The organism is Maribacter ulvicola (assembly GCF_900155985.1).
Taxonomy (GTDB): domain Bacteria; phylum Bacteroidota; class Bacteroidia; order Flavobacteriales; family Flavobacteriaceae; genus Maribacter; species Maribacter ulvicola.
The window spans coordinates 115,344-173,014 of record NZ_FTMA01000004.1; the positions used below are offsets into that span (position 1 = coordinate 115,344).

The 57,671-nt window shown below is 35.0% G+C and carries 57 protein-coding genes and 1 tRNA gene (2 of these 58 cut by a window edge); 23 read left to right on the forward strand and 35 right to left on the reverse strand.

The window, feature by feature from the left end; all coding sequences use genetic code 11:
* The 7 genes from BW936_RS12680 to BW936_RS12705 all read left to right on the forward strand — a co-directional run.
* On the forward strand, positions 1-971 hold the 3' portion of the coding sequence (locus BW936_RS12680; protein ID WP_076548774.1) for a sensor histidine kinase. The gene continues 679 nt to the left of window position 1, outside the view; only the last 971 of its 1,650 coding nucleotides appear in the window; the start codon falls outside the window, past its left edge; the stop codon is at positions 969-971.
* A 194-nt stretch (positions 972-1,165) separates the two neighbouring features.
* Positions 1,166-2,959, forward strand: a complete 1,794-nt coding sequence (locus tag BW936_RS12685) for an alpha-amylase family glycosyl hydrolase (protein WP_076548775.1) — start codon at positions 1,166-1,168, stop codon at positions 2,957-2,959.
* A 272-nt stretch (positions 2,960-3,231) separates the two neighbouring features.
* Positions 3,232-3,765 (forward strand): helix-turn-helix domain-containing protein, encoded by a 534-nt coding sequence (locus BW936_RS12690; RefSeq protein WP_076548776.1) that lies wholly within the window; start codon positions 3,232-3,234, stop codon positions 3,763-3,765.
* Between the two features lie 37 nt (positions 3,766-3,802).
* Positions 3,803-4,243 (forward strand): response regulator, encoded by a 441-nt coding sequence (locus tag BW936_RS12695; RefSeq protein WP_076548777.1) that lies wholly within the window; start codon positions 3,803-3,805, stop codon positions 4,241-4,243.
* A 130-nt stretch (positions 4,244-4,373) separates the two neighbouring features.
* Positions 4,374-6,305 carry a sensor histidine kinase gene (locus BW936_RS12700; protein WP_076548778.1) on the forward strand — a complete coding sequence of 644 codons (1,932 nt, stop codon included), beginning with the start codon at positions 4,374-4,376 and terminating at the stop codon, positions 6,303-6,305.
* A 122-nt stretch (positions 6,306-6,427) separates the two neighbouring features.
* Positions 6,428-6,589: a hypothetical protein gene (locus BW936_RS19645; protein WP_159439019.1), complete on the forward strand. Its 162-nt coding sequence runs from the start codon at positions 6,428-6,430 to the stop codon at positions 6,587-6,589.
* On the forward strand, positions 6,580-7,575 hold the full coding sequence (locus tag BW936_RS12705) for a helix-turn-helix domain-containing protein (protein ID WP_076548779.1): 996 nt from the start codon (positions 6,580-6,582) through the stop codon (positions 7,573-7,575). Before BW936_RS19645 ends, BW936_RS12705 begins: the two co-directional genes overlap by 10 nt.
* A gap of 262 nt (positions 7,576-7,837) precedes the next feature.
* On the opposite strand, the gene BW936_RS12710 is transcribed toward BW936_RS12705, so the two are convergent.
* From BW936_RS12710 to BW936_RS12735, 6 genes are all read right to left on the reverse strand, one after another.
* Positions 7,838-8,281 carry a response regulator gene (locus BW936_RS12710; protein ID WP_076548780.1) on the reverse strand — a complete coding sequence of 148 codons (444 nt, stop codon included), beginning with the start codon at positions 8,279-8,281 and terminating at the stop codon, positions 7,838-7,840.
* A gap of 181 nt (positions 8,282-8,462) precedes the next feature.
* The gene (locus BW936_RS12715; protein ID WP_076548781.1) at positions 8,463-8,903 is read right to left on the reverse strand and encodes a response regulator; all 441 of its coding nucleotides are present in this window, start codon (positions 8,901-8,903) and stop codon (positions 8,463-8,465) included.
* A 16-nt stretch (positions 8,904-8,919) separates the two neighbouring features.
* Positions 8,920-9,777: an SDR family oxidoreductase gene (locus BW936_RS12720; RefSeq protein ID WP_076548782.1), complete on the reverse strand. Its 858-nt coding sequence runs from the start codon at positions 9,775-9,777 to the stop codon at positions 8,920-8,922.
* 24 nt (positions 9,778-9,801) lie between these two features.
* Positions 9,802-10,119 carry a four-helix bundle copper-binding protein gene (locus tag BW936_RS20130; RefSeq protein WP_076548783.1) on the reverse strand — a complete coding sequence of 106 codons (318 nt, stop codon included), beginning with the start codon at positions 10,117-10,119 and terminating at the stop codon, positions 9,802-9,804.
* A 179-nt stretch (positions 10,120-10,298) separates the two neighbouring features.
* Positions 10,299-10,820, reverse strand: coding sequence for a DUF421 domain-containing protein (locus tag BW936_RS12730; RefSeq protein WP_076548784.1), 522 nt, complete (start codon positions 10,818-10,820; stop codon positions 10,299-10,301).
* Between the two features lie 115 nt (positions 10,821-10,935).
* On the reverse strand, positions 10,936-11,196 hold the full coding sequence (locus tag BW936_RS12735) for a SemiSWEET family sugar transporter (RefSeq protein ID WP_076548785.1): 261 nt from the start codon (positions 11,194-11,196) through the stop codon (positions 10,936-10,938).
* A 205-nt stretch (positions 11,197-11,401) separates the two neighbouring features.
* Here BW936_RS12735 and BW936_RS12740 point away from each other — a divergent pair, with 205 nt between their 5' ends.
* The gene (locus tag BW936_RS12740) at positions 11,402-11,851 is read left to right on the forward strand and encodes a DUF6789 family protein (protein ID WP_076548786.1); all 450 of its coding nucleotides are present in this window, start codon (positions 11,402-11,404) and stop codon (positions 11,849-11,851) included.
* A gap of 24 nt (positions 11,852-11,875) precedes the next feature.
* Positions 11,876-12,403, forward strand: a complete 528-nt coding sequence (locus tag BW936_RS12745; RefSeq protein WP_076548787.1) for a hypothetical protein — start codon at positions 11,876-11,878, stop codon at positions 12,401-12,403.
* Positions 12,404-12,456: 53 nt separating this feature from the next.
* Here the strand turns inward: BW936_RS12745 and BW936_RS12750 are convergent, their stop codons facing one another.
* From BW936_RS12750 to BW936_RS12760, 3 genes are all read right to left on the reverse strand, one after another.
* Positions 12,457-12,888: a BLUF domain-containing protein gene (locus BW936_RS12750; protein WP_076548788.1), complete on the reverse strand. Its 432-nt coding sequence runs from the start codon at positions 12,886-12,888 to the stop codon at positions 12,457-12,459.
* Positions 12,889-13,019: 131 nt separating this feature from the next.
* A tRNA-Arg gene (locus BW936_RS12755) sits at positions 13,020-13,093 on the reverse strand.
* Positions 13,094-13,197: 104 nt separating this feature from the next.
* Complete coding sequence (locus BW936_RS12760; protein WP_076548789.1) at positions 13,198-13,701, reverse strand: MarR family winged helix-turn-helix transcriptional regulator; 504 nt, start codon at positions 13,699-13,701, stop codon at positions 13,198-13,200.
* Between the two features lie 63 nt (positions 13,702-13,764).
* Between BW936_RS12760 and BW936_RS12765 the strand changes: the two genes are divergently transcribed.
* The 5 genes from BW936_RS12765 (at position 13,765) to BW936_RS12785 (ending at position 19,470) form a co-directional block, all read left to right on the forward strand.
* Complete coding sequence (locus tag BW936_RS12765) at positions 13,765-14,871, forward strand: pyridoxal phosphate-dependent aminotransferase (RefSeq protein WP_244156225.1); 1,107 nt, start codon at positions 13,765-13,767, stop codon at positions 14,869-14,871.
* A 64-nt stretch (positions 14,872-14,935) separates the two neighbouring features.
* Positions 14,936-16,066, forward strand: coding sequence for a 4-hydroxyphenylpyruvate dioxygenase (hppD, locus tag BW936_RS12770; RefSeq protein ID WP_076548791.1), 1,131 nt, complete (start codon positions 14,936-14,938; stop codon positions 16,064-16,066).
* Between the two features lie 75 nt (positions 16,067-16,141).
* Positions 16,142-17,302 carry a homogentisate 1,2-dioxygenase gene (locus BW936_RS12775; RefSeq protein ID WP_076548792.1) on the forward strand — a complete coding sequence of 387 codons (1,161 nt, stop codon included), beginning with the start codon at positions 16,142-16,144 and terminating at the stop codon, positions 17,300-17,302.
* 11 nt (positions 17,303-17,313) lie between these two features.
* The gene (gene fahA / locus BW936_RS12780; protein WP_076548905.1) at positions 17,314-18,549 is read left to right on the forward strand and encodes a fumarylacetoacetase; all 1,236 of its coding nucleotides are present in this window, start codon (positions 17,314-17,316) and stop codon (positions 18,547-18,549) included.
* Positions 18,550-18,579: 30 nt separating this feature from the next.
* Positions 18,580-19,470, forward strand: a complete 891-nt coding sequence (locus BW936_RS12785; protein WP_076548793.1) for a flavin reductase family protein — start codon at positions 18,580-18,582, stop codon at positions 19,468-19,470.
* A 1-nt stretch (position 19,471) separates the two neighbouring features.
* Here the strand turns inward: BW936_RS12785 and BW936_RS12790 are convergent, their stop codons facing one another.
* From BW936_RS12790 to BW936_RS12825, 8 genes are all read right to left on the reverse strand, one after another.
* Positions 19,472-20,344 carry a cation diffusion facilitator family transporter gene (locus tag BW936_RS12790; protein ID WP_076548794.1) on the reverse strand — a complete coding sequence of 291 codons (873 nt, stop codon included), beginning with the start codon at positions 20,342-20,344 and terminating at the stop codon, positions 19,472-19,474.
* A gap of 67 nt (positions 20,345-20,411) precedes the next feature.
* On the reverse strand, positions 20,412-20,954 hold the full coding sequence (locus BW936_RS12795) for a DUF4287 domain-containing protein (protein ID WP_076548795.1): 543 nt from the start codon (positions 20,952-20,954) through the stop codon (positions 20,412-20,414).
* Between the two features lie 251 nt (positions 20,955-21,205).
* Positions 21,206-21,928, reverse strand: coding sequence for a hypothetical protein (locus BW936_RS12800; RefSeq protein WP_076548796.1), 723 nt, complete (start codon positions 21,926-21,928; stop codon positions 21,206-21,208).
* Between the two features lie 209 nt (positions 21,929-22,137).
* Positions 22,138-22,803, reverse strand: coding sequence for a response regulator (locus BW936_RS12805; protein WP_076548797.1), 666 nt, complete (start codon positions 22,801-22,803; stop codon positions 22,138-22,140).
* Positions 22,804-22,806: 3 nt separating this feature from the next.
* Positions 22,807-24,471, reverse strand: a complete 1,665-nt coding sequence (locus BW936_RS12810; protein ID WP_076548798.1) for a tetratricopeptide repeat-containing sensor histidine kinase — start codon at positions 24,469-24,471, stop codon at positions 22,807-22,809.
* Between the two features lie 253 nt (positions 24,472-24,724).
* Positions 24,725-25,393: a bifunctional 4-hydroxy-2-oxoglutarate aldolase/2-dehydro-3-deoxy-phosphogluconate aldolase gene (locus tag BW936_RS12815; protein ID WP_076548799.1), complete on the reverse strand. Its 669-nt coding sequence runs from the start codon at positions 25,391-25,393 to the stop codon at positions 24,725-24,727.
* A gap of 9 nt (positions 25,394-25,402) precedes the next feature.
* Positions 25,403-26,623 (reverse strand): 6-phosphofructokinase, encoded by a 1,221-nt coding sequence (locus BW936_RS12820; protein ID WP_076548800.1) that lies wholly within the window; start codon positions 26,621-26,623, stop codon positions 25,403-25,405.
* Positions 26,624-26,658: 35 nt separating this feature from the next.
* On the reverse strand, positions 26,659-27,705 hold the full coding sequence (locus BW936_RS12825) for a sugar kinase (RefSeq protein ID WP_076548801.1): 1,047 nt from the start codon (positions 27,703-27,705) through the stop codon (positions 26,659-26,661).
* 150 nt (positions 27,706-27,855) lie between these two features.
* Between BW936_RS12825 and BW936_RS12830 the strand changes: the two genes are divergently transcribed.
* Positions 27,856-28,872, forward strand: coding sequence for a LacI family DNA-binding transcriptional regulator (locus tag BW936_RS12830; protein WP_076548802.1), 1,017 nt, complete (start codon positions 27,856-27,858; stop codon positions 28,870-28,872).
* Between the two features lie 58 nt (positions 28,873-28,930).
* Here the strand turns inward: BW936_RS12830 and BW936_RS12835 are convergent, their stop codons facing one another.
* The 6 genes from BW936_RS12835 to BW936_RS12855 form a co-directional block, all read right to left on the reverse strand.
* The gene (locus BW936_RS12835) at positions 28,931-29,692 is read right to left on the reverse strand and encodes an SDR family NAD(P)-dependent oxidoreductase (RefSeq protein ID WP_076548803.1); all 762 of its coding nucleotides are present in this window, start codon (positions 29,690-29,692) and stop codon (positions 28,931-28,933) included.
* Positions 29,693-29,731: 39 nt separating this feature from the next.
* On the reverse strand, positions 29,732-31,021 hold the full coding sequence (locus tag BW936_RS12840) for an MFS transporter (RefSeq protein WP_076548804.1): 1,290 nt from the start codon (positions 31,019-31,021) through the stop codon (positions 29,732-29,734).
* Between the two features lie 120 nt (positions 31,022-31,141).
* The gene (locus BW936_RS12845; protein WP_076548805.1) at positions 31,142-31,843 is read right to left on the reverse strand and encodes a FadR/GntR family transcriptional regulator; all 702 of its coding nucleotides are present in this window, start codon (positions 31,841-31,843) and stop codon (positions 31,142-31,144) included.
* A gap of 274 nt (positions 31,844-32,117) precedes the next feature.
* The gene (locus tag BW936_RS12850; protein ID WP_317042894.1) at positions 32,118-33,200 is read right to left on the reverse strand and encodes a RagB/SusD family nutrient uptake outer membrane protein; all 1,083 of its coding nucleotides are present in this window, start codon (positions 33,198-33,200) and stop codon (positions 32,118-32,120) included.
* Positions 33,122-33,448: a hypothetical protein gene (locus BW936_RS19960; protein ID WP_244156226.1), complete on the reverse strand. Its 327-nt coding sequence runs from the start codon at positions 33,446-33,448 to the stop codon at positions 33,122-33,124. Before BW936_RS19960 ends, BW936_RS12850 begins: the two co-directional genes overlap by 79 nt.
* A 10-nt stretch (positions 33,449-33,458) precedes the next feature.
* Positions 33,459-36,641 carry a SusC/RagA family TonB-linked outer membrane protein gene (locus BW936_RS12855; RefSeq protein WP_076548806.1) on the reverse strand — a complete coding sequence of 1,061 codons (3,183 nt, stop codon included), beginning with the start codon at positions 36,639-36,641 and terminating at the stop codon, positions 33,459-33,461.
* Between the two features lie 726 nt (positions 36,642-37,367).
* Here BW936_RS12855 and BW936_RS19650 point away from each other — a divergent pair.
* From BW936_RS19650 to BW936_RS12865, 3 genes are all read left to right on the forward strand, one after another.
* The gene (locus BW936_RS19650; protein ID WP_159439020.1) at positions 37,368-37,514 is read left to right on the forward strand and encodes a hypothetical protein; all 147 of its coding nucleotides are present in this window, start codon (positions 37,368-37,370) and stop codon (positions 37,512-37,514) included.
* A complete protein-coding gene (locus tag BW936_RS12860; RefSeq protein WP_076548807.1) occupies positions 37,504-37,737 on the forward strand; it encodes a cupin domain-containing protein in 234 nt (77 codons plus the stop codon). Before BW936_RS19650 ends, BW936_RS12860 begins: the two co-directional genes overlap by 11 nt.
* 63 nt (positions 37,738-37,800) lie before the next feature.
* On the forward strand, positions 37,801-38,142 hold the full coding sequence (locus BW936_RS12865) for a hypothetical protein (protein WP_076548808.1): 342 nt from the start codon (positions 37,801-37,803) through the stop codon (positions 38,140-38,142).
* A 104-nt stretch (positions 38,143-38,246) separates the two neighbouring features.
* Here BW936_RS12865 and BW936_RS19655 read toward each other — a convergent pair whose 3' ends face one another.
* The 6 genes from BW936_RS19655 to BW936_RS12890 form a co-directional block, all read right to left on the reverse strand.
* The gene (locus tag BW936_RS19655; protein ID WP_159439021.1) at positions 38,247-38,417 is read right to left on the reverse strand and encodes a hypothetical protein; all 171 of its coding nucleotides are present in this window, start codon (positions 38,415-38,417) and stop codon (positions 38,247-38,249) included.
* An 89-nt stretch (positions 38,418-38,506) separates the two neighbouring features.
* Positions 38,507-38,881, reverse strand: a complete 375-nt coding sequence (locus BW936_RS12870; RefSeq protein ID WP_036156630.1) for a cupin domain-containing protein — start codon at positions 38,879-38,881, stop codon at positions 38,507-38,509.
* An 18-nt stretch (positions 38,882-38,899) separates the two neighbouring features.
* Complete coding sequence (locus tag BW936_RS12875; RefSeq protein WP_076548809.1) at positions 38,900-41,128, reverse strand: alginate lyase family protein; 2,229 nt, start codon at positions 41,126-41,128, stop codon at positions 38,900-38,902.
* A 5-nt stretch (positions 41,129-41,133) separates the two neighbouring features.
* Complete coding sequence (locus BW936_RS12880) at positions 41,134-43,470, reverse strand: chondroitinase-B domain-containing protein (protein ID WP_076548810.1); 2,337 nt, start codon at positions 43,468-43,470, stop codon at positions 41,134-41,136.
* Positions 43,471-43,736: 266 nt separating this feature from the next.
* Positions 43,737-44,786, reverse strand: a complete 1,050-nt coding sequence (locus BW936_RS12885; protein WP_076548811.1) for a polysaccharide lyase family 7 protein — start codon at positions 44,784-44,786, stop codon at positions 43,737-43,739.
* A 22-nt stretch (positions 44,787-44,808) separates the two neighbouring features.
* Positions 44,809-47,127 (reverse strand): chondroitinase-B domain-containing protein, encoded by a 2,319-nt coding sequence (locus tag BW936_RS12890; protein ID WP_076548812.1) that lies wholly within the window; start codon positions 47,125-47,127, stop codon positions 44,809-44,811.
* Positions 47,128-47,302: 175 nt separating this feature from the next.
* Here BW936_RS12890 and BW936_RS12895 point away from each other — a divergent pair, with 175 nt between their 5' ends.
* Together BW936_RS12895 and BW936_RS12900 are read left to right on the forward strand one after the other, a co-directional pair.
* Complete coding sequence (locus tag BW936_RS12895; RefSeq protein WP_076548813.1) at positions 47,303-48,271, forward strand: sugar phosphate isomerase/epimerase family protein; 969 nt, start codon at positions 47,303-47,305, stop codon at positions 48,269-48,271.
* Between the two features lie 31 nt (positions 48,272-48,302).
* A complete protein-coding gene (locus tag BW936_RS12900; protein ID WP_208611121.1) occupies positions 48,303-49,010 on the forward strand; it encodes a ribonuclease activity regulator RraA in 708 nt (235 codons plus the stop codon).
* Between the two features lie 82 nt (positions 49,011-49,092).
* On the opposite strand, the gene BW936_RS12905 is transcribed toward BW936_RS12900, so the two are convergent.
* The 3 genes from BW936_RS12905 to BW936_RS12915 form a co-directional block, all read right to left on the reverse strand.
* Complete coding sequence (locus BW936_RS12905) at positions 49,093-49,602, reverse strand: peroxiredoxin-like family protein (protein ID WP_076548815.1); 510 nt, start codon at positions 49,600-49,602, stop codon at positions 49,093-49,095.
* Positions 49,603-49,709: 107 nt separating this feature from the next.
* On the reverse strand, positions 49,710-50,174 hold the full coding sequence (locus tag BW936_RS12910; RefSeq protein ID WP_143744148.1) for a hypothetical protein: 465 nt from the start codon (positions 50,172-50,174) through the stop codon (positions 49,710-49,712).
* Positions 50,175-50,639: 465 nt separating this feature from the next.
* Complete coding sequence (locus BW936_RS12915) at positions 50,640-50,942, reverse strand: hypothetical protein (protein ID WP_076548817.1); 303 nt, start codon at positions 50,940-50,942, stop codon at positions 50,640-50,642.
* Positions 50,943-51,143: 201 nt separating this feature from the next.
* On the opposite strand from BW936_RS12915, the gene BW936_RS12920 reads away from it, so the two are divergent.
* From BW936_RS12920 to BW936_RS12930, 3 genes are all read left to right on the forward strand, one after another.
* Positions 51,144-51,584: a response regulator gene (locus BW936_RS12920; RefSeq protein ID WP_076548818.1), complete on the forward strand. Its 441-nt coding sequence runs from the start codon at positions 51,144-51,146 to the stop codon at positions 51,582-51,584.
* A 75-nt stretch (positions 51,585-51,659) separates the two neighbouring features.
* Entirely contained in the window at positions 51,660-52,100 is a 441-nt protein-coding gene (locus BW936_RS12925) for a DsrE family protein (protein ID WP_084182073.1), read from the forward strand.
* A gap of 209 nt (positions 52,101-52,309) precedes the next feature.
* The gene (locus tag BW936_RS12930; protein ID WP_076548820.1) at positions 52,310-54,607 is read left to right on the forward strand and encodes a type IA DNA topoisomerase; all 2,298 of its coding nucleotides are present in this window, start codon (positions 52,310-52,312) and stop codon (positions 54,605-54,607) included.
* Between the two features lie 288 nt (positions 54,608-54,895).
* Here the strand turns inward: BW936_RS12930 and BW936_RS12935 are convergent, their stop codons facing one another.
* From BW936_RS12935 to BW936_RS12945, 3 genes are all read right to left on the reverse strand, one after another.
* The gene (locus BW936_RS12935; protein ID WP_076548821.1) at positions 54,896-56,260 is read right to left on the reverse strand and encodes an aldehyde dehydrogenase; all 1,365 of its coding nucleotides are present in this window, start codon (positions 56,258-56,260) and stop codon (positions 54,896-54,898) included.
* 199 nt (positions 56,261-56,459) lie between these two features.
* Entirely contained in the window at positions 56,460-57,350 is an 891-nt protein-coding gene (locus BW936_RS12940) for a PKD domain-containing protein (RefSeq protein WP_159439022.1), read from the reverse strand.
* A gap of 34 nt (positions 57,351-57,384) precedes the next feature.
* Positions 57,385-57,671, reverse strand: partial view of a SusD/RagB family nutrient-binding outer membrane lipoprotein gene (locus BW936_RS12945; protein ID WP_076548823.1) — the 3' end only. It continues 1,186 nt past the right edge of the window; only the last 287 of its 1,473 coding nucleotides appear in the window; its start codon lies off the right edge, out of view; it ends in the stop codon at positions 57,385-57,387.

The window sequence follows — 57,671 nt, forward strand, 5'->3', positions numbered from 1 at the left end:
TCTTTGAAGGTTTTGGAAAGGCAGCAGAGGAAGAATCTGGGTTTACCTTGGAATACAGGGTTAAAAATGCAGCGACTAAAAACTTTGAATGGTTTAAAGTGCAGGGAGTGCCAAAGTACGAGGAAGATGTTATGGTAGGTTTTATTGGTACTGCTATGAATATCGATAACCAAAAATCTTTTGAGGACCAGTTGAAAAAAGAAGTGAATATACGAACCAAAGAACTTGCGGATAGTAATAGCAAATTAGAAGCAATGAATAAAGAGCTTCAATCGTTCGCTTATATATCTAGCCATGATTTACAAGAACCCTTACGGAAAATTCAAATGTTCGCAGAAGTACTGATGGACAATGAATTTGACAAGTTGTCTACATCTGGCAAGGTAAAATTTGAGAAAATACAATCAGCTGCCAACAGAATGCAATCGCTCATTAATGATTTACTGTCTTATTCACGGACAGATACTGAAAAAAGGGTGTTTGAAGTTGTTGATTTAAAGGAGCTGGTAGAAGATGTAAAGAACGACTTAGGTGAAGAACTTAAAGAAAAGAAAGGCAATATTACTTTACTGCGGTCATGTAAATTAGAAGTGGTGCCATTTCAATTTAGGCAATTAATGTATAATTTGCTGTCTAATTCAATAAAGTATTCTAAAAGTGAGGTTCCACCAAAGGTAACCATAGATACAGAAATTATTACCAATGCAAAATCTGTAGATATCAGTTTAAAAAATAAAAAGGAATACGTTAAAATAACTATTACTGATAACGGTATTGGATTTGAAGAACAATTTGCAGAAAAGATTTTTGAAGTATTCCAACGTTTACACTCCAAACAAGAATATATAGGTACTGGTATAGGTTTGGCAATTGTAAAGAAAATTGTTCAAAATCATAATGGGATCATTAGTGCATCGGGTAAATTAAACGAGGGTTCTGTTTTTGAAATCATAATGCCAAAAAAGCAATAGAAGGGTACGGTACTAAGTCACTATTGTATGCCCATCTGTGAATGGTAATTCCTAATTAAAGTACTTGCTGGTAATATTCATTTCTATGAAGCAGATTAATAAATAATCAGAAATTTTTGTAAGAATACAGTTTAGAGTTAACCCCAGTTTTTTTAAGGATATTTCTTACGCTTTTTACAATCTATTTTTGGTTTATGAATACTGTAATAACAAAATCGGCAGGTATGGGGGCCATCATAAATGATGGTGCCGTAACCTTTAGAGTGTGGGCTCCGCATGCAGAGAAAGTTTTCGTTGGTGGAAGCTTCAACAACTGGTCTAAGAATGAAATTTTGCTAGATATGGAAGGTAATGGTTATTGGTCCGTCATTACCGAAAAAGCATCGGAAGGAGATGAATATAAATTCTTTATTGAATATGAAGGAGAAGTTTTGGCAAGAAATGACCCTTACGCTTTTGAAGTGACCAATAGCAATGGTAATTCCATCATAAGAACATTAGATTTTAAATGGGATGATGAAGAATTTAAAATGCCAAGTTGGAATGAGCTGGTAATTTATGAATTACACGTTGGTACGTTTAATCGTTCTGCTCCAGATTGCGTGGGTACGTTTGAAGATGTTATTGCCAAACTAGATTATTTAAAAGAATTGGGTATTAATTGTATTGAGTTATTACCTGTTACAGAGTTTGCAGGCGGAATTTCCTGGGGTTACAATCCTGCACATCCCCTTGCTATAGAACAAGATTATGGCGGTCCAGATGCTTTTGCAAAATTGGTCAATGAGGCGCATAGAAAAGGTATAGCCGTAATAATAGATGTGGTTTATAATCATTTTGGTCCGTCGGATGTAGATTTATGGCAGTTTGATGGTTGGAGCGAGAACGATAAAGGCGGCATTTATTTTTACAATGATCATAGAAGTACTACTCCTTGGGGAGATACCAGGCCAGATTATGGAAGGGAAGAAGTACGCCGATATTTACGTGACAATGCCTTAATGTGGATAGAAAAATATCATTGTGACGGTCTTCGTATGGATGCTACCTCATACATACGCTATGAAAATGGTGGTTTGGGGTATGATACTGAAATTGAAGAAGGTAATCTATTAATGCGCGATATCAATTCTGAGATAAGAGAGAAGTATCCGCATGTATTAACTATAGCTGAAGATTTAAAAGGAGATAGTAGGGTAACTGATGCAGTAGAGCACAATGGTTTGGCCTACGGATCTCAATGGGATATGAATTTTGTGCACCCCGTTAGGGAGGTCATTGAAGACACGCATGATGATAGTAGAGACTTACAAAAGGTAGTTGATGCTCTTAAATTTAAGTATGGTAACGATGTGTTTTCCCGTATAATATATACGGAATCTCATGATGAGGTGGCCAATGGTAAGGCAAGAGTTCCAGAAGAAATACAGCCGGGAGATGCAGAAAGCGATTTTGCCAAAAAGAGAGCATTGCTAGGTATTGTTTTAACATTGACCGCACCAGGTATACCTATGATTTTTCAGGGACAGGAGTTTATCGAAGATGAATATTTTCAAGATAGCAAAGGTTTGGATTGGGTAAAGCAAAAAACACACAAGGGTATAGGAAATCTTGTTAGTGATATTATTAAGTTAAGAACAGGAGAGACAGAAGGTGGTAATGGCTTAAAAAGTCAGCACATAGAAATCTTACATGTTAACCAGAAAACAAAAATACTGGCCTATACCAGGTTTGATGCCAATGCCCCAACACAACCGGTGTTGATTGTTTTAAATTTCAGCAATCAAGATTATGAAAACTACGGCATTGGACTAAATGAAAATGAACCTTTTAATCTTATGATAAATGCAGGGAGTAAAATTTATGACCAGGCATTTTCAGCGTTATCCGTGAGTGATGTAGCGGTTGTTGAAGCTCATACAGATGCAAAACCGTGGACAGGTAAGATCAATATACCGGCATATGGAGCTTTAATTTTTACAAAATAATCAAAATGTAAAAATTTGGACGTTGTATGGGATATAGAAAAAATCATTTCTGTGCTTGGCAGGCTTGCGTAATAGTAATTGCTAAATAAGGATAGTTAACTTGTCTTTAATGACTGTGTAAGAATTATTTGTAAGTTAAAGCTTACAAATTAAAAATTTTTTTTAGTTGAGGTTCAAAAGTGGTAATATTTTATTGTATTTTGTTATATAATGTATGGTTAAAATAATAATTTTACCATTGTAAATGTGGCCAACTAATTTTGATGAACTAAATGGAATATAGTTTCATATATAGCCCTGAAAAAATGGTTAATGAGGTATTTCAAAGAACAATGGTCGCTGCAGGTGTTGATTTTGAAATTTTGGAAGACAGCACTATAAAGTTGTCCAATAGTGTAAGTGATGAAAAACTTCAGGCTATCATAAAGGAGCTTAAAGATTTTGGAATAAAAATTCAGACGAAAGAAAATCGTGATGTCGTTGAGGAAATTAAGATTTACATAAAGAAAATGGTTTATGAAGGCGATATAAGAAATGTAAAAATGTCAGAATTACTTTCTAATCAATTGGGTTTTAGTTATCCATATCTTTCTAATTTATTTTCAAGTAAAACATTCACCTCAATTGAGAATTTTTATATTTTAGTGCGCATTGAAAAAGTGAAAGAGTTAGTGCTATTGGAGAATATAAGTTTAGGAGAAATAGCTCATGACTTAAATTTTAGTAGTGTTCCTCACTTATCAAATCAATTTAAGAAAGTAACCGGGTTAACCATCACTCAATACTTGAGGTTTAGAAAAAAGTAAGAAGAACGGTTCTTCTTCCAATATATGAATAGTGAAAATGGATAAATTAAAAATACTTCTCGTCGATGATGATGAGGACGACAGGCAGTTTTTTGCAGATGCATTGGAGGGAATTGAGCTCAATACAGACCTGCATCAATTAGAGAACGGTAAAAGTTGTATGGAATTCTTGCTTAAGGATACAGACAATACCCCTGATTTGGTTTTTCTAGATTTGAATATGCCAATAATGAATGGGTTTGAGTGTTTAGAGGCAATAAGACGTACACCACATTTAAAAGATCTATTGGTAGCAATTTACTCTACTTCATCGGCAGAAAGAGATATTGAAGAAACTTTTGAAAAAGGCGCTAATATTTATATAAAGAAACCTTCTAGTTTCAGTGAGCTAAAAAAGTCATTGAAACAAGTGGTTAAAATGAACTGGGCGTATCATCTAAATGATTTCAAAAAAGAGAATTTCTTGCTAAAAATATAAGCTGTTCGCTTTAGGTATACTATTAAAGTTGTTTCGTTAGGAACAACTTTTTTTGTTATAGCACCAAGCAAATTGTATTATAATTGGTTATTTCGCAGTACCTTGACTAAGGATTGAAAAGTAGTATTGTATGAAGTTTAATGTAGCAGATGATATTTTTAGAAAAATAGTTGATGACAGCGATACTGCTATACTATATGCTGAGCCTTCTACACCAAAAGCTGTACATGCCAAAGAATACCTTGTAAAGTATTCTAACCAAAAGGCACAAAGCTTCTTTTCCATTTTTCCAAAAAACATTGAAAACCACCCTTTAGAAGAACTTGTTAATTATGACGAACTTTTAATCTTAGCCAATAAGGTGCTGGAAACCGGCTATGATGAGAATTTCAATATCATAGTCAAAGAAGCTGATAGTATACTTAATTATCATGTTAGAATTAAACCTTTTAGTAAGGGGCTGTTGTTTGAACTGGCTCAAATAAAACCCAAATTTATAACTGATAAGGAATCTAAACTTCCTTTGGGCAGTGCAAAGTCAAGAAATAGAGAACTTGAAATTTCTAACCTTTTTGGAATTCGCGTTTTAGATAGTAATGATAGTATTATTTGCTATTTAAAACCCATATTTAATATAAAGGGTGCAGTTGAAGATTTCCGTATAGATTATATTAATAATCGAATGCGTGAAATAGCGAATGACGATTCGGCTTTCATTGAAGGTCAAACTATTTTAGAGTACTATCCAAAAAACGCTGAGAACGGAGTTCTTGAAATTTTAGCAGAGGGTTATATATCTGGAGAAAACAAGGAATATACCAAAGAATTTATTTTTAATGAAAAGGCTGTTTGGTTAGCGACAAAGGCGGTTAAAATGAATGATGGTCTCATACTCTTCTCAAAAGATGTTAGTCAAGAGAAAAAATATGAAGCACAATTGTTTTTGCAAAACAGGTTGCTCTCAGAAGCAGAACGTGTTGCCAATATTGGTAGTTTTAGATGGAATTTAGCTAAGGAGCACATTAAATACTCAGATAATGTATACAGGTTATTTGGCTACGATCCAAATGAGTTTGATGATAAGTATGATCGCTTACTTACGTTTTTGCATCCAAATGATTTCGAGAAAGTAAAATCTAGTTTTAAAGAAGCTAGAAAGAATAAGTCTAAATCTGACCTTGTGTTTCGGGTATATACTAGGTCACAAGAGTTACGATATATGAATACTATTGCCGAATGTTATCAAAAAGAAGGTAATTGGTATATGGTTGGTGTAATTAGAGATGTAACCAAGCAAATAGAGGCAGAGTCTATTCTGCAGATAAAAAATGCGGAGTTAAAACGTACTAATGCAGATTTAGAAGCATTTAACCGTGTAGCAAGTCATGATCTTCAAGAGCCGTTACGTAAAATTCAAATGTTCGTTAGTCGTTTACATGAAGAAGAAGAAGGGCGCTTAGGCAAAAGGTCACAAGGGTATTTATCTAAGATCAAATACTCTTCTGATAGAATGCGCAACCTAATTAATAATTTACTATCCTATTCAAAAGTAGATGAGGTTAGTGAGCAACCAACCAGAGTAGACTTAAATGATGTTCTCAACAATGCTCTTGAAGATTTGGCGGAACGAATTAATGATTTAGATGCTCAGATAGAATCAGTAAGCCTTCCGGTTGTAAATGGCATTCAATTTCAGTTAGAGCAATTATTTGCCAACCTAATAGGTAATTCACTTAAATACATTAAAGAGGGCGTTCAACCTAAAATTAAAGTAATAGGTAGCATAGTTAATGGTAATAAATCAGAGGAAGAATCCTTATTGTCTAACATTAATTACGTAAAACTACAATTTATTGATAACGGTATAGGCTTTGAAAAGAAGTACCAAGAGAAAATTTTTGAAATCTTTCAACGCTTACATGGAAAAACAGAATTTTCGGGTACTGGTTTAGGATTATCTATATGTAAGAAAATTGTACAATCCCATAACGGCGCAATTACGGCAAAGGGTGTATTAAACAAAGGTGCAGAATTCACGGTTTACCTTCCTACCTTACTATAATAAAGGGTGCGTTATATAATTTCATCAGCTCTTCTTAAAATTGTGTAACAGCTTTTAAAAATGTTGTAACACATTAAAAGGACATTGGCTGCATCTTTGTATCAACAAAAATGTAAGCCTTTATGAATAATCTTCAATATGCCAGGGTAGGTGCTGTAAGAAGCAAAGACTCATATGACCAAGCCACAAATGTACAAGATAGTAATTCTAGTTCGTCAGGTGCTTTTAAATCGCAAGAGGCTACATTACATAATAACCATTTAAATAATATATCATGCAAGTAGTCCATAATCAATTAAGTTATTTCAATAGTATTTTAGGAGGAAGTATATCTAGTTTTCAAGGGGATCGTATTCTTCAATATGATAATGATAAGGGAACTGGTAGAATACAAACTGTATCCCTGGGGTCTGGAATCTCTTATACGGAATATGATATGGATTTAAATGAAGATTTTAGTTTCGATTTAAAATTGGATGAAAATCGTAGTTTATACTTCATTTACTGTTTAGAAGGTAATTTTAGATTTTCAAAAGGAAAAGAGAATAGCAAGGTAGAAGCTTTACAAACTGTTGTTGTAGGAGGTTCTAATGAAACCATCAATATAAAATTAAGAGCGGCCACTAAGTCAAACTTATCCATTATCAAGGTAACACAAGATGGTCAGTCTTTAAGTAAGAATATAGATAATAACGAGTTGTACGAGCAATTGTTCTCATCGTTCGCAACTGAAAATGGTGAAGCACATATTGGGACTTTTAACCTAAAGATAAAAGAACAATTATTGCAAATTAGATCAATTACCCAGGTTGGTTTAGTTAGAAAACTTCTTATTGAAGGAATTGTAAACTTCACTTTGGCATTAGAGATTTTACACTGTAAGCAAGATATTGAGAACAGTGGTCAGGTTTCTAGTATGTTGACCAAAAAAGAGCTTTTAAGAATTGAAGAAGCTGTAAATGCAATTAAGAGAAAGCCAGAGTTTCCTTATACGGTTACAGACTTAAGTAAAGAATATGGACTGTCACCAACAAAACTACAAGAAGGTTTTAAAGTGATGGAAGGTACTACGGTTACCAATTTCATTAGAAATGAAAGATTGATATTGGCCGAAGAATTAATTCAAACATCTGACATGAATATATCAGAGATTGTATACTCTATAGGATTTACAAGTAGAAGTTATTTCTCTAAGATCTTTAGAAACAAATTTAAGTGTACCCCTAAAGCATACTTAATGAATATCAGAAACGTATCACTATCTGCATAATATAAAAATATTCAGAAAAGTTTAAGCCGGCTCATTAGAGCTGGCTTTTTTTATGTTTTAGTTCAGCATAAATAAGCTGGAGCTGTAATTGAGAGCGTACGTTTTGTTGGTGGGTGTTTAGGGGTAAGTTATGCTAAAAAGTGTTGGCAAGTCAGTGAAGAAGCTGTAAGACTTTTAAAATGTAAGCATAAATCTAATAGGATGAGGGTAGTTTAGTGGTGAATCTTAAATGAGAAAGAATGTAAGGTGCTAACGGGGAGTTTTAAATAGAAATTACGAATTCACGATCCAGCTTACTGACTTGTGCAGCGTTTACATATCTGAGACATTTATGTAGCAGTGTTTTTAATTGATTGTAAGAAGATGGTTTTTGCAAGTACAGAGAAGCACCCATTTCGTTTAGGCGATCAATTTCTTTTGGGTGGTAAGATGTGGAATAGATTATCACCGGAGTATCTATATATATTTCAAGGTCACGAATATCTGCAAGACATTCAAATCCGTCCATCATGGGCATCTTTAAATCCAAAAAGATAACGTCTGGTTTATCGTTAGTGTTAGCTAGCAAACCAGCCATTAAATCTACTCCATTATTAAATTCAGATACTTTGGTCTGTATTGGGATTTCTCTCAATGCATCAGAAAAGAAAGTTCTGTCGTCGCTATCATCATCAGCTAGGAAGACATTTAGTACAGTTTTGCTCATGGCAGTTAAAAAATTAAACTCTAAATATGTTTTTCAAGGAAACTTGAATTAAAAATATAAATCAAAATATAAGAGCAAGGTAAAAATTAGGTGTCTAACCGTATAATGCGATTAGTTTTAAAAATAACTCAATACCCAAAAAAGCTTTGCTCATTTAAGTATACACTTCGTAATACAACTGTTAATCAACATACTTTATTATTGCAGTTCCTCCTAAAGTGTTATTTCTAATAGATTCAATAGTTCTTTTTAGCGCATTTGCCAAGGTGTTGAACGAGTTTGGTTTGTGTAGGTATCTATTGGCACCAATTTCAAATAAGTCTGAAATGCGATCTATATTGTATTCGTTAGAAAAAATAACCACTGGTATATGATCGAAATTATTTTGATTTCTAATATTCACCAATGTTTCTTTGCCATTTAGTTTTGGCATAAATAAATCTAAAAAAATTACATTTGGTTTTAGGGAATCGTTATTTAAAAAATGAAGTAATTCAATACCATTGTTAAACATGGTTATGTTCAAATTATCCTGTAAACTACTAATAGCTTCGGTAAAAATTTGTTGATCATCGGCATCATCTTCGGCCATGAATATGTGGAAAATAGTATCCTCTTTCATCCTGTTCTAGACTTAATTATCCTCCAATAATTTCTCCACCGTTAATATGTAAAACTTGGCCTGTCATGTAACTACTGTCAATGCTTGCAAGATAAACATATGCCGGGCCAACTTCGGCGGGTTGCCCTGGCCTGCCTAACGGTACATCTTTTCCAAACTTTTCTAAATCCTCACCATTAAATGTCGCAGGTATTAAAGGAGTCCAAATGGGTCCAGGGGCTACGGCATTTACACGAATACCTTTTTGGGCCAAAGATTTAGATAAGCTTCTGGTAAAAGAGACTATGGCACCTTTTGTGCTAGCATAATCAATAAGATGTTCAGACCCTCTATATGCAGTAACCGAAGTGGTGTTTATTATAGTGTCTTCTGATTTTAAATACTTTATCGCAGCTTTTACCATATAGAAATATGGAAAAATATTAGTTTCGAAAGTGGTGCGAAGATTTTCTGTTTTAATATGTTCAATATTATCTTCAGGAAATTGCATTGCTGCGTTATTTATAATACAATTTAAACTGCCAAAACGAGTAATGGTATTTTCTACCGCTGAGATACAAAATTGTTCGTTCTTAATATCTCCCTTAATTAAAAAACACTGCTGTCCTTCGTTTTCAACTTCTAATTTAGTGTGTTCAGCATCTTGTTCTTCATTGAAATAAACCAGGGCAATGTTAGCACCTTCTCTTGCAAAATGTACAGCTATACTTTTTCCGATACCACTATCACCACCGGTAAGAAGTACGATTTTATTCTTTAATTTTTCACTCCCTTTATAGCTCTGACGTATGGTTACAGGTGTAGGGTGCATTTCATATTCGTTGCCAGGCTGTTTTGTTTGAGCTTGACTTTTATCAACTGTTATATTTTTCATATGCTTAGTTTTTATCATTGCTAATTATGCAGCAAGCTTTCTACATTCTTTGGCACATTCCAAGCAGGATTCTGCACATTTTTTACAATGTTCGTGGTCATGTTGTTGACATTGTTCTGCACACCACTCGCAAATTTCAGCGCAAAGGGCTGCTTGTTTAGATATACTTGGGCTGTCCGAAATCATTAATTTTATAGTAGTTAAACAAACGTCTACACATTGTAAACAGCAATTGGGGCAATCATTCATACTTTCTTTTCCGGTCATTTGAACTAGGCAATTTTGACAATCAACAAAGCACTTTTGACAAGCGTCTATACAGTTTTGATATATGGAATTCATATGTTTAAATTTTAAGATTATAGAATTTTTCTTCTATGAAGTTAAAATTTGTGATCAAATGTAATTTGCTCTTTTAATGAGAAGTTGTGCTTTAAAGCAAATGAAGAAAGATTACAGCTAAAAGAGCACGTTAACATCGCAACCAGAATTTAAACAGAATTAGCTTTTATAGCATTAATTTATTCTCTTTTTACGTCTTTCATAATCCATAAATCTAATGTAGTATCATCTTTTTTATGTAATACAGAAATATCACCGGTAGTTTCAAAAACAACAGCTTTAATTTGTTTGAGGTCGGTAACATTGGCTTCTCTCAATTTAGATCTAAGATCGCCTTCGGTTACTCTTGCCTTTCTTAAGTTAGATGAGATAATTTTTTCACCGTCCATCAATAATAATGGAGAATTATCTACCAAATTTTGAACCGTTTTGTTTCTGCGAGCTAAAGCAATAGTTATCTGTAGTAAATACACCATTATTAAGCCTACAATTCCTTCAACCATTTTTACAGATGATGATAGAATTGTAGTAGCAACAATAGAGCCCACGGCTACGGTCATGGCAAAATCAAAACTTGACATTTTTGAAAAACTACGCTTACCTATAATGCGCGTAAGTATAATTATAGCCATATAAATGCCAATGGCACTGGCAGAAATAAGCATTACCGTTTTCCACGAAGTATTAAATAATTCATTCATGCTAATATTATTTTATGATAGGTAGATTCAGGATTAAAGTTGAACAAAAAAAACAGGACCTATTTGTTCATTAGAATCAATGCTTAGCCCACATCACATTTCTTCACTTAAGTTTTTAAAATTTTTTTTTTCTGTAGTTGAGAATAAGGACTAGCATAGTGATATTCAATAGCGTAGAAATGCCATTAGTAATGATGATGGGGCTATCTTGTTTCATGAAGCCGTAGACGGTCCATAACGAGACACCAATAGTGAGCACCAAAAACATTTTAGGTGAAACATCATCTACTTTTTTGGTTTTCCAGGCCTTTAGAATTTGGGGTACTGCAGCAATTGTTGTGAAAATACCTGCAAGTGTTCCAATGATTTCTTCCATAATTGCCTTGGTTTTTAGTAGAATAAAACTACTATCTTTTAATGAGCACTGTAAGTTATTCTTTTTTGAAACTAAAATTAACTGGGCTAGTTAGCTAAAAGTAGTCCATTACAAATAATTCTTGGTTCAATTGAATTGGCGTGTTTTTTTGGAATATATTTTTTCTAATTTACTATTTCATAACTATTTAGATGAATATTCAACTATGACAATTTTTACGATATTTATTTCAGGTATTATAGGAACCACGGTAATGACGGGTTTTAGTCATCTAGTAGAATTAATTACAGCGTTAAAATTTAACGAGGCGCATCTGCTTAATAGTTTTATAGATAGATCAAAATCATCAACTTCCAACATTGCTAGAAATCATTATTTAGGTTGGTTAATTCATTTTTCCATAGGTATATGCATGGCGGCGGTACTTTACTGTTGTTATTTTTATATGATTGATAGCGTTTTAGTGTGGTCTGGTGTGTTTTTAGGGTTTGTATTGGGAGTTATTGGTGTTGCGGGCTGGTCAATGATGATAAGTGTACATTCTAATCCCCCTAAAATTGAATGGAATTATTTTTTCACTCAATTAATTATAGCGCATATAATTTTTGGAACCACGGTAACATGGCTTCTAATAAAATTTAATTTTAGTACCTAAATAGAAAATGAAAAACAATTAAGGATGAAAATTTCAGGATACACAAAACGAGCAATAATAGGAGGTTTAATTTCATTAGGTTTTATAGGGTTAGGCACTTTAATGCTTGGTAATTTAAGTGGTTATGAAGCTAAGGTGTTGATAAAATCAAGTTTAACCGGTTTAAATACGTTATGTAACACTATTGTATTGGCATCAGCTACAATTCTAGCATTGATGCTTACATTGTTGGGAGTAAGTTCAGGGACCAATTCTAAGTTGAAAAATGACCACTATATGCATATAATGCAAATAGCGAAATTAGATACCGCAATATTTATTGCGTCACTGCTGTTTTTCTTGGTTTTTAATCTACCGGTAACTGAAAGTGATAATATACCAGCAAACTATTTTGATGCTATTTACTATGTTACCATCACTGTCAGCGCTATATTAAGTTCCGCTTTAATAGTAGTGGTGCTAATGCTCTATAATACCATTATAAATATTATAAAAATAATAGGGTTAGGTAGGACCGATCATCCTCTTATTAAAAATGCAGATGACGACTAATTTTTAGAGGTCATCCTTTAAAAGGGAGCACATTAATTAGGCTACTTAAGAATTTACATAGGTGGTTCTGAAATCATAGTTTTTATCTTCTTCCAGAATTGTTTTGAAGTAACATTTGTAGGTTCAATGAGGTCGGCCATTAAAATTAAATTTCTTTTAAATTGCTCGTACTCATACTTAGTGGTGTTGTTCTCGTCAATGGGGTAATAGGCCATTCCCCAATTAGGAAAAGTTCTCTTACTAATTTCGTCATCAGAAAAAAGCGTGACGTTTTTATGGCGAGGGTCTATTTTAATCTTATCATAAAGGATTTCAATTTTAGTTTTGCTACCCTCTAATAATTGCACGAAGCCACCTTTATAATATATAAGACAGCCGGTAATGTCATCACGTTGGTTGTTTGCACGTGCCTTTTCCAGTAGTTCTTCCATTTCTGCGCCCGTTATTTTATGCGTAGCAACAGATTCATAGGTCAATGTATACATCTAAAAAGAAATTTGGTCTAATCAGGTAAAAATAATAAAAATGTGAAAAAATGAAAGAGAGATTTAAAAAAAGGGATGGGTTGAATAAGAAAGGAGTAAAAACAAAAAAGCCCCTAGAAGGGGCTTTTGAGTGATCGCAGGAGGATTCGAACCTCCGACCGTCTGCTTAGAAGGCAGATGCTCTATCCAGCTGAGCTATGCGACCGACACCATTTTTTCAAATGTGGGTGCAAACTTAGTGATTTTTATAGACTGGTAAAACGAAAATCAATAAAATTTTTAATATTTCTTTTAAAGGCTAAAATATGGCTACGAATGACCTTCGTATTGATCGAAATTTTCCCACAATTGATCAAGAACTTTGTAAAAGATTTCAAACTCTTCCTTAGTGATACCCAGCGTACTAACTTTTCTCAAATCAGTAATAAAGGGCATTACTTGTTTTATAAGTGCAGAACCTTCATCGGTAATTACTAGTTTGTATCTTTTCTGATCATCCCTAAATCTAGACTTCCGTAAGAAGCCTTTTTTGCATAATCCGCTTATAACTCTAGAAGTTGTTGCCCTATTTCTAAAATTAGATTTAGCAATATCTGCCTGTGAAGCATCTTTGCCTTCTAAATGCACACGTTGTAATATTACCCATTGTTCAATGGTCAAATCAATATTATTTTCTGCAAATACTTGTAGAAAGGTACTCTGTACTTTTTTTAATGTACGATCAATATATACGCCGAAGCCCTCCGTCCTGTCCATAATCCTATAGTTGTTCTTCCAAAAATACAGGAGTTTATCGTTAAAATTGTTGTTCATGCAACAATATTCGAAAAAAGTTGTATTTTTACTACAGATAAAATGGTCCAAACTACAAGGAATATGCAATTAGGTTTTAAAAAATATATATTAGAGGATAGCACCTATAAAGGTGGTGGTAAGAAAATTGTAATGCCAGATGGTATTGCTGTACACAAGCTTTCATCTAATGAGAATCCGTTAGGATATTCGCCAAAAGTAAAAGAAGCCTTAGCTAATACACTAGATGATTTAAGTTTTTACCCAGACAATACAGATATAAGATTACGAGAAGCTTTGGTAAAAGATTTTGACGGCGCCTTAGTTGCTGACAATTTTATCACTGCCAATAGTGGCTCAGAAATTATAGATATGATCTCTAAGGCATTTTTAAATGAAAATGATGAGGTAATTGTGAGTCAGCCCTGCTTTCTACCGTATACTGCTTTTACCCGTTGGATGGGGGCAAAGGCGATCAATGTGCCCATGACCGAGAATTATGATTGTAATTTAGACGGTATTCTAGAGGCTGTCACAGATAAAACAAAGCTGATATTTCTGGCATCGCCAAATAACCCGTCAGGAAATTATATTCCAATGGAGGACTTAAGAAGCTTTATTGAAAAATTACCTGAGCATGTAGTGTTGGTTTTAGATGAGGTATACAGACATTTTGCCGAAGCTGAAGATTACACATCAGGCTTGCCATTTGTAGTGGAGGGTAAAAATGTAATTGCAATAAACAGTTTTTCTAAAACATATGGTTTAGCAGGTTTACGAGTAGGTTATTGCTATGCCCCTTTAGAAATTAGTAATTATATGCGTAGAATTTGCAAGCCTTTTTTGTTGTCTACAATGGCTTTAGAAGGCGCAATTGCAGCTTTAGAAGATGTAGATTTTGTAAACAAAACGGTAGCCTTGGTAAAAGAAGAAAGAAGGTTTGTTTTGAACGGACTTGATGCTTTAAACATAAAATACTGGCCTGCGCAAGGTAATTTTGTACTAATAGATCCGCCGATCAATGATATGGAGTTTACTTCGTTTTTAGAACAACGTGGTATCATGGTGCGTCCGGTAGGTAATTTTGGAGCTCCGGGTAAGGTTAGAATTTCATTTGGCGTAAGAGAAGCGAACAGAGCACTTTTAGCAGCGCTAGAAGTATTGATGAAAGCGGAAACAACGACAGCTTAAAAAAATTTAACACATATGTTGCAGAAGCAACAATAAACGAAATAAAAATATAAAACCCAACAGTATGTCAACAGCAACAGCAGCACAAAACGATCACAAAGAGGCACAAGACTTTATGCCTATTAACGGTACGGATTATTTAGAACTTTATGTAAGTAACTCTAAGCAAGCAGCACATTATTATAAAACAGCATTCGGTTTTAAATCTTTAGCATATAAAGGTCTAGAAACGGGTAGTAGAGAGTTTGAATCTTATGTGGTGGAGCAAGATAAAATTAGATTGGTACTGACCTCTCCGCTAAAAAGTGGAACAGATGTAGGTAGACATATAGACAAGCACGGTGACGGAGTAAAAGTTACTGCACTTTGGGTAGATGATGCTACATATGCATATCAGGAGGCTATGAAAAGAGGAGCCAAAAGTTATATGGAGCCAAAGACAGAAAAAGATGAGGATGGTGAAGTGGTAACTTCTGGGATCTATTCTTACGGTGAAGTAGTTCACATTTTTGTGGAGCGTAAAAATTACAACGGTACATTTTTACCAGGGTATAAAAAATGGGAAAGTGACTACCAACCAACTGCTACAGGGTTAAAATTTGTAGATCACATGGTAGGTAATGTTGAAGAAGGAAGAATGAACTTTTGGGTAGATTTCTACGCCAATGTTATGGGCTTTAAGCAAATCATGTCTTTTGACGATAAAGACATTTCTACAGATTATACGGCTCTAATGAGTAAAGTGATGAGTAACGGTAACGGGCGTATTAAGTTTCCGATCAACGAGCCGGCACCAGGTATGAAAAAATCTCAAGTAGATGAGTATTTGGAGTTCTACGAAGGTGAAGGTGTTCAACATATTGCTGTAGCAACAGATGATATCGTAAAAACAGTTTCAGATTTAAAAAGTAGAGGGGTGGAGTTTTTGACGATACCGACTACCTATTATGATGTATTGACGGATAGAGTAGGTGAAATTGATGAGGATATTGAGTCACTAAGAAAACTAGGTATTTTGGTAGATCGTGATGATGAAGGGTATTTATTACAGATTTTCACGAAAACGGTACAAGCAAGACCAACAATGTTCTTTGAAATCATTCAACGTAAAGGAGCTACTTCTTTTGGAAAAGGAAATTTCAAAGCATTATTTGAAGCTATTGAGCGTGAACAAGAATTAAGAGGAACTTTATAAGTTCAACAAATTTCTTGCGCATTCAAGAATAGCGTATTTTTAAGAGTAGAGTATGAACTAGAACAACGAACGTATATGCCTATATATCATAAACAGGGAGCGTTGCCACCAAAAAGGCATACGCAATTTAGAAAACCAGATGGTGAATTGTACTCAGAGCAATTGTTCGGTACTATTGGCTTTGACGGTATGTCCTCTCTTTTATATCATCATAACAGACCAACAATGGTCAAAGAGATATTGAAGAGTACAGATGTTTCTCCAAAAATTGCTTTAGAGAAGAATATACGTTCGTTGAAACTAGTGAGTTTTAACGCTCCGCCGCAAGATGATTTTTTAGAAGCAAGAGAGCCACTTTTGGTCAATAGTGATATTGTGATCGGAGTTGCGGCACCTAGAAAATCGTTACTAGCATATTTTTATAAGAATACCGATGCCGATGAAATGTTGTTCATTCATAAAGGTACTGGTACATTAAGAACCATTTTTGGGCAGATTCATTTTGAGTATGGCGATTATTTAATTATTCCTAGGGGTACAATTTATCAGATTGATTTTGATGGTGAAGAAAATCGTATTTTGTATGCGGAATCGTATTCACCAATTTATACGCCAAAAAGATATCGCAATTGGTTTGGGCAGTTATTGGAACATTCTCCGTTTTGTGAGCGCGATTATAAGTTGCCACAAAATTTAGAAACTTTTACAGACACCGATGAACACTTGATAAAAGTAAAGAAGCAAGGTGTTATGCATGAAATGGTCTACATTGGGCATCCTTTCGATGTTGTCGGTTGGGATGGTTATAACTTCCCGTACGGATTCTCTATTCATAATTTTGAACCCATTACAGGAAGAATTCACCAACCGCCACCAGTGCATCAGACTTTTGAGACGAATGCTTTTGTCATTTGTTCGTTTGTGCCAAGGTTGTATGATTATCATCCGCAGTCCATACCGGCGCCTTACAATCATTCAAATATAGATTCTGATGAAATGCTGTATTATGTAGACGGGGATTTTATGAGTAGAAATGGTGTGCAACCAGGTAATATATCCTTGCATCCCGCAGGTATACCCCATGGTCCCCACCCAGGAGCAGCAGAACGAAGCATTGGTCAAAAAGGATCGGAAGAATTAGCGGTAATGATAGACACCTTTAAGCCGTTGATGGTTACTGAAAATGCCCTAAAACTAGATGATGGCGATTATTACAAATCTTGGTTAGAAAAATAAAACACACACACTTGACAACACTACATACATGGGTTTCGGTACCCAAAAATTCAGATTTTTCTATCTATAACCTTCCTTTTGGTATCTTCTCTATACATGAGCAAGCATCAAAAGCTGGTATTGCCATTGGCGAACAGATTGTTGATTTGGCAGCAGTATCGGAATTGGGTTTGTTAGATGTGGATGTAAAATATTTTAGAAAATCAACCTTAAATGAGTTTATTGCGCTAGGAAAGAAAATTACCAATAAAGTCCGGTTGGATATTCAAAAGTTGTTAACGATAGAGAATTCTCCGCTTAAAAATCACCCTGAGGTTTTTGTATTACAGAAAGATGCCAAAATGCATTTACCGGTACATGTGGGCGACTATACCGATTTTTATTCCAGCATAGAACATGCTACCAATGTGGGCAAAATGTTTCGTGACCCAGAAAATGCCTTGTTGCCGAATTGGCGTCATATTCCTGTAGGGTATCATGGTCGTGCATCATCAATTGTAGTCAGTGGCACAAATATTCACAGACCAATGGGGCAGGTGAAAACTAACGAAATGGAAACGCCAGTTTTCAAAGCCTCTGGGAAATTGGATTTTGAATTGGAAATGGGGTTCGTAGTTGGTAAAAGTACAGCACTAGGCGAACGCGTTTCCACTAAAGACGCGGCTGAGCATATTTTTGGCTTGGTATTGTTCAATGACTGGTCGGCAAGAGATATTCAGAAATGGGAATACGTGCCTTTAGGTCCTTTTTTAGGAAAAAGCTTTGCATCATCTATGTCACCTTGGATTGTTACGCTAGAAGCCCTAGAACCATTTAAAGTTCAAGGTCCGGAACAGCAACCGGAAGTCCTGTCGTATTTAGCGTACGAGGGAAATAAAAATTATGATATTCAGTTAGAAGTAGCAATGTCTTCATCAACTTCAGATGAAACTATCATTAACACATCTAACTTCAAATATATGTATTGGAATATGATGCAGCAATTGGCGCACCATACCGTAAACGGATGCAATATTAATGTAGGTGATGTCATGGCGTCTGGAACCATTTCAGGAAAAGATGAAAGTTCTTACGGCTCGTTATTGGAAATCTCTTGGGGCGGAAAAAAACCACTTGAATTAAAAGATGGAAGCAAACGTACATTTATAGAAGATAATGATACAGTAATTATTCGAGGGTTCGCAGAAAAAGAAGGTAAGAGAGTAGGATTTGGAGAGGTTAGCGGAACCATTTTACCAAGTAAATAAAATATACAATCCACAGTAGAAGATTATAGTATGTCAAATAACGAAGAAATTAATTCTATAGATCCAAATAGCATTTCTCAACAAGAATTACACGGGTATTTATTATCTGCCGTAGCGCCAAGACCTATTTGTTTTGCTAGTACTATTGATAAAGAAGGGAATGTGAATCTGAGTCCGTTTAGCTATTTTAATCTCTTTAGTGTAAATCCGCCAATGATGGTTTTTTCACCTTCAAGAAGAGGTAGGGATAATACCACTAAACATACCTTGGAGAATGTGTTGGAGGTAAAAGAAACAGTGATTAATATTGTGAATTTTGATATGGTAGAGCAAATGTCATTATCAAGTACCGAATATGGTGACGGTGTAAATGAATTTGTAAAAGCAGGATTTACGCAAGTACCGAGTGATAAGGTTCAGCCACCAAAAGTAGGAGAGGCTCCCGTTGCATTTGAGTGTGTGGTAGATCAAGTAATTGCATTAGGTGACGGACCGGGAGCAGGTAATTTGGTGCTAGCCAAAGTGGTTCAGATTCACGTAAAGAAAGCCTTTTTAGATGCCGAAGGAAAATTAGATACTCCTAAATTAGATTTAGTAGCACGCATGGGGGGAAATTGGTATTGTAGAGCTAGCGGTAATGCTTTGTTTGAAATTCCAAAACCAATACGCACCCTTGGAATAGGAGTTGATATGCTGCCAGAAGCTGTACAGAACAGTATGGTGTTAACCGGGAATAATTTAGGAAGATTAGGCAATTTAGAGCAATTGCCGACAAAGGAAGAAATTGCAAAAATTGCGGAACACCCTGAGGTAACATCTATTTTAAACGGTGAAGAAGATATTATTGCTTTGCACAAGCTAGCGCAAGAATGGTTGGCCCATGACAAACCTGAAGATGCTTTGGCCTTGTTGCATTTATAATTTATAGACTATCTGGCTCAATATGAATTAAAATATGCTCTAAATTAGGGATGGTTTCATTTAAATAGTCTTTTAGGCGATGGGCAATATCATGACCTTCAATGACAGTTATATTGCCATTTACCATAGCATGTAAGTCGACATGAAATTTCATTCCAGCTTTACGAATAAAACATTTTTCGGTACCCGTTATACCAGGAACCTCTAAAGATTTAATACGTATCTCTTTTAAGAGGTCATCATAACGTTGTTCGTCCATTATTTCTCCTAAAGCAGGTCTTAGAATTAGGTAGCTGTTATACAGGATAAATCCTGATGCCATAAGGGCGGCCCAATCATCTGCGGTTTCATAACCTTTGCCAAGTATTACGGCAATAGAAATGCCGATAAATGCCATTATAGAGGTAATGGCATCACTTCTATGGTGCCAAGCATCTGCTTTTAAAGAGGTACTATTGGTTTCTTTACTTTTTTTAATAACGATACGGTACGAGGTTTCCTTCCATACGATTATCAATCCAAGCACAATTAACGTCCATGGTTTTGGTACTTTATGCGGAGTCTGTATGTTTTCTATACTTTCATAAGCGATTATTGTGGCAGAAACCACTAAAAATGCGACCACTAAAAATGTAATTATAGGTTCTATTTTTCCGTGTCCGTATGGGTGGTTTTCATCGGCAGGTCTTTTGGCATATTTAAAACCTAAGAGTATCAGAACTGAGGAGAAAATATCTGTGGTAGATTCAATGGCATCTGCAATAAGAGCATAAGAATTACCAAAAAAACCGGCAAAACCTTTGATTAAAGCTAGGAAAATGTTGCCGATAATGCTGAAATATGTGGTTTTAATTGCGGTTTGCTCAATGCTCATTTAGCAAAGGTAGTATACTAATATACTCATGGTAGCTTTTTAATTTCAATTTAAGTTTTTAAATACTTTATAACGCTTGTTCATACGCCCCCTTCAGCCAAGAAACTAACTCCTCATTAACTTGGCTAGTATCTGTTAGTTGTACTCGGTGGGTGCACATACTGCCAAAAGGTCCAGAATCTTCTAGACGGTCCGTGGTGGGTTTATCTTTAATTTTGAGACCTAAGTCAATTCTTGTTTTCGTAGCTGGTTTTAATAATGCGAATTGCTTTTTTCGAATAATACTAACGGTAGTTTTCTTTGGAGTAATCGTAACATCATCACCAAATGTCGTCACTGTATTTAAAATAGCGTCGTAAATAGGGAGTAAGTTTTCCTTGCCTTTATATTGTAGTTCAACAAGGTCTGCTGGTGTATTATTTTCTTCTTTAGATAAGGTGACAATTGTGTTTGCAAAGCCATGTGTAACTCCGTGCTCCTTCTTTAGAAAGTTGACACCTTCAGAATGTTTAGCAAAAGTTTTTGTTTTGAGAATAGACGTCCATTCGCTTAAAGATTTGCCTGTTTTCTCGGGCATATTATCAATCATGGTTTGCAGTGCCTTTACCATATTCTTAGGGATTGGTTGAGAACATCAATTTACAAAAAAAGTAGTTTTTTCCAATACTTGAAGGTAAACGAAAATGGCAACTTTCTTTTAAGCACTAGATGTTTACTATTCACATACTAAAATGGTTGATTTTAGTATTCTTTAATTAGCGGACAGTTTATAATTATTTGTTCGTAATAAAGTTTTGTGCAGATAGCACATCTTATTTGGTTATAGGATTGTAGTACCAGAATTGAGCAAGAGTATTTTGCCTATTCACTAAAAAAGAATTCATGTAACTCTATTAAACTACCTCGCTTTATTTGAACTAAATCTCTGGTGTCTTTAAGAAAAATACCTAATGACTTTTCATTGTAAATAAATTTCATTTCATTAGAATAATCAGTAACAACGTACATATCTCCTGTAAGTTGATAGAAGGGTATTGTTAATTTGCTTTTTAATTTTACCCCTTTATTAACAATTTTTCCTTCCGTTAAAGTTGACCGTATAAGGTGGTTGTCTTTTTCGCCTGAAGCTACTTTTACATAAGATACCATCATATTGGTCCATTCTGTTTCATCTATTAAAAACCATTTTACCTTATTAAAATCTATTCCATATTCATTGATCCAACCGTGACTTGTAAATCCTAGTAATACTTGTTTTTTACCGTCTAATTCTGGTTTGTTATTGGGTGTAAATTCTTGAATCTTAAAAGTGATAACCGATGTCGATGACATATCTTTAAGTTTCTTTCCTTGAAAATCAACTGTTTTAAGCGAAAAATTATTAATGTTCGGGTTGTTTGCCAATAACCATTCCGTAGCTGTAAGTTCAGCACGTTCTTTCATTTGCTCAACAGCTGCTACGCCTGCACCTATTGCAGCTAGGGCTCCTACGGCACCCGCTATTGCGACACCTTTATCTTGTGCCGTGTTTTTGTTAGGAATTAAAATAGAGAGAATAATTAAGAAGGGAATTAATTTTTGCATGATTTATTTAAGTTGGATTATTTTTTTGATAATAATAGGCCATACCCACCAAATCGGATAGTTCCCCCGAAATACCTTTTCAGTAGGATGGCCATAGCATTATATATAATTATTTGTGGTTGGTATTATTAACTATTAGTAAACAGTTTCAAACCTAACACCATAAAATAGATTTTCATTACGGTTTCCCGTAAGTGACGGTATTTATTTTAAATTAGGCCTAAATCCTTTACAATTGCTACAAGGTGTATGGCATTATTTGCATTAAACTTAATACGTAGTTTATTCAACCGCTTTTCAATAGAGCTTAAACTGGCAGGAGAAATATTTTCCTTCCTGTATAACGCACTAATTTCATCTTGTGACAATCCCTTACTTAAATTTTCTAAAAGCGAAATGTCATAGTCGTCAATTTCTAGTTCGTTTTCACTGCTAAAAGCATTAGAAACTTCAGGAGATAAAAATATACCGTCATTTGAAACTTCAGTAATCGCCAAGGTCAAGTTTTTTAAACCTGATCTACTTTTACAAACATAGGCATCTATATGTTGTTGAATAAAAAGAGTACGCACGGCCTGAAGTCTGTCTTCAACAGAGTATACAATTACTTTTAACTTTGGAAAATCTGCCTTTAATTTTTCAACTAAGGCCTGACCTGAAGGATATTTTTGAGACCTATGGTCTTCTTGGAAGGAAAGGTCAGATATTACCAAATCAAATGGGTCACCATCTATATCAGCTCTAGTTACTTTCAAGTATGCATCATCACAATATTGTACTTGGTCAATTTCTTGAACACCTAATTCGGTCAGTAATGAAAATACACCTTTGTTGATGTCTTCCATATCTTCCGCAATTAAAACTTTTTTGAACATGCCTTAAATTATTATTGATGCCTTAAAGCCATCACCTTGCTTAGATTCAAATTTAATAGTTCCATTTAAAGAAGCGATACGGGATTCCGTATGTTGTAGGCCATTTTTTTTAAAAAGATCACAACCAACGCCATTATCACGATAAATTATGTGCATTTTAGATCCTTCTTTTTGGAAAACCAAGGTAACAAAGGTTGCTTGGCTATGTTTGCGCATATTGGTCATAAGTTCTTGTAAAACCCTATATATAGCGGTTTTTTTAAGTTCAGAGATGTTTTCCCATGGCATTTTAGAAAGGTTTCGGGTAATTACATTAACATTGTTATTCTTATAACCAAGCAGTAAATCATTTAATTGTAAACCAAAGTCTTTTCTTAAGTCAATTGCACTATTTTCTCGAGAAATGTCTCTTGTTTTGGTATAAATTTTTTCCATTTCGTCCAAAATAGTATTGTCAAGGTCTAAATTGTTCTCAAGAGAAGTCATTACTTTATACATATCGTTAGCTACTTCATCATGTACTTTTTTAGCAATTCTAGTTTCGGTTTTATAGATTTCTTCAATTTTAGCTTTGCGATATCTGTTTCTATAGATAAAGTAAGAACCTATTAAAATCAGAAAAATAATTAAAGCCAGTGATTGGTAAGCCAATCGCTTACGAGATTCAATTTCCTGAAGCAGAATACTGGCTTGGGTTTTCTTTTGTTCTTCGGCAACATTATATTTTAGAAAAGCATTTTTGTTTTCTGCAACTTGTTTTGCATTGGCAATACTATCTGTCAGTTTTTTGTATTCATGAATTAACGGATTTTTGTCCATATTCATAAGCGTAGAGATGGCATCTAGTTTGAAGGAGCTACTATTTATTTTATCTGATAGAGCTAAGGCCTCTTTGGCATATGCTACTGCTTTGACCGTGTCTTTTCTATCTAAATAGTATTCAGCTAAATGGGTATTGCTTGCATGTAGACCAATGAAATCATGGTTTTTTTTTCGTAACTGTAAAGCATACTTTAAGTTGGGTAAACCTTCTGGTAGATTTAATTTTGATTGTACATGGCCTAAATTATCAGCTACTAACCCAATTTGATTGTCATCTTTTAGTTCCAAACGTTTTGCAAAAAGGAAGGAGTGAATAGTTAGGGCGCTTTTGTAATCATGTAAATCTTTATATATATTGGCTTTGTTATTTAGAATAACCACGCTGTCCTTTAATTTGTTAGCTATCGCTAAAGCCTTATCAAAAGTTTTTATGGCTTCTTTAGGATTATTGGAAGTTCTATAAATTCTACCTAGCTGATTGTATAGCCCAACTCTTGAGTTAATTAAAGTGTCTTTTGAAGACATGGATTCAATTAAGTTAATAGCTTCTACAACATGGTTTTCACTACTAAAGTTATTTCCTATTTTAAATTCTGCAATGGATAGAAGTCTTAAATCATAAATAGCGTTTAAAGTATCATTTAGTTCTAGGTCTATTTCTTTTTTTCTTGTGTAATAATGAATCCCTGACGGTAAGTCTTGTGGATGAGCAGGCTGTAAAATGGCTTGTCGATATAATCTAGAACTATCAGAAGATATTTGTGCTATTGCATTTAATGACAAGAAAAAAGTCATAAAAGCGAAACAAAGAAAGTGTAGGAGGAATGAAACTTTTTTGTATTTCATTCCTCTAATGTAGAAACTTTTTAGGTAATATTATTCTAATATGGGCTTAGTTCAGCTTCTTTAAATATATAGCTCTGAATATGAATTAGTTAATTAATTTGGGGTTAAAAATTGATATTAGAAAAAAATGAAAGAGCACAAAACCATAGCGTAATGCTTAAGTTTAAATGCTCTTTACCAACTAACAACTTAAATATGCACTTTTAATATAGGGCACTCTATGGTTTAAACCATGCAGTGAAACCTTTATACTTTATGCTCTCAGTTTTTTAATTTTCGCCAATGTATCTTTTACCAAAGTTTCTAGACCTGCATAATCTTTATTTGCTAAAATATCTTTACTAATCAATTTTGATCCCATACCAACACAAGTAACTCCGGCATCAAACCAACCTTTTAAATTGTCCTCATCTGTACTAACACCACCTGTAGGCATAATGCTTGTCCAAGGTTGAGGTCCTTTAATTCCTTTTACAAAACCGGGTCCGTAAAGAGAACCAGGGAATAATTTTACTATTTCACATCCCATTTCTTCGGCCTTATTGATTTCGGTCAATGAACCACAGCCGGGAGACCATAACACTTTTCTACGGTTACAAACTATGGCAATGTCTTCTCTTAAAGAAGGGGTTACAATAAAGTTTGCGCCTATTGACATATAGTACGAAGCAGCGGCAGCATCGGTGATAGATCCTACACCCATGATCATACCGGGTAAATTTTTTATTGCATACTTGTTCAATTCAGAAAATACTTCAAAAGCGAAATCGCCACGAGCGGTAAACTCCATTAAACGAGCACCACCATCATAACAAGCTTGTAAAATCTTTTTACCTAACTCAATGTCTGGGTGATAGAATAAAGGTACCATACCAGATTCCTTCATTACATTTGCTACTTCTATTCTTGAATATTGTGCCATTTGATTTTTTTATTTCTCGGTTAAAATTTTGTTGAAATCGTAGTCTGAAGGATTGTCTACATATTTTTTTGCGTCCTCATAATCATCTTCACCTACGTAGAATAAATTTTGAAAGCATAATTCTGCCAATTCAGAATTGATATTGACCAAGCGAGGAGCTATTTTACCATTCTCATCTTGAATTTCCGATAAAAATAATGGGGTAATTTCGCCTCTAGAATTAGCAGTGACCATACAGCCACTTTTGCCTTCGTCAAATAATTTTTTTACGCCAAGACCTAGAACCGTACAAAGGGTAAGGTCAAAACCTATAGGTCTACAGCAGCGTAATTCATAGCCTAATTCTACTGGTCTGCTTTTAATAGCTATACCTAGCTTCTTTAGTTTCTTTTGAACAAGCATATTAAAGATATGCGCCTTGCTAACATTCCCTAATTCAGGGTGCCCATGATCGTCATAGGTGAATTTAATTTCACACTTATCCAATTCAGATTCTGGCATATTGTGGAAAACCCCTTCACTAATTAATGCAACACCGTAATGAATACCTTCAATATTACGTTTGATCATGGATGAAATAACCATACGAACCACCTTGTCAAAAGTGATAGAGGTGCGATCAAACATTTCAGGAATAATCATCATTGGGTAATGACAGCTTGCCGCAATACCAAAAGCTAAATGGCCTGCAGATCTACCCATCGTTGACATTACAAACCAGTTTTGGCTGGTACGTGCATCTTCATAGGTAGTATTACCAATGCGTACACCTTCATCCTTTGCAGAATGAAAACCAAAAGTTGGGTTTCTATCCGGTAACGGTAAATCGTTATCAATGGTTTTGGGTACGTGAATATTAGCTATAGAAATACCTTCTTTCTTTAGATAACCGGTAATTCTGTTGGCAGTAGAAGCAGTGTCGTCACCACCTATACTTACCAACAGTTTTACATTGTTATCAATAAAAAGGCTAGTGTTTAGCTTTTCGTTTTTAGGTTTAAAACGGCTCATTATCAATGTTGAGCCACCCCTACTAAAAATCCGGTCAGCATGGAAGAAATCAAATTCCTTGATTTGCGGATTTTCATCGAAAATTCCCTTAAATCCTTCATGCAAACCTAAAACGCGATAATTATCTTTTAAGAAAGCCTTTGCCACGGTACTGATTACGGTATTTATACCCGGTGCAGGTCCGCCACCGCAAAGAATTAAAACAGATTTTTTCGACATTTTTTTATTTTAGAAGGTCTAAAGTGGTTTTCTAATTATCTAGCAACTCTACCAGAAGCATCACCGCCCATAAGTTTCTCAACTTCAGAAACCGTTACAAGGTTGGCATCACCTTTAATAGTATGCTTTAAACAAGATGCAGCAACTGCAAAGTCAAGTGCATTCTGGTCATCTTCTGGGTATTTCAATAATCCGTAGATCAAACCACCCATAAAAGAATCACCACCACCAACACGGTCAACGATATCGGTAATTTGGTATTGACGGGTTTCGTACATTTTATTTCCATCCCAAAGAACGCCTGCCCATGTATTATGAGAAGCAGAAATAGAACCTCTTAATGTTGTAATTACCTTTTTAGCTTTAGGGAATTTTTTCATCATCTGCTTACATACAGATAAGAAAGCTTCGGCTTTAACATCGGCACCATCTTTATGAACATCAAGACCTTCTGGGTGAATTCCAAAATGCTTTTCAGCATCTTCTTCGTTTCCTAAAATAATATCACAGTACTTGGTTAATCCTGCCATAACTTTTTCTCTATGAGAATCGTCACAGTATGTCCAAAGTTTAGCTCTATAATTTAAATCTGTAGAGATTGTAATTCCTTTTGCACTAGCAGCTTTAACAGCTTCTAAACAAACATCTGCAGCTCCTTGAGAAATTGCAGGTGTAATACCTGTCCAATGAAACCATTCAACACCTTCGAAAACAGCATCCCAATCGATCATTCCAGATTCTATTTCTGAAATAGCTGAATGAGCTCTATCGTAAACTACTTTACTACCTCTAGATACTGCTCCGGTTTCTAAGAAATAGATTCCTAAACGATCACCACCGTAAACAATTTTATCTACGCCAACGCCTCTTTTACGCATTTCCATCATCGCACATTCACCAATATCATTTTTTGGTAATCGTGTAACGAAATCTACAGGAACACCATAATTAGCTAAAGATACAGCTACGTTAGATTCTCCACCTCCGTAAACTACATCAAAATTATTAGCTTGAGAAAATCTTAAAAATCCTTGAGGTGCTAAACGAAGCATGATTTCACCGAATGTTACTACTTTTTTCATGTTGTATTATAAGTTTAATAAGTTCTGATTTACAATTGGTTTAATCGATTAACCACTTTGGGTAAAAAATAACCAAAACAGACATTTTTTGTTTAAGTTAATTAAAGTCTTACTTTTGGTTAATCGATTAAACAAATATATATAAACTAATTGAATAAAAAAAGAACAACTTTAAAAGACATTGCAAATGTTTTAAGTATATCTACTGCAGCTGTTTCGAAAGCTTTAAATGATGATGCACGCATAAGTGTAAAAACCAAGAAAGCCGTAAAACAGGTAGCTAAAGAATTAAATTATCAACCTAATCATTTGGCAAGTGCCTTAAGAAAAGGAAAAAGTAAGTTAGTGGGTTTAATAGTGCCTAGAACTAATAGCAATTTCTTTTCTTCTGTAGTTGAGAATATGGAGGAGGTGCTTAATAAAGCAGGGTATAACATCATAATAACGCAATCTAACGAGTCATTTGAAAAAGAGTGTGACAATATTGATACCTTACTTTATCTACAAGTAGATGGTATTATAGCATCAATGGCAAATGAAACGGTGGATCTATCATATTATGAAAAAATAAAGTCTAATGGAATCCCCTTAATTCTGTTTGATAGGGGGGAAAACGATCTGAATGTCGATTATGTTGGTATTAATGATTATGACAGTAGTCATAAGATTATAGCGCATTTGGTAGCACAGGGCTGTAAGCGTATTGCACATATAGGCGGTTATCGTAGAACGCGAATATTTAATAACAGAATACGTGGTTATGTAGATGCCATAAAAAAGCATAACCTGCCACATGATGATGAGTTACTAATAGAAAGTGGTTTAACCTTGGAAGACGGTAGGCGTCAAATTGAAAAGTTACTGGCTTTAAAAAATAGACCCGATGCTGTTTACGTAGCAAGTGATTATGCTGCTTTAGGCGCATTGCAGGTTTTAAAAGAAAGAAATATTAAGGTTCCTGAAGAATTAAAATTGGTTGGTTTTGGTAATGAGCCGTTTACTTCTTTAGTGACACCATCAATTACAAGTATAAGTCAGCACAGTAAGCAAATTGGAAAGTTGGCCGCCCAAACTTTTTTAGGTTATGTGGATAAAGATGTGGTTGAGCAGTCGTTAAATAAAATAATTCTAGATTCAGAATTAATCATACGAGATTCTTCTAAATAAAAAAAGCATTATCATGAATTCACGATAATGCTTTTAAAAAGGTATAAATATTTAATTACTAAATTCCTAAAGCTTGACCGCCACCAATTTGTACAGTTTCTGCGGTAATGAAAGCAGCATCTTTACTAGCTAAGAAAGAAACCACACCGGCAACATCTTCTGGCTGGCCTAGTCTACCTAACATGATGTTATTTGCCCATGAAGCAAAAACTTCTGGTTTCGTAGCTTTAATTTGAGCATGGAAAGGCGTATCAATAGTACCGGGAGATACTGCATTTGCTCTAATACCATATTCAGCTAAATCTTTTGCTAATGCTCTAGTTAAGGCATGAACTCCTGCTTTAGAAGTACCGTAAATACCAGCACCTGGTCCACCGGCTGTCCACCCAGCATTAGATGTATAGTTGATAATTGATGGGTGTTCACCTTTTTTAAGGTAAGGTATGGCAGCTCTAGAAGCAAAGAAAGCTGAATCTAGGTTCAGTGCCATTACCGATCGATAAAATTCAGTAGTCATTTCTTCAAATCGAGCTCTACCTCCTAATCCACCTGCATTATTTACAAGCGTATCTATTTTACCATATTTTTCACCTATAGCTTTAATGTTTTTTGCTACAGCTTCTTCATTGGTAACATCAAATCCTAAATACTCAGCAGTAATACCTTCTGCTGTAAGTTCTTTAATTCGATCTGCACCAGCTGCGTCATCTATTCCATTTAAGATAACGGTATACCCATCTTGTCCTAATCTTTTAGCAACTGCAAATCCAATTCCGCCAGTTGCTCCTGTAATTACTGCTACTTTTCCTTCTGTACTCATGATATAATTTATTTTATCTATTCTTAATTCAGTTTACTATTATTTTTTGGTGCTTGGGATATATTTTTTTACGGGTTCAACCTTTTTAATCAAAACCAAAACAGCAAGAACACCTAAGACTACTGCTATGCATATAGCGATAAATGCCGGGGTATAAGAGTTGGCTGTAATTTTACCTACAAACCAGTTCATGATCATTGGTGATACTGCTGCCACTGTACCGGCCATACCTGCTAGGGTACCCACAGAAGGTCCGCTAAACATATCACTAGATAGCGTTTGTATGTTGCCAATGGCGAATTGGAAACCAAATAAGGCTAGACCTGCAAGATATATGAAGGTCATAAAATTATCTTGTTTTACTAGGGTAATGATACCCACAAAGCCCATAAGGATGAGGATTGCCCCAAAGATAATTGTCGCTTTTCTTGAAATATCTACAGAATATTTTTTCATCAATTCACCACATACCATACCGCCCGCAATACTTCCGACTGCTGCCATCAGATATGTAATCCACATGGTATTTGCAATCTGTTCAATGCTTAACCCAAATTTATTATTAAGATAAATAGGCATCCATGCAGCAAAGAACCACCAAATTGGCTCAATGAAAAATCTACATAACAAAATACCCCATGACTCTTTGTAGCTAAGAATAGCACTTACGCTAAGGCTTTTCCTTTTAACGCCCGTATCTTCATCTAGAATTCTGTCGGAAAGGATCAGTTCTCTTTCTTTGTCTGTAACCCAAGGGTGCTTCTCTGGCGTAGATTTATTTAAGAACAACCAAGGAATAACCCATAGTAAGCCAATAGCACCTAAAATAATGTAAGTGGTTTTCCATCCAAATTGAGCATATAGAAATACGATTATAAAAGGTGCAATAACGTTCCCAATAGATGCACCTGCATTAAATATGCCTTGAGCAATGGCTCTTTCTTTTACGGGAAACCATTCTCCATTACTTTTTACCGCACCGGGCCAATTACCTGCTTCTCCCAAGCCAAGTGCACCTCTAAAAATAGATAGGGACACGATACCGCCGGCAAAAGCGTGAAGTACAGAGGCCACAGACCATACAATAATAGAAACGGTAAAGCCAAGTCTTGTTCCTATTTGGTCATATAGTTTTCCTGAAGCAAATTTACCAATGGCATATGCCGCAAGAAATATGTTGAACATAAAGGCATAATCTGCCTTGTCCATGCCCAGGTCTTTTCCCATTTCCGGCCAAAGTAAAGCGAATGCAGTTCTATCGATATAATTGATAACTGTTGCTATAAAAATAAGCACAATAATCCACCACCTTAATCCTTTAATTTTCATAATTCTGTGCTTTTTTTGGTTTAGTTTGTTGATGAAAATAGTTCGTCTTGATTATTTTAATAATCTAAAAACACTTTGATTTTTCACTGATTTCTTTGTCGATATACTATCGTTCTACCTTTAAATGTTATAACAATACTTATAAAGTTCCTTGAAGTGAATTTTCATCATTTCTTTGGCCTTTTGAGTATTCTGCTCTTTTATAGCTTCAAATATGTCTTGATGTTCTCTTATTCTTTTTGGTCCTTGATTCTTATCACAAACATGATACTTCTCAAAATTGTTGATAATCTCTGGCGTTATAATCAACATCATTCTATTAATGGTACTATTTCTACATGCCTGTGCAATAGCTAAATGAAAAAGCAAATCTTCCTGAACGGCGTCTTCATTGTTCAGTACTTTTTCTTTGTAAGATTCTAAAGCCGCTTCCATCTTTTTTAAATCGTCATTAGTTCTTCTTTGTGCTGCCAGTCTTACGGTTTTAAGCTCAAGTAAAATTCTTGTTTCAACCAGTGATTTAAAATCTGGATCTTCTAATCCAAGAATATCATTCATCATACCGTTCATGGCAACAGGACCAATGTCTGCTACAAAAGTTCCACTTTGCGGTTTAGATTTTAATATGCCATAGAATTCCAGTTTCTGAATTGTTTCACGTACATTTCCTCTACTTACTCCAAAACGCTCAGATAACATACGTTCTGAAGGTAATTTATCGCCAGGTTCAAGATTTTTGTTATTTATTAAATCTCGAATGTTTGCAATAATATTATTGTGGAGTTCTTTGTGTTCATTTCTTGTTAAGATTTCTAACTTCATATATCACGTTTAATTACTATTATAAATTGGTTAACCAGATTGGTTTGTCAAATTTATAAAAATAACTGTGTTATCAAATTTTTCAAGAGTTTAATCTTAGAAACTTTACTTGAAACCTGAGTTAAGAAAGATTAACTGGCTTTCTCAAAAAAGCCAGCAATCTTAAGGAACCAACTCAAACAACTTTCTTTAAATAATGCTTTAATTTTTAATATAGATATATTCCATAAGTTAATGCATGAACTTACAGATTGTAAAAATCAAAGCGTATAAGTTAATACCCTGGGTTCTGTGTAATAACACCGTCAGTAGCAAGTATTTCTGAAATTGGTATTGGAAACAAATGGTAATTAGTACTAATTGTTTCTCCCATTTCTGCATCAACAGCGCCTGTTCTTACTAAATCGAACCATCTTTGTCCTTCAAAAGCTAACTCAAGTCTTCTTTCATCAAGAATTACTTTTCTAACTTCAGCTTGTGTGGTAGCTGTACCAACTAAACTAGTTAAACCAGCTCTTGATCTTATTGGATCTAACAAAGCAAGTACATCATCAGCACTAGAACCATTTTCATTTAATGCTTCGGCATATAACAAAATAACATCTGCCAATCGAATCTCAATCCAATCGTGTTCACCTCCTAAACCACCTTCTTTAGGAAACTTTATAGCAGTTGTACCATCTTCACTAAGGGTTACAGCCCTTCTTAAATCAGTACCACCACCGTTAGCATCGCTAGCATCAAAAGCAGCTACTAAATCGGCATCTACTGGTAAATCAGATTTTGAATCATCTCCAACAAACCAGTTCCAGAAGTCAGAACCAAAAGAATACTCGTCTACTATAGAGCTTGATACTTGCGTAGCATATATAATTTCAGAATTACCTACTTCGTTTTCAGCTCCAAAAACTTCATTGAAATTATCTTTCAAACTAACATTTGTTGCATTTACAACTGCCGCTAATAATGGTGCGGCACTTGCATAATCACCTTGAGCTGCATAAGTTTTACCTAATAACCCTTGAGCTGCTAATTTAGAAGCTCTTCCATCAACAATTTCAGTACTTAAAACTGCTATTGCATCATTCAAATCAGGAATAATAACATTATTGTAAACATCAGTTGCAGGCTGTCTAACCAAAGAAGCAGTATCTTCTATACTTGGAGAGGCAGATAAATTAACCGTGACATCACCAAAAACTTGCACTAATTTAAAATATGATAAAGCTCTTAAAAACTTTGCTTCACCAATTTCTACTGCGTCCGTGGAATTTTCAATTACGTTATTGGCAGATAAAATTGACTTATATGCCGCTGTATAGAAAGGGCCAAAAAATGATCTTCCATCGTTGTTAATTCATTGTCATAGACATCAAAGGCCGTATAGGGCGCTTCATCCATTAGAGCATTATCAGCTCTAAATTCACCCATTATTGCCATTGGGGTTACAGTACCAAGCTGGTAATAATATGCTGCATTTAAAACTCCTTCAAAATCAGTCAATGAATCTGAACTCGCAATATTAGAAGGAAATTGATCTAAATCCCTGTCACATGCTGTTGTCAACAACAATGACCCCATTAATAATATATATACTTTTTTCATTTTTACTTATTTAAAAATTAAGATTCAAACCTAATGTAAAGCTCCTAACAATTGGACTAGCACCAACTTGTGCACCGTATGTTGTTGGACCTAAATAATCACCACCTGTAGTCTTTACGCCTTCAGGATTATACGACGTATAGTTATCAGCCCATAAGTACAATAGATTAGTAGCGGCACCGTAAATTCTAACAGAATTTAAACCCATTTTTTCAGTCACATCTGAATTAATTGTATAGCCCAAAGTTAAATTTCTAAGTGCTACATACGAAGCATCCTGAATCATAGCATCTGTTTGATTTCTATTTCGCTCGTAGTACTCTCCATTATGATCAGCGATCCCATCACCGTTAGGATCTAAGCTATCGTAATCTAATCTACCTCCCCATTGAGAGCCATAATAAAGAGGATCTATATTATATACTTCAGCTCCATGAGAACCTTGAAGTTGAAATGACATATCAAAATCTTTATATCTAAAGTTATGAGACATACCCCAATAAAAATCCGGAGTGTTTTGTCCTATTTTCACTAAATCACCACCGTCTTCAACAGTTTTAGTTCTATCAATTACACCGTCATTATTCTGATCAACAACATAAGACTCACCAGTTTGGCTGTTAGGATGTCTAGATCCATCTGCAAGATATTCCATTTCAACATCTCCGATAGTTTCTAACCCCCACATTTCACCAATTCCACCACCTACATAGTTTCTAAAGACAGCACCTCTACCACTTTGCCCAAAGATTACCTGAGGTAATTCAGTTAAACCACCTAAATCAGTAATTTCAGTTTCAACAGTAGATAAATTTCCATTAAAACTCCATGAGAAATCATCATTACTAATTGCATTAACGTTTAAGACAAATTCCATACCTGAACTTCTTACATCACCAGAGTTAAGTACTATTGAAGTAGTACCCAAAACTTCAGAAACACTTTGGTTAATTAAGATATCTTCAATATCAGAAGTATAGTAGTCTATACCTAATCTCACTCGGTTATTAAAAAAACCTAAATCAACACCATAGTTTGTTTCAGTGTTTGTCTGCCAAGTTAAATTTTCATTCGCTACGTTATTAGGAATTAAATACCCCGTTCCATATAATGTTGCTTGAGGCTCTAAAAGGCTTAAAGCATCGTATGATCCTAAAAAGGAAGTTGTTCCTAATGAACCGGTACTAAATCTTAGTTTTAACTGACTCAAAATTTCATTATCCTCTAAAAAAGATTCATTATGAACATTCCAACCTAAAGATAATGCAGGAAACGTAGCATACTTTTTGTTCGCACCAAAACGTGAATCACCATCTCTTCTTACAGAAACTGAAGCTAAGAAACGATCATCATATGCATAATTAATCCTTCCAAAAACACTTTCTCTCACTCTATTTTCATCACGTTCAGTTACCGTTATATCTGCAGGGTCAAACAAGTTGAAATTAAGAATAGCAGTATCTGGCACATTAGCGCCCGATAAGGCTGTTCCTTTGAAATTGGTAGATTGAAATTCCACACCTGCTACTGCAGAAATGTCATGCTTACCCAATACCTTTGCATAATTTAAAGTAGTTTCACTTAAAACAGAAGTTACTTTTAAATCAGTTTGATTCATAAATGTTTGAGAATCTCTTGCTCTTGAATCAAATCCTAATAATCTATGATTATAAATTTGAGTGTCTGTCATATCTCCACCTAAAACAGTTTTAATATTTAAACCGTCAAGGATACTATATTGAAGATAACCAGATACGTTACCGAAAAATGTTTTTTCCCAACTATCTGTATTATCCAGCTTTGCTGCAGGACCAGCATCACCAGAACCTCCAATACCATTATTCGCTCTACCATAATGCCAGTCTTGCGCTGCCATTCCTGGCTCTAAAGAATATATACTATTAGCCTCATATCCTGAACCTCTATAACCATTATCGAAAGCAGCCAAACCTAAAGCCTGCGCTTGTTGATCTAAATCCTGTACAAAAGCAATAGACTCTGAAGTATGGTATATAGGATGAACACCATAAGATCTTAAAAGGTCTCTCATATCATGACCCAAAATATCTCTTTTAGAAGTAAACCCATTAAAATTTACTCCTGTTTTAAACTTGTCACCTAACTTGGCATCAACATTCAAACGAGCATTCAATCTTTCAAAACCTTGTGTAATAACAACACCTTCCGCATTTTGATACCCAATAGAAGCAAAATAATTTACATCATCAGTTCCTCCGCTCATATTGAAATCATGACTGGTTGTAGTACCATTTTGAAAAAGCCAGTCTTCTGGACTTATAGCTCCAGGAGAATCTTCATAAGCACTTAATCTATATTCTAAAAAAGCAGGATCCTGAGTAGCAACAGTACTACCCCAATTACCAGCAGCAATCTCTGCTCTTGCATGAGCAGCCCATTCTGGACCAGATTGAAGGATATTGTCTCTATACTTACTTGAAGTACTCGTATAAGCATTATAACTAAAACTAGCCTTACCTGATTTCCCTTTTTTAGTAGTAATCAAAATAACACCATTTGCCCCTCTAGAACCATAAATTGCAGCAGAAGCAGCATCTTTTAATACCTCTAAACTCTCAATATCATTTGGGTTAACTGATGCTATACCTCCAGAAATAGGATAACCATCAACAACAATTAATGGATTTGATGCACCTGAAATAGATGATGCAGCCCTAATTTGAATCTTTGGATCCGCACCTGGCGCACCGTCTTGATTCTGAATTAAAACACCTGGCAACTTTCCTGCTAAAGCATCATCAACACGAGTGGCTTGCACGGCAGCAACGTCATCGCCACCAATTTTTGCAACAGCACCTGTTAAGTGTGATTTTTTCCGAGTACCATATCCTACTACTACAACCTCTTCAAGTTGGCTGGCATCTTCGGCAAGAACAACATTTAAGGTTTGTTGACCTGTGATATTAATTGCTTTAGTAGCATATCCTATTGAAGAAAACTCTAAAACATCTCCGTTAGAAACTGTGATGGAGAAATTACCGTCAAAATCTGTTGAAGTACCAGTGGTAGTATTTTGTATTACAACATTGGCACCCGGTACAGGCATACTTGTTTCATCTGTTACTGTACCGGTTAAGGTATACCCGTCTTGTGCGAATAGAGATATGTTGAGAAACAACATCATCACTAATCCTAATTTTGTTTTGAAATTCATTTGTAGTCTTGTTATGTTAATTAAGTCTGATTAAAGTATTCTAAAATGAAAATTGAGTGTTGTTTCATTTTTAGTATGTTACACTTTGTAAGTCTTTTAATTTAGACGTAGGTGTAAACCGTTTAGAAATCCTCTTACTTATTCATAAGAAATTTTAATGCAAGTGTAAAATTGTTTTTTGTCATGGAGTTAGAATTAAAATTAAGTTCGTAAAATTTTAAGTAAGCTGTTATTTTGGTTATCCAAACTGGTTATCCAATTTGGTTTACCAAATATATGTTATTTATTCGTTAAAAAAAGAGAAAACTATATTTTAACAACTTAGCCATGCGGTGAAATTTTAAATTCCTCTTTTAAGCCCTGTAAATATTGAGAATATGATATTCTGTGAATAAATATTTTTTTTTTAAAGTGATGAATATTTTTAGCTGTTTAGAGTACATTTCTGTTTAAAATTCATCAATAAATCGCAAGATTTGAATGGTTTTCGGCTCTAAATTTTTAAAAAATCGTTTGGTTTTAGGATAGAATAAATGAATTCAACATTTTGATTTTCATTGGTTTCTCAAGTTTTCAACCTATTTAAACTACATTGTTATAAATACGGATTTTGAGCATTACGCATGAATATCTTTAAGACAATTTTCTAACAGAGTTTGGAGAACTTATGAAGGAGGAGCGCTAATAGATAAAAGGAAAAAAGATACTCCAGAAGTAGATGGTAGCATGCCAGAAGAATGGATTATGTCTACGGTAACAGACAGAGGAAACGGAAGACCGGAGAATGAAGGACTTTCTCTTGTGGAGATTCCCTTAGGGATTCATTCCTTAAAGGAACTAGTGGCTTCTAACAAAGAATTATATGCTTGGTAAGGCATTAGCGGATAAATTTGGGACTACCGGAGTGCTAATTAGAATGCTTGATTTTAAAGAACGACTAAGCATACAAGTATATCCAGAAAGAGAATATGCCAAAACCAAGTTGAATTCCGCTTTTAGTAAGATGGAGTCTTGGTATGTTTTAAATAAGTGTAAAATAAATGGCGAGAAAAGTGTTATTTATACGGGCTTTAAAGAAGGCATTACAAAAGCATAATGGGAAACTCTTTTTGTAAATCAAGATACTGCGGGTATACTTAATAGTCTTCACAAGATAGAAATGAACCCCGGTAATGCTTACATGATTTATGGTGGTATGCCACACGCCATTCGTATTGGTTGTTTTTTAATGGAAGTTCAAGAGCCAACAGGTTACACCATGTGGGTTGAGAAAGTTACTCCCGCAAGATTAACAATTTCAGATGAATTGATATATCTGGGGGTAGGGGAACAAAATATACTAGATTGTTTTCATTATGAGGGCTGTTCGTATGAAAAGGCAATAAAAATATCGGAAGGTTTCGCTCAATTACCATTGATGAAATGGCATCTTTATTTTCCTTCTTTACATCTTTTAGTCCCCAATGTTGCTCTTGCACTAAATTACTTCGAGAAGCTATAAAAACACCTGTCATTGTAGTACCAACTATTCCTGCAATTACTAATCCGTTATTATCATCTTTGGGCAGTTCAGGAAAAAATTCGGTAATAGAAGTACCTGTTTCCTTAAAACCACCATAAAGCCCAAGAAAGGTTAAGACCATACTTAGCACCAGATACAACCATAGAGGTAACACTACCAGTACCTACAACATAACCGATAATAAAAAATGCTGGGCCAAAATCTTTAAGACGTTTTTTAAATTTTCCTAAAAAGGATATATTTTCTGTTGTCATAAGTAGTGATCCAGCATTTGAAAGGTATAAAATAGTAGTTCAAGAACTCTATTTTTAACTGTGGGTTTCAGCTAAAAGCAGAGGTGACTTTATTCTTTATCTCCAAAATAAGATGGGCCTACGCCACTTAAGAAATCTTCTCTTACAGGGCTAAAAGTGTCAATTAATTCACCTTCTTCCAGGCAAACTGCACTATGTAAAAGGTTTGGTTCAATGTAAACTCCGTCCCCGGCTTCTACAATTTGCTTTTCACCGTCAATTACAAATTCGAATTTTCCAGAGACACAATAGGTAGCCTGTGTATGAAAATGTTGATGAGGTGCACCTAAAGCTCCTTTATCGAATTTTACTCTTACCATCATAATTTGGTTGTCATAACCTAAGAATTTTCTTGAAACTCCTCCGCCAAGTACTTCCCACTCCATGTCTTTTGTAATGACGTACTTTTCGCTAAATCTCTTCATAATATTTATTTTTTGTTTCTATTTAAAATAATAAGAACCAGACCATTCGTAATTCTTATCGTTTATTTTTACCGTATGTGTTGCTTCTTTTGAAGCATTTGTATTTGCTATTATAAACAATTTGTTGGTTCCTTTAACTGTAGTTATTGAAATGGCGGTATAATCAGTATTATCTAATATAATTTTTATGGCAGAGATAGAACTATTGGAGTTTATTGCAGATTCAGAAACCGGACTGTAACTACCGTGTGCTTCTACAGTTGAGACAAAAAGTGTATTCTCAGTATTTTTTCTGCGGATAATAAAACCAGCTTCTCTTCTTAAATTAAAGTCAGGGTCATTTGCACCTATACGCACAAACTTTAATTCGTCATCTTGTGAAGTCGCAGAGGTTAAAGTATAAAATTTGCCATTAGCTAACCAGCTTAATTTAGTGTTTTCAACTGTGGGGTTACCAGTAGCTTCTGACCATAAATGTTGATATCCATTATCTTTTCCTAAGGGTTCTAGTATTTTGGGAACCTCATATTCGAAGTTGGTATGTAACACTTGCCCCATAAAGTAAAAAGGCAGATCATATTGATTGGTACTATCAGATTTAACTTGTAAAATATCTAGCATAATTGGCTTTTCAAATTCTTCATCTTTTATGATGGCCATTGTTCTATGCATTTCCGTTCCGGGATATGCATTTGTTTCTATTGCACTAACAATTTGTATATCGGCATTAGAACCATCAAAAAGATACAGGTCTGGATGGTACTTGCTACCAATGTCAAATTTGCCTTGATAATGAGATTTTTCATTTTGTACCAAGGTATTATGGGCAATGGTTTGCTTGGCCCAAGTTTTATTTTCCTTTAAATAATTTCCCCCTCCTTTTTGTTCAATATTAACAAACCGGGCTAAACCGTAATCTTGTAATACCTCATCTCCATTTTCGTAGTAGGAGTATGATAACTTATCATAGTGACCATGGCTTGAGCCTTGGGCCGCGTATTTAAAAACAAGTTCTAAATCATTACTTCGTAAAATACCCACACCACCTTGTTTTCCGTTAGGACCGTCAGATAAATTGATTGATTTTTTATTGAATGGTTTTGCTTCTCCATTTTTTACACCAAGCGCTACAGCCAAACCAGAATCGTCTAATAGGACCTTATTTTGTTTTTCTGCAATACTTAACAATCCGGGATCCTGACCTCCAAAATAATACGAAATATCTACGGCAGTTACTAAGGCATCATTGTAATAAGACATTCCTTTTTGACCATCGTTAAGAGGAAAGAAATCTCCATCTGCATCAGATAAATTTAAAAGTGCGTTGATAGATTTTAAAAGAACACCGTCTTTGTATTCAAAGATTTTCAATTCTGGTTTTACATTATGCAATCCTTCTGCGAAAATCAAAAAAGGATACATGGCATAGCGTTGGTAATATGGACCTTCATTATAATATCCATCTGGTGAAAAGGGCTCTTCTATATTCGCTAGAAATCCGGCTTTACCTTCTTTATTTATGAATCCGCCATCATCATCTTTTGCGGTTTTGTCCATTTCTAAATTTGGAATACCATATAGAGCACGATCAATCAACTCCTTATCGTTCATAACCAAACCGATCATACCAACAGCTGCATTACCCCACGTACTGTGGTTATGCACTCTTTGGTAGAACTGCGGGCTATCAACTGAAATGTGATCCGCAAAAGGTCTGAACAGATTTTTCTCTAACTTTTTTCTTTCGTCGGCACTTAAGTAATTATAGATACAATCATACGCTTGGCTAACGTAAACCAACCAATTAGAATCGTTTAAACATTGCCAAAATAATTTGCCTCTAGCATAAGACCTTGTTTTGGGGTGCAAGGGTAATGTTTTATACATGCCTTCATACTGCAAAAGCATATCTTTTACGTACTTCGCATATTTTTCATCTTGCAATATTTGATATAAGGCTCCCGCTTGTTGCATTACGATCATGTTACGTTTGTGACGTACATGGGTATATCCACCAGAATAATCTTTAGGGATTGGTGTAGCTATGCCCAAAGCCATTTCGGCATCTATTTCTTCCTTTAGCTTTTGAAGCGATGCATCAAATAAGGGAACGTTGCCAAGTTCTGCTCTAATTTTTGCAACACCGTCTTTTGTGAGGATTAGACTTGGGTGCTCTTGTGCAGCTGTACTGAGTGTTACCAAAATAACACAAATAAATAGCTGTATTGTTGTTGAATTTTTAATCATTGTTGTTATTCGTTTTTTAGTAGCCCTAAATCTGTACCATCAGTACCTTTTCCTTTTAATGGCGAGTCTGAGGGTAAGGTGTAGTGGCCGTTTTTAGAAAACGTAAGGTCAAGCTCCCACTGGTTTTCTACTTGAAATTTCTGATCGCCGGTGACCCTTAGTTTTTCTGAATTGCTCAAAGCATTATTGAGAACTTTGACAATTGGTTCACCGACTACCAGATGCATGCTAATGGTCTTGCTATCTTTAAAAATATTGTTTTTAATATCCGTTTCTTGAACGCCATATAAGGAAATGGAAGCTTTATATTTATTTTTAGAGCCATAACCAACATGATCAAATACATTGTGCTCCATTTCTAAAAACGGTCCAAAGGTACTTTCGTCCTTACCACCTCTGTACAATCTTAATGCTGCACCTTGTAAGTCGTTAATGGCATTGTTCTTCATAATAAAATACTCTACGTTGTAAGCACCTATGTCATCGGTTTCTTTATCTAAGGCTGCAATGCTGCCAGAAATATTCTTAAAACTAGAGTTTTGTATGCTGATGGTATCGGCAAAGGTGCCTTTAGAAACGCGCAAAACATCAAAAGAGTGATTAACCACCATATCTTTAAACTCGCATCTATCAATGAATAATTTATAATTATCTATCATAGATTTCTTACTTGTACTAATAACAGAATTACCTGCGTAATCTGGAGATTTGGTGCCGTCAAAAGTGATATTTTCAAGAGAAAGGCTACCGCCATTCTCAATTTCAAAAGCCATCATTCTTTCAAATAAGATGGTCGCTTTTTCTTTGCCTATGGTTTTAAAAGTTAGGGGGTGGTTAATTTTCACCGCTTTGGTCAATAAGTATGTGCCACCATCTTCAAGAATGATGATATCACCTGCTTTCGTTTCTTTTACTTTATCATATAAAGTATTGATACCTGCAGGTACATTAACAGTATTGCCAGAATTTAATGCAATAGTATGATCTGCTTTTGAGTACCATGATGCTCCCGTATTTTCTTTAGTAGCAATTTTGGGACTGATAGCTATTTTGGATTTTATTTTGCTTGAAGTAGGAATGGGGAATCCATTTTTATCATTAACCAATTTAATTTTGGCATTTTTAAAACCATCTTCAATACTAGTTGTTGAATTTTCACCAAGAATATTGTTCTTAAACGTTATGCCGCTAATGTCGTCGTCTATAGAGAAAACATCTTTCTTTATATCGTTGTAGATGATATTTTCTGAAAATTCTGAAGTTCTTGGTGCCTGACTTCTTTCGGCATCGCTACCTGCACCAAAAAGAATATTATCGCAGTTTACAAAAGTGTTATTATTTACTTTAGAATCGATTACGGGTACATACCTATTTGGTGGTGAATTTGGGACACCGTTCATCATCACAAAAGCACCTCTAAAACGATAGCCGGTTAAACCAACATGGTAGTTGTTAATTACTGTTTGTGTTTCATTGATAACACGAATACCGCCAGTACTTGGTTTATTATTACCAATAAAGACATTGCCGTCAACCAATGTTTCGTTACCATGGCGCATGGTCAATGTACCTGTACATTCAAAAAAAGTGTTGTATTTGAAAGTGTTGTTACAAGATTTGTTTGAGATGATTTCATGTTCACCGTTAGTTCTGTCAAAATAATTAGATTCTACTAAGGTGTTCGATTTTTCTAATGCATGATGACTGGTGCCTATTCTTAAGGTTTCTCCTCCATTGTTCCCATAGGTTGGTCGAGGTCCAAAATAATTATGATCTATTTGATGGTTGTTTGCTCTACTATCTTCGGTATCCAAACCAACGATCATGGTAACACCCAGGTTCTTTTTGCCTGCAATATGGTTATGGTCAATTCGGTTATTTTTTCCGTAAATGGTAATCCAATAATCTTGTACTTGGCGCTCAGGGTTATTAAAGTTATCAATTACACATTCGGTAAGACGAGAATTATTTGCCATTTGTTCCCTGCTTTTTCTGAAAGAAATAACAGCGTTGGTAGGGGTATGGCCATTTTTGAAAACAAGACCTTTAACGATTAAATGATCACCTGCAATTCTAAGGTTAGATGCTCCGGATAAAATTACTTTTCCTTTTTCTTCCGCTATTAGTGTGATAGGTTTTTCTGCAGTACCATTCGCTTCAAGGAGTAGTTCAGCATCCATCCAAACACCATTGGCAAGAATGATGCTGTCACCAGGCTGTACTTTCTGAAGCACTTCAGTAAATTCTGCAACATTTTTTACAAAATGGGTTTGCTGCGGTTCAGTAAATGAATATGCTAGGCATGCAAAAACAGATAAGAATAGAAGAAGATATCGTCTCATAAAACAAAATTGGTTAACCAAATTGGTTGACCAAAAATAAGAATATTTGTAAGACTAACAAATATTTAACACCATATGGATGCTTATTAATTACAAATCGATAACTGCTTGATTACGAAATCGCTAATTCAGTAAATTTTAAATAGGATAGAATTTACGTTCTGATTAGAGTTGAAACCCAGCCAAAAATGTTGATGTAAGTGGACTAAATATTACTCATTAGCTTATCTAGTTGAAGAATATATTTAGCTAATTTAAACCGGTTATTAATCTACGGGTAAAGTTCCTGCACCTAGACTAGCTTCTCTAAACCACACTTCTGCATAATCGCCATTGGCATATTGCTTTGCAATATCGCCCCCATAAGTATCGGCACCAGTACTCCATACGATATTATCTTTAGGAGATTTACCATTGGTCTGGTTGTAAGCTCCTTGTTTAAAATATTGAATCTCACCAGCATATGCATTTTCGCGTTCTAGACCATCACGACCTATTGAAGCATATAATGTTTTAATTTGCTCAGGTAAGGTTTTAGTAAATTCAGACGCCAATAGATTTTTGGTGAACCTTACGGTTTCATGACCGTCACTTGTAAAAGTTAAGTACATAATGCCTTTATAAACATTGATTTCATAGCTGAACTCTTCGCCAAGTTCAATACCGTTTTCAGGTTCTTTTGGAGCGGTTGTTGCATCGGATCCCACAACGGACATATCATTGCCCCAAACAGCCGATGAGTAGTCCCATCTTTTTGAATTATCACCTTTTGTGTTTATTTCATAATTCCAGAATACAGAGCCTTTGGTATGCCCTGGAAATTTTTTGTAGAATATTTTTAGGGGTTCATTTTCGTGACCCTCATCACTATGTATTTGTCCTATCACAACGGCATAAGAAGCGGCAACTCTAGCATCCCCAGAAGTAGATACATGTTGTACTTTTAATGTGCCGGTCAGTTTTCCGCCAGTTTCAGGAATCCAATTAGCTTTTTGACCTAGCTCTGTTCTGGTATTACTAGAGGTTCTTGAGGTAATGCCACTGTTGGGGGTTTTGTAAACTATCCAATCCGTATTTCGATCATTGGCAACATAAAAGAAATCGTCTTTAGCGTAGTCTTTAAGGTTATCCTCATAAGTACCATCTCCTAATAGAATTTTCCACTCTTCCATAAACGGAATGACATCGCTAGGATATTTTAATGCGGTGTTGTTTTCGTCTGTAGATGCTTCATTAGTGGTCGAAGATTTTTTAGAATTGTCTTTACAGGCAAATAGTGTTGCTACTGCAATTAGGGTAACTATTGATTTTTTCATTCGTAATATTTTTTTTGTGGTATTAGTACATAAGTTTAAGGGGAAGGTTTTCTTGTACGACCAGTTCTCCAGAATTTTTTATTTTGTTGTTAGAAGACCTATTGTTCTTTGCTCCCCATAGACGTGCAACTAATTTTACCGGATTGTCAATGAATTTATTATTGGTAAGATTTACATTGACAATGCCGTAAGTATTAAGAAGTAAACCTTCTTCAGCTTTTGATCCAGAATTTGTAAATGTACTATTGGTCACTATTAAATTACCGCCAACGGTAGATTCGTCATACCCACCTCTATAGTAATCTATGACATTATGGGAAATACCATCAAATAGGCAATTGTCAATGATTATGTTTTCGGCATTATATTCCCCTTTGTCATCGGTCTCTTCAGACAGTTCAATTCCGTTTGCACAATTTTTAATCTGTGTAGAAGTAAAGGTAATGTACTCTGAAAACGACCGTTTATATGCTTTTAAAACAAAGGCGAAATTAGAGATTTCACAATCAACAATGTTTAGATTATAAAGGCTGGACATATTGTTCTTTAGACTAGCGAAAGCATATTGTACTTTATTGCCTACGAGTTGAATGTTTTTAAGTGTAAGTTCTCCTTTCGGATTCATTTCAAATGCCGGAGTTTCAGATGCCCCCTTGTATTCAATAATTGCTTTTGCATCAGATGTAGTAGCTAGAATCGTAATAGCTTTATTGATTTTTAATGGGGAATCTATATCGTAACGTTCAGCAGATAACACAATAGTGTCTCCACTTCTTGCAGTTGAAATTGCACTGATAAGTTCGTTACTAGAACTAGCTGAATGTGTTTTGGCGGATTCGTTCTTAGAAGCTGCGTTAGAATACCAGTCGGTGCCATATTGCGAAACATCCATCATATCCCTTTTATTAACAGGCTTACCTACAACAGCACCAACCATATTTTTGTCAGCTCTAGAATTACCGAATAAATCTGCCGTGATCTGGTCAAATTCAAATCCATTATAAAGTTCAAAGTTTGATAGCGAATTATCGGGCATTAAAATATCACCATCAGCTATAGAAGTACCAAAATCTTTTTGCGTAAGCCCATCAACAGTTTTAAAAATACCACCTTGATTGTTTATGACATTGCTTTTAAATCTAATACCGTCTATAGAATCATGTCTAATGATAGGTTGCTTATCGCTTTTGTCATTATAAATAAGGTTATTTGCTACTGTAGTTCGTAAAGGTGTTGCAGATCTAATTTCAGATTTAGGTAAGTTATCTTTTTGGTCCGTATTAGAACCTACACCAAATTGCCATGGCGACACACAGTTGACCCAAGAATTATTTGCTACAACAACATCTGTAACTTGTAGGTATCTATTTAATGGTGATTTTGGAATTCCGTTCATTACGGCAAGCGGACTCCTAAATGTTTGTCCCTTTAAATTATAGAAGTAATTGTTGGTTACCCAATGTCCGGTACCAATTAAACGAACACCGCCTATTTTTTTAGAATTTTCATCCCCTATAAAAACATTACCATCAATAATACAATAGTTACCATGTCTTGTAACCAAAGAACCTTCGCTTTTATAAAACACATTATTTCTGAACTCATTGAAATTGGTTTTGCTGGATATCACTTCTACCTCGCCATTACAATGATCGAAAAAATTGTTAGCGACCAAGGTGTGACTAGGTGCCATTGAAGTAAAGCTATTACCAAGTTGTATGGTTTCGGCACTGGGTCCGCCTTTTGGGGGTCTAGGACCAAAATAATTATTGGTAATTTTATGGTAGTTTTTTATACTGTTATTACCTGCCAAATCAACCCTAACTGTAGGTCCTCTATTAGATTTCCCTGCAATGTAGCAATGGTCAAGCTCGTTGTGTCGACCTTTGAACAATACCCATAAATCTGTTTTATTTCGTTGAGATTTGTTAAAATCTATAATGGCACTGTTGGTGATTTTACAATGGTTAGCAACCGAATCTTCACTAATACCAAAATCGATAACGGCAGAAGAAGGAGACGATCCATTGGTAAAATGAAGACCATTAACGTTTAAATACGCACCGGCAAGTTTTAAATCAGATGTTCCGGTAATTAAAACCTTGCCAGGGGTTTTAGCCCGCAATGTAATGGGTTTTTTCTCAGTACCATATGCCACAAATTTGATGTTTATATCTTTCCAATTTCCATTGGTCATAATAATGTCATCACCGGGTTTAGCTTCGGATATTGCGGTATTCAATTCGTTAATGTCGTTTACGGTAATAGCGCGGCTGCTTGATTTTTCATCACAGGAGTACAGGAGAAAAATAAATGCTAACAATAAGAAACACTTTTTCATTGTATATATGTTATTAAATAGGTTTGAAACTAAATGTAAAAATTAGGACTATAATCTTTCTATTGAGTAAACCAAATTGGTTAACCAATTTGGTTTACCAAAAATACATATATTTGTAAGAATGACAACTAATTAACACAAAACCTATTGATAAAATATAAAAGAGATAGTGAAAATGAGAGAAGATAAAAAAGGTATTTCTAGAAGAAATTTCGCAAAAAAGTCGGCCATGGCATTGGCAGGCATACCATTGGTACACTTGGATAATGGCTTACTAAAACCAAAGTTGGCTGCAGATGATGCCATTGAGGTACACCTTTTTTCTAAACATTTACAATTTCTTGATTATGACGATATGTCTGCGGCAGCCGCAGACATAGGATTTAATGGATTAGACCTAACAGTGCGCCCAAAAGGACACATTCTGCCAGAAAAGGTAAATGAAGATTTACCGGCAGCAGTAGAAGCTATGAAAAAATTTGGGTTAAAACCTAAGATGATGACCACTAACGTTTGGGATATTAAAGATATTGATCAACAAGAAGTATTGAAGACAGCTAGCACATTTGGTTTTGAATATTATCGTACAGGTTGGTTAAGCTATCCAGAAGATACCTCTATTGATGAAAGTTTAATTCACTATGCAAACCAAGCCAAAATTTTGGAAGATTTTAATAAAGAATTAGGACTTATTGGTTGTTATCAAAATCATGCAGGTAATCATGTTGGGGCACCTATTTGGGATCTACCTACAATTTTTTCAAAAACTAACAATGAATTTTTAGGATGTCAGTATGATATAAGACATGCCGTTGTAGAAGGAGGTAAAAGTTGGGAACTAGATTTACGCCGTATTCATTCATACATTAAATCTATCGTTGTAAAAGATTTTAAATGGGGTAAGAAAAATGGTTCGTGGCAGCCTATCAATACCCCTTTAGGTGAAGGCATGGTAGATTTCAATCGATACTTTTCACTACTTAAAAAATATAAGGTAAAGGTTCCTATTTCATTACATTTAGAATATGATTTGGGTGGGGCAGAACATGGAGCTAAGAAGATTACAATGGATAAAAAAGAAGTATTTGCTAAGATGAAAAAGGATTTGACCTATATCCAAGAGGCATGGAAAAAAGTGGAATAGCATAAATTTTAGATAGTATACAATGACTAAAATGGCAAAGGCAACAAAAGAGAAATTAAGAAAAGTAAGTACGGCAACCGTTGCAACTTGTTTATTTAAAAAAGGACTGAAAAATCAGTTTATACAACACGTAAAACCATTAAAACTAGGCAAGCCTACTATGGTTGGGGAGGCTTATACCTTACGTTACATACCTGCGCGCGAAGATTTAAACCCTATCACTGTATTTAGAGATCCTGAGCACTTACAAAGAGTAGCGGTAGAAGAGTGTCCACAAGGGGCTGTTATGGTTATTGATAGTAGGCAAAATGCTAGAGCGGCATCTGCAGGATCAATTTTGGTAACAAGGCTTATGGTAAAAAATGCAGAAGGTATCGTTACTGATGGTGGATTTAGAGATTCAGCAGAAATTGCTAATTTGGATTTTTCATCATATCATAATAGACCTACCGCGCCTACCAATTTAACTTTGCACCAAGCTATTGCCATAAACGACCCTATAGGTTGCGGTGATGCAGCTGTTTTTCCAGGTGATATTATACTTGGTGATGATGACGGCGTAATGGTAATACCTGCACATCTTGCGGATGAGGTTGCAGATGAATGTATACAAATGACAATGTATGAGGAGTTTGTAATAGAACAGGTTCAAGGAGGTAGGGCAGTAATTGGTCTGTACCCTATGGTAGACGAAAGTATAAAGGCGGAGTTTGAAAAATGGAAGTCAAAAAGAAACTAATAATTTTGATATTATAAAGAAAGGTGGACAATTCTTTAAAGAATTGCCCACCTTTTTATTTTTAGATTATATAAAAACGATATTATTCACCACCTCTAGCAGGGTAGTCATTTTTGTTGACATAATCTATTGCATTTAAAATATCGTCCCAATGAGGTCTGGCAAATGGCATAGTCTGTATAGCACTCGCATATAAAGTATTATCAGGTCTAATTAAGAACAAACCAGGTTCTGAAAATACATCGGGTTCTTTTTCAGATGTTTTTTTGGAAACATATAAACCCCATTCCCTTGCCGTTTCAATAGGCAAATTGTATCCCACAGGTAATTCTGGAATGTCCCATTCTTTACCGGCTTTTTTTGCTCGTTCTTCACTATCACTACTAATAGCAATTAAGTTAACCCCTCTATCACTAAAATCTTTTAATCTTGTAGCAAGATCTTCTAAGTAATTTTTACATACAGGGCAATGCAGTCCTCTATAGAATACGACCATAGTAAAAGATGTACTGTCTTGGTCATGTAAGCTCCATTGCGTATCATTAATTAAGGATATTTTTAAATCAGGTACTTCTGATGTGGGTTTTATCATAGTTATATTATTTTATAATTAATATTACATAAAGGTATAAGAGGTACTTATTATAGATTTGTTGTATACCTTTTAGTATTAGCGCAATACGTGATTAGAGCAGGTTTTTAATTATTTTCTGCTAACCATTGTTCGTATTTTGCAAACTGTGAACTAGATAAAATATCCTTCAATTGACGTGTGCGCTCACTTTCAATACTGCCTAACATTTCTCCGCTTGCAGTATTGGCTTGTTTGTCTTTAAAACGCCTCATTGCAGAAGTAAAAGTGCTCATTTGTTCCTCGCTCATTTCAAGCTTGGAAAACATGGTAGCATATTCACTTTTTAAACTGTTTGACCTATTTTGAACTCCTATATTGCTCATAGCACCAGTAGAACCGTTTACTTGCGTTGCAATTGTATGCTGTGTCATGGAAGAAGAACTGTTGTCCGTTGTACTGGCATTAGGTTCATCCTGAGCGGTATTTACTTGCTCGGTTGACTTTTCTGTAATAGAAGGCGTTTTTTTAGTGCTTGAACATGATGTCCCAACAAATGCTAGGGTTAGCATTATTATAATAGTAGTTTTCATGATTTTCATATTTTAAGGTTCTTGACGAAAATTATGTTTTTAAATAAATTACAATAGACGCAATCCCATTTAATATTGACTCTCCAGATCCAGTTGTTATTTTTTATCATATGAACTAGCTAAATCCACAGTTATAGTTAAGTAAAGAACAGTGATTAGGGAAGCTTATGGTTTTACAAGGTTAAATTAGCTACACCACATAGGGCACTAGCTATTCTAGGAAATATAATATTAGGCTCATCTTTCTAGTTAACTACCTATATGAAAATTTTGAACCTATTATAGTAATGTTTAGCCATGAAAAAGATACCTTAAGTCTATGGGGTGTACCTAGTCCTGTCTTAAAAAAGGTTCTGTTAGATGCCTTAGAATTTACTAAGAAAATTAGCGCACTAGAATTTTAACTATAAGGTATAAAAGAACAAAACCCTAATAATTCTTGTCTCTAAAGTTTCGCATTTAAAATTAGTACAGATCACCTCTGTTATCGTCGGTTGATAACTTAGAATTATTAATTATTAAAATGAGTTTAAGTAAATTGTGGGCAAATTTTTCAGAATATTCATTTAGGTCTGTTAAACATTCAATTCTTTTTAAATCTAGATGTCTCTTGCGAAACTCTAATTCAAAATGTTCGTTTTCAAATTCAATAATGGGTAGAACATCTGTAAGTATGCTATACACTTTTAAAGCTTTCCCTTTAGTGTAATAATCGAGCTGATATTGTTGTAGTACTAATAAAAGTTCATTACAATTGTTAAAAGCCATAATATATCTAATAAATTAAAATATAGACCGTTTATTATTTAACGCGCAAAACTAAACGTAAGTATTTTACTACATATATTTATTTTACATGAAGTTTATTTGCGAAAAAAATGCTATAGAGTTATTATTCAATTTTATTGGCAGAAAATTATGTGATTTTAGTGCATAATTTTGGTATTCATACTGGTATTATTTAAAATAATGAAAAATTTAAGAATATATATTGCGGATGATGATTTTGATGATCGAGACTTTTTTATGGAAGCACTGAACAGTGTTCCTATAAAAACTGAAGTTTCTCAGTTTGACAATGGCGTTGATCTAATGGATAAATTATTCTCTGACGTTACTCTGCCACATGTCATATTCTTGGATTTATATATGCCTATTATGGATGGCTTTGAATGTCTTATGGATATTAGAAATTTCAAAAAATTCAATACCATTTATATCATAGCATATTCTTCCATTTATAGAGATAGAGAAGTAAATCAACTTAAGCAAGATGGAGCAAATCAGTTCCTAAAAAAATCTTCTTCTTTCAAGGAACTAAAAGAGTTGTTGTTTAAATCTTTAACAGCGGTATCAGACCGGAATAAACAAAATGAATCCAAAGCTGATTTTGTGGTATTAACAGGGTAATTGAGGTCTATTGCTTTTTCTAAATAATAAATTTCTTTAACTTAGATACCAAATGTATCCTTCAATATATAGTTCATGATAAATATTCTAAAAAGCCTTTTGATCATCATAGTAATGATGGCTAGTAATACTGAAATATACGGACAGAAAAAATTAGCCCAACAGACCGTAATTGATTTGCAGAAAACACCTAAATATGCATTTACACTTACTACAGAAAGGCATTTTAAGGGAGTGTTAAGTATGTATGACCTTTTGATAGAAAATAGTGTTAAGATAGAAGAATACGAGATTATAGTTAAAGGTAAAGTGGTGACCCAACTTGTAAAAAAATCAGAGTTGGATAAGGTTTTTCAAAAGTATAAAGGAAAAGTAAAAGTAAGTGTTTGTAGTGTTGCCATGGAAAAATTGGGTGTAACGGAAGAGATGTTGTTTGATGGTCTAGAGGTAACCCCAACCGCATCAGTCCGTATGTTACAATTACAAGCCAATGGCTATAATACATTGACGTATTAAGAAAACAATTCTAACAGGAATTACATTATTTCTTCTAAAAAGTACGGTTTTCTGTAGGGTATGGTGATAACATCAATTTTATCAAGAGTAAATAATAAGCCGCTAAACACAGTTTAAGCGGCTTATTATATTATGGTTGTTTCTGTAAACAATTTCTATATTTGCTGGGCGAAAACCCAAACCTAAATCTATAATAGTTAACACCTAAAATGAAAGTCTGTATTGCCGAAAAGCCTTCTGTTGCACGAGAAATTGCTTCTGTCCTTGGAGCAACTTCTAAGCATGACGGGTATTACGAAGGTAATGGCTATGCGGTCACCTATACTTTTGGACATCTCTGTACGTTAAAGGAACCAAATGATTATAAACCACACTGGAAAAGTTGGGATTTAAATAATCTTCCTATGCTGCCCGATCATTTCCAAACTAAAGTTTCAGGAGATTCGGGTGTTCAAAAACAGTTTAAAATTATTAAACAGTTATTTGACAAGGCAGATGTAGTTATCAATTGTGGTGATGCTGGCCAAGAAGGAGAATTGATACAACGTTGGGTATTGAACGAGACAGAATATAAAGGCAAGGTAGAACGACTGTGGATTTCTTCTCTTACCACCGAAGCTATAAAAGAAGGTTTTAAGAATTTAAAGCCTTCTACAGATTATGATAATTTATATTACGCAGGTTTTTCCCGTGCAATAGGCGATTGGTTATTAGGCATGAATGCCACTCGTTTATATACTTTGAAACACGGTGGTTATAAACAAGTATTATCTGTAGGGCGTGTGCAAACGCCTACCTTGGCCATGTTGGTCAACAGGTTTAAAGAAATAGAGAATTTTAAACCACAACCTTATTGGGAGTTGCAGACCTTATACCGCGAGACCTTATTTAGTTATGAAGAAGGGCGTTTTCTAAAAGTAGAAGATGGGGAGAAATTGGCAAATATTGTAAAAGAACACGATTTTGAAATTGTTTCTACCACTAAAAAAGCAGGTAATGAATATGCCCCAAAGCTTTTTGATTTAACAGGGCTACAAGTCTATTGCAACACAAAGTTTGGTTTTAGTGCAGATGAAACTTTAAAAATCGTACAGAAGTTATATGAGCAAAAAGTGGTCACATACCCAAGAGTTGATACCACATTTTTACCCAATGATGTATACCCGAAAATACCGGGGATACTTAAAAACTTGACCAATTACGATGCCTTGACAAAACCACTAGATGGTAAAAAATTAAAGAAAACTAAAAAGGTTTTTGATGATAGTAAGGTAACCGATCACCATGCCATCATTCCAACAGGTCAACAAATGAATCTGCAACACAATCAGCAGCAAGTTTATGATATAATTGTCCGTCGTTTTATTGCAGTGTTCTATCCAGATTGTAAGGTTTCTAATACCACTGTAATCGGTAAAGCTGAAAAAGTAAATTTTAAAACCACCGGAAAAGAAATTATAGACAAGGGGTGGCGTGTAGTTTTTGAATCTCCTAATTCTACCGCAAAAGAACCTGGGATATTACCAAACTTTAAAAAGGGGGAAAAAGGACCGCATGAACCTTCGTTTCTTGAAAAGCAGACAAAACCACCAAAACAATATACAGAAGCATCGCTGTTGCGTGCCATGGAAACGGCAGGCAAAAAGGTTGAGGATGAAGAATTGCGCGAGCTAATGAAGGAAAATGGTATAGGCAGACCTTCTACACGTGCCAATATTATAGAAACCTTGTTCCGTAGAAAATATATTAAGCGAAACAAAAAACAAGTCATACCAACTGTTACAGGTATTCAGTTAATTGATACCATTCAAAATGAAATGCTGAAATCTGCCGAGCTTACAGGTAAATGGGAAAAGCAGTTGAAGGATATTGAAAAAGGTACTTTTAATGCTGGGAGCTTTATTAAGCAGATGAAGCTGATGGTGGATCAATTGGTTTACGAAGTACGAAGTGAAAATAGAAAAGCAAATATATCTGCGGTAAATAATAAAACAGTAACGACAACCAAGAAAAAGACGGTTGAGAAATCTAAAGGATTGACCGCGACGGTTTGTCCCAAATGTAAAAAAGGAACCATCCGTAAAGGGAAATCTGCCTATGGTTGTTCTGAGTTTAAGAAAACCTGCGATTTTGTAATTCCGTTTAAGTTTGAAGGTAAAACTATTTCAGAAAAACAATTGATAAGGCTATTTCATAAAGGTTCAACTATTAATTTAAAAGGTTTTAAGGTAAATAATACCTCTGTAGAGGGAGTGGTAAGATTTGACGAGAATTTTAATCTGAAATTAGAACCAAAGAAAACTAAAGTTCAGTCAAAGCCTAAATCTCTAGAAAATAGCTGTCCAAAATGCAACAAAGGCACTATCGTGAAAGGGAAAACGGCTTATGGTTGCAGCGAATACAAATCAGGTTGTGATTTTAGATTTAGTTTCAATGCTATTCGTGAACAAGCACAAGGCAGACCGCTGACCAAAGATTTAGTTAGTAAATTATTTAGGGGAGATTAAAATTCATTAACAAACGCCATTCTAAAAGGATACATTTTTTTCGTTTTTGAATAATATTAATTCATGACATAAATACTGAAAGTTAGGAACTAATGTAGTATTCTTGATAATATCCTAAACTGAATGGTTTAAAACAATAGTAACGATAGAACTAAATAAGCCATATTAGATTTTAAAATATTTTGAAAATGACCAATGGGTATCAAGTAGACTCATAGCATGTTAACTGTGGCCATGATTCTTTAAAAGCACAGCAATATCACTTTTAGCAACTTAAGTATTTAATTGCTAAAAGAGATGCTTAACCTTCTTTACAAATTTTATAGGTAAATTATATGGAGGGTATCTTAGGGGCGCCTCAAACCAATTCGATTTTTTAATGATACTCTTATGATGAGAAAACAGATCAAAAGACGCCTTACCATGATATGACCCTATGCCGCTGGCACCGACCCCTCCAAAGGGCAATTTTTTATTGGTAATTTGAATAAGGGTATCATTGATTGCACCGCCACCAAAACTATATTTGGCGATAATTTTTTTCTGAAAAGATTTTTTGTTGGAAAATACATAAGTAGCCAATGGTTTCCCGTAGTTATTGATATGCTTTTCAATATCGGCTTCCGTTTCGTAAGAGATTATAGGAAGTATAGGTCCAAAAATCTCACCTTCCATTAATTTGCTTTCAAGTTTTGGTTCGTTGACCAAAGTGGGAGATAGGTAATTATCCTCATCATTGGTTTCGCCACCAAAAAGAAGTTCTTGTCCCTTTAGCATTTGTTTTAGCCCTAAATAATGGGTATGGCTTACAGTTCGTGCATAGTCGGTGGATTTTTCTATATTTTGACCATAAGAATCGGTAATGCTTTTTTTCAAGGCATGGACCAATTTGTCTTTTACCGATTGGTGTACCAAAATATAATCGGTAGCGATACAGGTCTGGCCGGCGTTTAAAAACTTGCCCCAAACAATACGTTTGGCAGCTTTTGAAATAGAAGCTGTTTCATCGACAATTGTTGGATTTTTTCCTCCCAATTCTAAGGTTACGGGAGTTAAATGTTTTGCTGCACTTTCGTAAACAATTTTACCCACGCGGGAACTTCCCGTAAAAAAAATATAATTCCATTTTTGGGCTAAAAGTTCTTGTGAGGTTTCTACACCACCTTCAATAACGGTAACATGTTCTGGTTTAAAGCTTGCCGTAATAATTTCAGATAAAATTTTTGCGGTATTAGGGGTAACTTCCGAAGGTTTTACTACAGCAGTATTTCCTGCAGCAACCGCTGCTATCAAGGGCGCAATAGCCAATTGAAATGGGTAGTTCCAAGGTGCAATAATCAACACATTTCCATAAGGTTCTTTGTAAATAAAATCTGAAGAGGGCCAATTCATTAGGCTTGCAGAGACCCGTTGAGGTTGGGCCCAAAGAGACATTTTTTTCAATGTATGCTTAATGTCTCCCAATACAAACTGTGTTTCAGCGGCTAAAGTCTCAAATTTTGGTTTTTTAAAATCGGCGTAAATGGCATCACAAATGTCATCTTCTCTCACAATTATTTCTTGCTGAAGTCGCTTTAAGGCCTTTTTTCTAAATTCTACATCCTTTGTTTGTTGCGTATTAAAGAAATCACGTTGTTTTTGTAGTTGCTGCATGTGTAAATATATTACTTCCTATTATTGAATGGTAAAACTACTGAATAGTAAATATTTCCTATGAGCTTGTGCATTCCTAGATAGGTGCTATAGGGTAAATAATATGTACTACAGGAGTCTTGAAACATTTCCTATGGTGAACCCTTGGTGTTAAATTAAAATTATAAGAGCTGTAAAGAGGGGTTACCGACTTGAACACTTAAAGCGCTTCAAACGTTAAGTGCAGAAACAAGGTAGGCTTATCAAAAACCGAGGGTTCTGTATGTATTCCTAAGGCTACATTCATGGTAGTTTCGTTTATTTCCTTTAAGATAACAACATTACTGTAGTCTTTGAAGCCTAAATATTCACCTAGGATCAACTGTCTTTTTTCAGTAAACTGTACGGCACCAGTGGCGGCATCTATGGTAAAATCATCCTCATAAAGTTCCCACGTTGCATTGGTTACAGGGGTATAAAGCACGGTTGCCAGGGGTACGTTGTTCACATCTGCGGAGACCGCGGTGATATGCTGCCCCTCAAAAATGCTGGCGTAAATAATTCCCATCAAGCTTTGGCCATCTTTATTATCTACCTTGTAGGTGCCATCGAATACAAAAGTAAATGTGTCATTATAGGAAGAACCTAGACCAACGGCATCCAAAAGATTATCGAAAGAAGGTAATAAAATGCCCAACCCGTCATCAATAGGTCCTGCACCTTCCTTACCAGCGGTATAAGCTTTTTTTAGTCGCCAAGATTTCCCATCGGGTTTGGCAGAACCTCCGGTAAGTAATAGATCGAACGAGGGAGAAATGGTTACTTGTTTGGTTTCGCTAAAACTACCGTTAGCGCCGTTTACGGACATTACAACATCAAAAGTTCCCGCCTTGGTATACGAATATACAGGATCTTCTTCGGTACTACTGCCACCATCGCCAAAATCCCAGGTAATAGAGTCGGCGTTGGCTACGGTACCATTAAAGGTTACTTGAGTATCTTCTACCAAGAATTGAAAATCTGCCAAGACCATAGGCACTTCCTCGTCATTGCTGCATTGCAGGAACAAAATACCTAAGATAAAGAGGTAGCAAGTTTTTATTTTTTTCATTTTGTTTATTTTTATTGCGTTACCATTAATTGCTTCAATTCTTATCCCACCAAACCGGAGTATCAATGCGATTGGGACCTTGATTTGCAATTGCCGCGGAAACATTAACATAGTTAGAATTCAGTTCAAAAGAAGAATATAAAAAGCGTGTGGGTAGTACGCCATTTGTCACGCCTTGTGAAAGGTTATCTGCGGTGCGTTGCTCAATAACAGGGTATCCTGTACGCCGTATCTGTGTCCACCCTTCAAAATAATTTGGAATAACCGCTAACCACAATTGTGTGCCAATCTGTTCCTCATTGTTTACACCAGATAAACTTG

Coding starts and splice junctions, on each gene's coding strand:
- BW936_RS12820 (WP_076548800.1), bottom strand. CDS start 26,623: ATGTCGAAAAAATCTGTTTTAATTCTTTGCGGTGGCGGACCTGCACCG.
- BW936_RS12765 (WP_244156225.1), top strand. CDS start 13,765: ATGCAATTAGGTTTTAAAAAATATATATTAGAGGATAGCACCTATAAA.
- BW936_RS12855 (WP_076548806.1), bottom strand. CDS start 36,641: ATGAATTTCAAAACAAAATTAGGATTAGTGATGATGTTGTTTCTCAAC.
- BW936_RS12935 (WP_076548821.1), bottom strand. CDS start 56,260: ATGCAGCAACTACAAAAACAACGTGATTTCTTTAATACGCAACAAACA.
- BW936_RS12915 (WP_076548817.1), bottom strand. CDS start 50,942: ATGGCTTTTAACAATTGTAATGAACTTTTATTAGTACTACAACAATAT.
- BW936_RS12920 (WP_076548818.1), top strand. CDS start 51,144: ATGAAAAATTTAAGAATATATATTGCGGATGATGATTTTGATGATCGA.
- BW936_RS12775 (WP_076548792.1), top strand. CDS start 16,142: ATGCCTATATATCATAAACAGGGAGCGTTGCCACCAAAAAGGCATACG.
- BW936_RS12880 (WP_076548810.1), bottom strand. CDS start 43,470: ATGAGACGATATCTTCTTCTATTCTTATCTGTTTTTGCATGCCTAGCA.
- BW936_RS12700 (WP_076548778.1), top strand. CDS start 4,374: ATGAAGTTTAATGTAGCAGATGATATTTTTAGAAAAATAGTTGATGAC.
- BW936_RS12710 (WP_076548780.1), bottom strand. CDS start 8,281: ATGAGCAAAACTGTACTAAATGTCTTCCTAGCTGATGATGATAGCGAC.
- BW936_RS12695 (WP_076548777.1), top strand. CDS start 3,803: ATGGATAAATTAAAAATACTTCTCGTCGATGATGATGAGGACGACAGG.
- BW936_RS12805 (WP_076548797.1), bottom strand. CDS start 22,803: ATGTTCAAAAAAGTTTTAATTGCGGAAGATATGGAAGACATCAACAAA.
- BW936_RS12685 (WP_076548775.1), top strand. CDS start 1,166: ATGAATACTGTAATAACAAAATCGGCAGGTATGGGGGCCATCATAAAT.
- BW936_RS12840 (WP_076548804.1), bottom strand. CDS start 31,021: ATGAAAATTAAAGGATTAAGGTGGTGGATTATTGTGCTTATTTTTATA.
- BW936_RS12740 (WP_076548786.1), top strand. CDS start 11,402: ATGACAATTTTTACGATATTTATTTCAGGTATTATAGGAACCACGGTA.
- BW936_RS12895 (WP_076548813.1), top strand. CDS start 47,303: ATGAGAGAAGATAAAAAAGGTATTTCTAGAAGAAATTTCGCAAAAAAG.
- BW936_RS12795 (WP_076548795.1), bottom strand. CDS start 20,954: ATGGTAAAGGCACTGCAAACCATGATTGATAATATGCCCGAGAAAACA.
- BW936_RS12760 (WP_076548789.1), bottom strand. CDS start 13,701: ATGAACAACAATTTTAACGATAAACTCCTGTATTTTTGGAAGAACAAC.
- BW936_RS12745 (WP_076548787.1), top strand. CDS start 11,876: ATGAAAATTTCAGGATACACAAAACGAGCAATAATAGGAGGTTTAATT.
- BW936_RS12720 (WP_076548782.1), bottom strand. CDS start 9,777: ATGAAAAATATAACAGTTGATAAAAGTCAAGCTCAAACAAAACAGCCT.
- BW936_RS12785 (WP_076548793.1), top strand. CDS start 18,580: ATGTCAAATAACGAAGAAATTAATTCTATAGATCCAAATAGCATTTCT.
- BW936_RS19960 (WP_244156226.1), bottom strand. CDS start 33,448: ATGAAAAAAGTATATATATTATTAATGGGGTCATTGTTGTTGACAACA.
- BW936_RS12835 (WP_076548803.1), bottom strand. CDS start 29,692: ATGAGTACAGAAGGAAAAGTAGCAGTAATTACAGGAGCAACTGGCGGA.
- BW936_RS12845 (WP_076548805.1), bottom strand. CDS start 31,843: ATGAAGTTAGAAATCTTAACAAGAAATGAACACAAAGAACTCCACAAT.
- BW936_RS19650 (WP_159439020.1), top strand. CDS start 37,368: ATGCCAGAAGAATGGATTATGTCTACGGTAACAGACAGAGGAAACGGA.
- BW936_RS20130 (WP_076548783.1), bottom strand. CDS start 10,119: ATGAATTCCATATATCAAAACTGTATAGACGCTTGTCAAAAGTGCTTT.
- BW936_RS12870 (WP_036156630.1), bottom strand. CDS start 38,881: ATGAAGAGATTTAGCGAAAAGTACGTCATTACAAAAGACATGGAGTGG.
- BW936_RS12735 (WP_076548785.1), bottom strand. CDS start 11,196: ATGGAAGAAATCATTGGAACACTTGCAGGTATTTTCACAACAATTGCT.
- BW936_RS12925 (WP_084182073.1), top strand. CDS start 51,660: ATGATAAATATTCTAAAAAGCCTTTTGATCATCATAGTAATGATGGCT.
- BW936_RS19655 (WP_159439021.1), bottom strand. CDS start 38,417: ATGACAACAGAAAATATATCCTTTTTAGGAAAATTTAAAAAACGTCTT.
- BW936_RS12690 (WP_076548776.1), top strand. CDS start 3,232: ATGGAATATAGTTTCATATATAGCCCTGAAAAAATGGTTAATGAGGTA.
- BW936_RS12865 (WP_076548808.1), top strand. CDS start 37,801: ATGAACCCCGGTAATGCTTACATGATTTATGGTGGTATGCCACACGCC.
- BW936_RS12885 (WP_076548811.1), bottom strand. CDS start 44,786: ATGAAAAAATCAATAGTTACCCTAATTGCAGTAGCAACACTATTTGCC.
- BW936_RS12940 (WP_159439022.1), bottom strand. CDS start 57,350: ATGAAAAAAATAAAAACTTGCTACCTCTTTATCTTAGGTATTTTGTTC.
- BW936_RS12825 (WP_076548801.1), bottom strand. CDS start 27,705: ATGAAAAAAGTAGTAACATTCGGTGAAATCATGCTTCGTTTAGCACCT.
- BW936_RS12705 (WP_076548779.1), top strand. CDS start 6,580: ATGCAAGTAGTCCATAATCAATTAAGTTATTTCAATAGTATTTTAGGA.
- BW936_RS12810 (WP_076548798.1), bottom strand. CDS start 24,471: ATGAAATACAAAAAAGTTTCATTCCTCCTACACTTTCTTTGTTTCGCT.
- BW936_RS12930 (WP_076548820.1), top strand. CDS start 52,310: ATGAAAGTCTGTATTGCCGAAAAGCCTTCTGTTGCACGAGAAATTGCT.
- BW936_RS12815 (WP_076548799.1), bottom strand. CDS start 25,393: ATGGCACAATATTCAAGAATAGAAGTAGCAAATGTAATGAAGGAATCT.
- BW936_RS12750 (WP_076548788.1), bottom strand. CDS start 12,888: ATGTATACATTGACCTATGAATCTGTTGCTACGCATAAAATAACGGGC.
- BW936_RS12715 (WP_076548781.1), bottom strand. CDS start 8,903: ATGAAAGAGGATACTATTTTCCACATATTCATGGCCGAAGATGATGCC.
- BW936_RS12900 (WP_208611121.1), top strand. CDS start 48,303: ATGGCAAAGGCAACAAAAGAGAAATTAAGAAAAGTAAGTACGGCAACC.
- BW936_RS12790 (WP_076548794.1), bottom strand. CDS start 20,344: ATGAGCATTGAGCAAACCGCAATTAAAACCACATATTTCAGCATTATC.
- hppD (WP_076548791.1), top strand. CDS start 14,936: ATGTCAACAGCAACAGCAGCACAAAACGATCACAAAGAGGCACAAGAC.
- BW936_RS12890 (WP_076548812.1), bottom strand. CDS start 47,127: ATGAAAAAGTGTTTCTTATTGTTAGCATTTATTTTTCTCCTGTACTCC.
- BW936_RS19645 (WP_159439019.1), top strand. CDS start 6,428: ATGAATAATCTTCAATATGCCAGGGTAGGTGCTGTAAGAAGCAAAGAC.
- BW936_RS12905 (WP_076548815.1), bottom strand. CDS start 49,602: ATGATAAAACCCACATCAGAAGTACCTGATTTAAAAATATCCTTAATT.
- BW936_RS12860 (WP_076548807.1), top strand. CDS start 37,504: ATGCTTGGTAAGGCATTAGCGGATAAATTTGGGACTACCGGAGTGCTA.
- BW936_RS12875 (WP_076548809.1), bottom strand. CDS start 41,128: ATGATTAAAAATTCAACAACAATACAGCTATTTATTTGTGTTATTTTG.
- BW936_RS12910 (WP_143744148.1), bottom strand. CDS start 50,174: ATGAAAACTACTATTATAATAATGCTAACCCTAGCATTTGTTGGGACA.
- BW936_RS12730 (WP_076548784.1), bottom strand. CDS start 10,820: ATGAATGAATTATTTAATACTTCGTGGAAAACGGTAATGCTTATTTCT.
- BW936_RS12800 (WP_076548796.1), bottom strand. CDS start 21,928: ATGCAAAAATTAATTCCCTTCTTAATTATTCTCTCTATTTTAATTCCT.